The following is a 56427-nucleotide window of genomic DNA, read 5'->3' as shown; positions in this document are numbered from 1 at the left end:
GTTGAGGTTTCCGCCGATCGCGCGCATGCCCTCGGCGAGAAGACCGACCACGGCACGGTCCTCTTTTGCGAGGAACGGCCGCACGCCGGCACCCTCCATGGAAAGCGACCGGACGAAGGCCGATACGGTCATGCCGGCGTCGGCCGCCGCCGCCTCAAGGGCGTAGAACTCGGCCTGTGAGAAGCGGATATGCGCCACCCGGTCCTTCCGTTTCGACGCTTCTGAACGGCTGCCGGCCATCGACAAACGCACCCTTGATCGTGGTGGTTGCGGCCGCAGGCCGCGGATCGAGGGCTTGTCCCTCGATCGTCAGGAAAAATGTATCACATATTTCCGTATCCTGCCAACTAAAAATATTGTTGTTTTGCACTCTTTGCCGCAATAGTCCAGTTTTTCAATATCAATAGCATTGTATTTTTCCATGTTCGTGTGCTTCTATATCGATGTGAACCCACGTCCACACGGAAATGGGTTCGTGTGTGAGTAGAAACACATTTTTCAAGGGAGTCAGCCGATGGCCGTCGTGATCGCCGCCATCAACGGCAAGGGAGGCGCGGGCAAGACCACCGCGTTGATGAACATCGCGGGCGAATATGCCCTGCGGGGCGGCCGCGTCGCCATGATCGACATGGATGCCCGCAACAACTTGCTGAAGTGGTGGACGGATTGCCAGGAAAAGGACGCCCAGCCCGAGGGCGTCGAGGTCTACAGCCATAAGACGGCGAGAGGACTGGAGCGATGGGTGGAGGAAAGCGCCGGTGCGTTCGATCATGTGCTGATCGACACACCGGGCGAAGACACCGCGATCGTCGATCCTGTGATCACCGTGGCCGATCTGGTGATCTCGCCGATCCAGCCGTCGAAGCGCGAGGTTCTGGGCGCCATCGACAGCTTCGAGAACGTAGTGCGCGTCAACGAGACGCTTGGCCGGCAATGCAGGCACGGCGTGCTGCGGACGCGCATCACCGTGACGGTCAGGCACACGGAACTCTACCGGAAAATCAGACCGATCATCGAGGACAAGGTCGGGACCTATCTGTTCCACACCGAAGTGTTCGAGCGAAATGTCTACAAGGACATCCACAACGGCATCGGCACGCTTCAGATGCAGGAGGTGACGGAGGCGATCGCGAAAGCCCGGCGGGAGACGCAGGCGCTGGTCGAGGAGGTCGACGGCTTGCTCACGAGCGAGACGATGGCGGGCCGTGCGGCATGAGCGGCAAGGAGATGCTGTCGCTCGATGAATTCGCCACCGCGCCGCGCAAGCAGCGCGCGGTGGTCAAGACACCGGCGAGTGTCGATGCGGACCGCGCTGTTGAGGCGCAGGATGCGCCGGGGCTGGAAGAACCGGGGGAACGGCGCGAGGCGTCCAGCGGGGCCAGCAAGGCGCTACGCCAGATGAAGCGGGCACGGATGAAAGGAGCGAGCCATTTCGTGAACGTCAATCTGGACCGGGACACAAAGCGGCGGCTGAAGCTGGCCTCCTTCAACACAGATACATCCATGCAGGCGATTATGGAAAAGGCTATCCGGCAGTATCTCGATACTAACGGCTTCTGAAGCGAAGGCCAAAGTGGCTCGATCGATGGGTGGTTGAAGTGGAGTCCGAATCCCTGCTAGGAACATGATCGTTTTGGCTCTGTTTTCTTGGGGATTTGAGTCATCTCGGGGTGTTTCCCGTCTTTTTTGACGGGGCTGGGGCAGTGGATTCGGATCGAGCCAGGCTGATGGCGATCAAGGACGTACAGACCTATATCGGCAGGCATGGCCTTGTCGAAACGACCGACTCCGAGGTCGACAAACCGATCTGGCGCAAGCCCGGCTTCAACGGTGTTCGCAGCCTTCTGGAGATGGAGGAGGAGATCAGCCGTTATCTGCGCGAGCGACGCGATGCGCAGAATCTGAACCGCGAGCAGGTCGGCATGATGGTCGGCCTGCATCACGAGATTTACGCGCGACACGAGCGTGCGGGTGCAAAGCTCAGGGTGACTCGGCTGCTTCATCTGGCGGAGTTGCTTGACTTCTCGCCGGTCGAAGCGATCTACGCGGCGGCGCCTCAGTTTTTTGGCGAGACCGAGCAGGAGGCAGAGGTCCGGTTCAAGCTCGTGATGCGCATGCTCGACCTGCCGGCTGCGACAGCCCAGAACCTTCTCATGCTGGTCGAAGAATTGTCCCCCGACAGCGGCGCGGAAAACCCGGCGAAGCCGACGAACCCGAAACGCCGGGGCTGACTGCACGCCGAAAAGAGCACCGGCGTTATCGACCGACAAGCGGGCGTCGACACAGTGGGCCGTTTCGATCGCGAATCTCAAGAGCGGCCGCTAGACTGGGACGTCAGAGAGATAGACCCGCATCCCCGACAGGGGATGCGCCCATATCCGGCGACCAGCCGATGGGGTGTGCGAGGGGTCGCCCCTCGTGGCATCGGGGGCCGGTCGATCCGGTCTCTGATGCCCTGCGAGATGGGATCGTTACCGAAGGCGGAGACCGCTTAGCGGGCTCCGTGAGCGGCGAAACGCCGCGAATAGAGCCCGGTCGGCCGCAGGCCGGCTCGCCCAGCAACTGGACCTTATCCATCAGCATCGTGAATCGATGGCGCTTGACCGATTCACAGAATGCGTTGGACGGCGTCGATCTCGGACGCGACGATCATATCATGCAGACCGAAGACGCGATCCATCTCCACCGCATCGATCCAGCGCGCAACATGGCGCGGTTCTATCGCATATCGTCGACGCCGAGCCTGTTCGGCGACATTTGCCTGGTGCGCGAATGGGGACGCATCGGGAGGCCCGGGCGTATCCGCATCGACCTTTATCAAACCGGGGAGGCAGCCATCGCCGCGCGCGAGGCGCTGTCGCGGGTGAAGCAGCGACGTGGCTATCGTAATGCGTCCGGAATGGGATGAGGGTGACGATCAGGCTTGGCACAAAAAAGGCCCGCGCCGGATCCTCCAGCGCGGGCCTTCTCGTTTCGGCTACTTCGATTGCAGATGTCGCAGCAACGCGGCGAGCGATCCGTCATGGGGCGGGCGCCCGGTCTCCGCTGCGAAGTCGGCAGCGAGCAGCAACGCGATGTCCTCGGGCAGCGGCATGAAGCTGTAGCCTCTGGAAAGTGCCGCCGTCTGCAGCGCGTCGATGGTTTCGAATTCGCGGTCGCTCGTGCCGAGCCACAGCGCGAGATCGTCGCCGGTTTCGTCGGGGAAGGCCTGCAGGAAGAAAGTGCGCAGCGGCGCAGTGGTCGTCGCTGGTGACGGTGATGGTGTAGCGGCTCATGGAAGCCTCCTGATCGTGTGGAACACAAAGAGGGCCGGCCCCTTCCTGGGCCGGCCCGTCGCTGTTCACTCAGGGTTGTTCCAGAGAATCACCTTCTTGTTCTCGTCGCCGCCCGGTGCGGGAGCGAGGTTGCCGAAGACGACGCCGATCTCGGGGGCCTCCAGCTTGAACGAGACGGTCTCCTTGCCGGACCGATGGGAGGTCCGGAACCAGCCTGCGCCGATCTCGAAGCCGGTCCGCTTGTTGAGGACGCGGAAGTCGGGAGCGTCCTCGCGGGACTTGTTGGCGTTGGGCAGGACGGTGATAGGGGCGTTGACCCGCAGCGTGGCGAACACGCCTTCCATCGAGCCGTCGGCCTTGGCGGTGAGGTTTGCGATCGTGGTGGCCATGGTACTTCTCCTTCGGTTGCATCGGGACCATTCCCGATGGCGTCGAAGGAGAGGGCCGTCCTGCTGCGGTCACTCGGCACAAATTCTGGAAAATTCTATTTCCGAAAGATCGCGGGCCGCACTTTCCAGGGGGCCGCTTGCGGGAAGGAAAGTGCCTGGCCTGCAAATAAGAACCAAAATCGAATATTCCTGAATTTGTGTCGAGCGTACCCCCAACGGGGGTTGATCGCAAAAGCAGGCGGTCCTCTACAAAGGCGACATGAAAAGGGAATGGTCCGGATGTGAGCGAAGGCGATGCACCCTCGGCCGCTATCGCATTCCCTACCGTAGGCGCAGCGTGCCATGGAGGAGGGTTGTTCTGCTGCGTCGCGCCTTCCAACACCCTGCCCGACCCCGACCATCCCGATCTGACGCGCTGCCCGCCCAAGTCCCCCGTCAGGCGCCCGCTCTCGCGGTCGCGTCGGGCAGGCACCGTTCGAACCCGGCACCGGCATGCGACCCATTGTTCAGGCGAAGTGCCCCAACGCGCGTTGCATGTTCCGCAAACGCCCTCCCGTCGGCGCGACGATGGCAAGGACGTCTCTCAGGAACATACGGAAGATGCCGCAACGGGCTGGGCCCGCGAAGGGCCGGTTCCCGATGGGCCTCAGACGACAGGGGCGCAGGGTGTGCCTTCGGCCGGGTCAAGCGCGCCGGCCTGCACCGCCCGGTCCCGGCGTGGACTGCCGCGTTCAGGCAGCAAGCGCCCGCCGCTCGTCCGGCGTCATGCGCGCCTCGACCGCATTGAGGACTTCCGTGCCGGCATTGTGCAGCATGGCGCTCCAGTCCGCCGTATTGTGGATGGTCGCCATCATGCCGCGCAGCATGTCGTAGACGACGCACGGCGATCCGTTCAAGGCGAGCCGCAGCACGTTGAGGGCTGTCCCCGGCGATGCGCCGTCCCAGACCATCAGGCCGAAGTCGGCACGCCGGGCCATCTCGCGGTCCTTCGCTGCATGAACGGCGAAACCCTGAGCGCCGTCGCGCGGCGGTATGCGATAGGCCGTCCAATCGCCGAGATTGTTGCGGGGTTCTGCTCCGGCATGGAAGACGCCGACATGTTCGTACCCGTAACCGGCGAGCAGGCTCTGCGCCTCGGCGTCGGCCCCGGGCGCATCGCCGATCAGCACACCGTGCTCGGCCGCCACGATCGTGCCGATGCGTACAACGGCGGGTTCCGGCAGTTCGAATATGTCGCGTGATCCGCCTATGAATATCATCGCCATGGTGACTCTCCTTTTTCCTGCAACGCCCCGGCCCTCTGCCCTCCCGCCTCTCCCTCTGGCGCGCGGCGACATGGTGCGCTGCTCCGGCTGTCGAGGAGTGACGCGCCGTGGTCGGCGCGTCGCCAAGGAAACCGGCGCTCACGCGCCGGCCTCCGTGAACCGCCAGACCGGGATGCCGAGACGGCGGGCCTTGTCGGCCAGGTTTTCGGTGATGCCCGAGCCCGGGAAGACGATCAGCCCGTAGGGCATCACCGACAGAAGCTGGTCGTTGCGGCGGAACGGGGCGGCCTTGGCGTGCCGGTTCCAGTCCGGCTTGAAGGCGATCTGCGTGACCTTGCGGTTCTCGGCCCAGCAGGCGGCGATACGTTCGGCGCCGCGCGGGCTGCCACCATGCAATAGCACCATGTCCGGGTGCTTCTCGCGGGCCTTGTCGAGCGCGTCCCAGATTCGGTCGTGATCGTTGCAGTCGAGACCGCCGGCGAAGGCGATTTTGGTGCCGGCGGGTACGAGCACCTCGGTCTCGGCGCGGCGGCGCGCGGCGAGGAAGTCCCGCGAGTCGATCACCGCCGACGTCATCGCCTGGTGGGAAACCTTGGATCCGGTGCGCGGCCGCCATGCCGATCCGGTCTGCGCCTCGTAGAGGTCGGCGGCCTCGTCGCGCATGATCTCGAGAACGTTGCGGCGCTCGATATAGGTGATGCCCTCGGCCGTGAGCCGTTCCAGCTCGACGGACTTCACCTCCGAGCCGTCCTGCTCGCTCTGGCTTGAACGCTGCGCCTCCTCGTTGCGGTCGAGGTTGCGGGCGACACGCTCGGCTGCGCGGTGGAAGACGTTCACGAAGGACCAGAGCAGGTCGTCGAGATCGGGTTCGAGCCTGGTGTCGCCGAGCATGCCGGCGAAGGTGTCGACGATTCCCGCAAGCCCGGCGCGGATCACCTCATCGTCGGGCAGCGGTCGGGGGTCCGGCTCGTCCTGATGCGGTCGGTGGCCGTACATCTGCAGCTCGAGGATGACGCGGTCGGTCGGCGAGGAGGCGTGGTAGGGCTCGTAGGCGTCGTCGAAGGGAAGCTCGTAGGTCATGGCGTGTCTCCGTCGGTTGTGGCCGCGCCCATCGCGGCCTGACAGCGCATCCCGGCCGCGACCCGGGCGCGGCCGCACCGAAGGCCGGAGCGAAGCGGAGGACGGCGCAGCCGTTGCGGCCGGGACCGGGGGGTGGCAGGGATCGCCTCTCAGGCCGCGATGGGCGCGGCCTCTCCGGCAGACTGCCGCCATGGCCGTGAAGTTTCCGGTGACGCCGGCTCTGCCCGCCTGTCGGCGAGCGCCATTCATCCGGACGGAGGCAAGAGACTGGCATCCTCCGGGACGAGCTGATCGCTGAGCCATGCCGCGAGATGGGTCGGGCCGAGATGGCGCAGATCGTCGTTAAAGTCACCGAGCTGCGGCCGCAGCGCCAGAGCGAGGATCCCGGCCTCACCTGCGCGCTGACTGAGGCGTTCGATGCCGTGCCGGCCGGCGGCGTCGGCATCGGCCGCGATGTAGAGGCGACGGCAGCCAGGCGGGAAGGTGAGGCCGGCGAGGTGATTGGCCGAGGTGGCGGCGGCCACCGGCAGCGCCGGCATCGCCGTGCGGAGCGAGGCCATCGTCTCAAAACCCTCGCCGGCTGCCATTACCGGAACGGGCGTGCCGGGATCGAGGCCGAGCCAGATGCCGTTGCCTAGGAGATGACCGAGCGAGCGACGGGGGTCGGCGATCGGCGCCTTGCCGTCGCCGTCCGGAGCGAGCCAGGTGCGCTGCAAGCCGGTGATGCGTCCGTCCAGACTGGTGACGGCGGCGATCAATGCGGGCAGGGTCTGCATCTCGCCGGTCACGAGATCGCGGTAATAGCACCCGGGGTGGAAGCGCAGGGCGCGCTCATGCGCGGTCAAGAGAATGCCGCGACCGGCCAGATAGCGTTCGGCCAGCGTGCCGGCGACCGGCTGCGACATCGCGAACAGCCTTCGCGCCGCATCGGGGGAGCCGCGTGCCGCGGCAGGCTGGCGCTGCGCGCCCGCGTCTTGGGCCTGCGGTCGCGGCATGGCGAGGAAGCGCCGTGCCTCGTCGACGACATCGCGGAACTCGACGAGACCGCAGCTTTCGCGGATGACATCGAGCAGATCGCCATGTTCCCCGCTTTGCTCATCGACCCACTTGCCAGCCGGGCCCTTGGCATTACCTTTGAGGCGCACATGCATGGAGCGACCGCGCGTGTTTCTCACATCGCCGACGATCCAGTGGTTGCCGGAGCGATGACCGTTGGAGAGATATTCGCGGCACACCGCTTCGGCTTGATCGCCAAGGCGGCGCGCCAGCGCGGAGGCCGAGCCAGTCATGGTCGCCTCCGTTCACGCTGCTGCCGTGCGGTCAGTGACCCCGACCAGCGTGTGGCGATCGAGAAGCGAGGCAAGGATGGCGCAGCCTTGTCCGCCGGTCGGAATGAATAGCCTGAGCTTCCAGGAGATGATCTCGGAGATCAGGCCCAGCGCCTTCAGGCGCGGCACCATCGCGTCGGTGAAGCCGATCAGCTCGACGCGGTAGTCGTTCATGACCCGGCTGCGGCGCAGGATCAGGCCATCAGCAAGCTGCAGTCCGATCCGCCCATCGACTAGCCCGGTCCAGGCCTCCTCTGGTGCCAACGTCGGCACATTGTCGATGCCGAGATTGCGCAGCATGGTCGCGACCTGCGTCGGCGCGATGTGACGGCCGATGATGCGGTCGCCGGCGTCGGTCTGGATGCGGTAGACCTGGCAATCATGGTCAGGCAGACGCCGCCAGATCGGCAGAAGCAGGCCGGTGACAATGTGGAAGGTGCTGGTGGTGAACTCCGGAACCGCAGCCACTTCGGCGTTCCAGAGTTCACAGAACAGCTTTCGGTCCGTCGGCTGCCAATGAGTCTCAGCAAGGGCGTCGAGACCGAACCGCAGTTCGTCGGTGGGCCGAAGCAGGCGCACGCGGTGCTCTATCGCGCCGTCGTCGAGCATCAGGCTTGCGGTCGGCAACTGGATCGCCGCGCGGCCCGACCGTGTGTTGACCAGCAGGATCGATTGCGGCTCCGCGCGGGCGATCGCCAGCGCGTCGGCTAGGCCGAGCGGACGAATGCGGTCCTTGCGCGCGACGGTCAGCACATGTGACTGCGCGCCCGACACCGGATGCGTGTAGACGGTGCGACGATCGGTGACGACGATGCTCTCCGCCGTGATCGTCTCCAGACCCTTGTCGTAGCTGCCGGCGGCAATAGCGCCCTCGACCTTCGCCGCCATCAGCTGCTCGAACACTTCGAACAGCAGATTCTGGGTTTCGATGCGTAGCGCCAACAGCCGGTTGAGCCATGTCGTGATCGGCGGCAGCTCGTCGCGCAGTCCGCCTTCGTCCGTAGTTAGCGACAAGCCGGTGATCGCCTCGAAGGTCGTGAGCGAGCAACCATCGATCTTGCCCTGGTGCAGCAGCCAGTAGAACTGGCGTAGTGCGGCGCGGGCATAGGGGCTTTCCAGATTGTCTTCGGACCGGAACAGCCCTGCGCCGCCGGTCTGGCGCTGGCCGCGCGTGATCGCGCCCAACGTGTCGAGCCGTCGGGCGATGGTCGACAGGAAGCGCTTGCCGGCTTTTACGTTTGCGGCCATCGGCCGAAATAGCGGTGGCTGCGCCTGGTTCGTGCGATGAGTGCGTCCGAGACCCTGGACGGCGTTGTCCGCGCGCCAGCCGGCTTCGAGCAGATAGTGCTTACGCAGCCTCTGGTTCCTGACCCCGAGATCCGCATGATATGAGCGGCCGGTACCACCAGCGTCCGAGAAGACCAGGACGCTCTTGTCGTCATCCATGAACGCCTGCGTCTCGGCGAGATTGGCCGAGCCGGGGCGGTTCTCGACGGCGAGCCGGTCGATGCCGTCTCGGCCGGTCTTCCTGACGATGCGCCGTGAGCGCCCGGTCACCTCGGCGACAGTATCCGTACCAAAATGGTGGATGATTTGATCGAGCGCGCTGCCGACCGGCGGCAGCGAGGCCAGCCTCTCGATCATCTCGTCGCGCCGGCGAACTGCCTCGCGGCACTGGACCGGGTTACCGTCCACATCATGCACGGGCCGCGAAGTGACGTTGCCCTCGGCGTCGGAATACTCCTCGAACAACTGCGTCGGGAAGGAATGCATCAGGTACCCACCGACATATTCGCGCGGAGTCACATCGACATGCAGATCGGACCATTCCTCGGTCGGGATTTCCGCCAGCCGCCGTTCCATCAAGGCCTCACCGGTCGAGACGATCTGCACCACTCCCGAATGACCATCGGCGCGGTCATGCTCGATCGCTCCGATCAGCGTCGGCGTCATCATTGAGGTGATCAGATGGCTGAAGAAGCGCTGCTTGGTGCTTTCGAAGGCGGAGCGCGCCGCCGCCTTGGCGTTGCGATTCAGCGTGCCGGTTTCGCTCGTAATGTTCGCTGCTTCGAGCGCCGCGGTCAGATTGTTGTGGATGACCTGGAAGGCGTCCGCGTAAGCATTGTAGATGCGAATCTGCTCGTCCGTCAGTTTGTGTTCGAGGAGGTCGTATTCGACGCCGTCATAGGAGAGCGAGCGCGACGTGTAGAGCCCGAGTGATTTGAGGTCGCGGGCGAGCACTTCCATTGCTGCCACGCCACCATCCTCGATCGCCGCGACGAACTCGGCGCGATTGGCGAAGGGAAAATCCTCGCTGCCCCAGATGCCGAGGCGCTGCGCATAGGCGAGGTTCTCGACGGCGGTGGCGCCGGTGGCGGAGACATAGACGATCCGGGCGTCGGGCAGCGCATGCTGCAGGCGCAGGCCCGCCCTGCCCTGCTGCGATGGCGAGACGTCGCCGCGCTCGCTTTTGCCGCCGGCGGCATTGGCCATCGCGTGGGCTTCGTCGAAGACGATGACGCCATCAAAATCCTTCCTCACCCAATCCAGAATCTGGGCGATCCGGGACTTCTTGCCCTCGCGCTCCTGCGAGCGCAACGTCGCGTAGGTGGTGAAGAGGATGCCTTCGGCAAGGCGGATCGGCGTGCCCTGCCGATAGCGCGAGAGCGGCTGGACGAGAAGACGCTCCTGGCCGAGTGCTGCCCAGTCGCGCTGGGCATCTTCGAGCAGCTTGTCCGATTTCGATATCCAGATCGCTCGGCGTCGGCCCTGCAGCCAGTTGTCCAGAATGATGCCGGCAACCTGTCGCCCCTTGCCGCAGCCGGTGCCGTCGCCGAGGAACCACCCACGGCGGAAACGAACCGCGTTCTCGGCGCCTTCGGGGGCGGCCGACACGACATCGCAGGTCTCGTCGACCGCCCAGGCTCCGGCGAGATGGCCGGAATGCGCCTCCCCGGCATAGATCACACTTTCGATCTGGGCGTCGGACAGCAGACCCTCGTCGATGATCGCATCCGGCAGCAGGGGCCGGTAGGACGGCTTCGGCGGCGCGACCGCGGCCATGGCGGCTGACTGCACGAGCGGTGTCGGATGCGGTTTGGCCCGCGGAATGTCGATCGACTGCAACGCATAGGGCTCGTAGATCGTGTCGGTGAGCCGGCCACCCTCCTCCGGCATCCAGTCGCGCAGTTCATAGGCAAGCGGAACGGCAGGCGTGGCGTCAGGCACAACTGGTCGGGTGGGCTTCGCCCGGGCAACCGGACGGGCAGGTCGGAAAGTCTTCGCAAGGGCCGCCGCGCCTGCGGCGGGTGCGGCACGCCCCGCGGATCGAGCTGCCATCTGCATCGTGGCGTTGCGCAGGATGCCATTCGACAGGGCGCCGATCGAGTCCGGAAAGCCGCCCGGTGTGCGGGGCGGCAGATCGGAGATGCAGGATAGCAGTGTTTCGACATCTGGGACCTTGCCCGGCGAAACTACGAATCCGGACGGGTCGGACGCTGGCGTCTTGTCGATGATGGTCAGGCGGGTTTCGGCGGTGGTGCCATGGCGAGCATAGACACGGCCGTCGATCGCCGCGGTGAAGACGACCCTGCCCTGCTGCTGAAGCCGCTCGAAGGCGGGCCGCCACTTGGGATTTTCGGGAGAAAGCCCGGTGCCGGTGATGGCGACAAGTCGCCCGCCGGGACGCAGACGGGCAAAGGCCGAAGACACGTGCCGCCATGCCGCATCGGCGACATGGCCGTCGACATAGGCGCCGACGGTGAAGGGTGGATTCATCAGAACGATGGAGGGCTCGATGGCGGCATCGAGATGATCGTCTATATGAGCGGCGTCGTGCCGGAAGACTGGAGCGCGCGGGAACAGCAGACCGAGCAGATCGGCCCGCGTGGCGGCGAGCTCGTTGAGGGTGAGTGAAGCCCGGGCAATTTCGGCATGAACGGCGAGAAGGCCGGTGCCGGCCGAGGGTTCGAGAACGAGATCCGAAGATGAGATCACGGCGGCGCGGGCGGTGACGAAGGCGAGCGGCAGCGGCGTCGACAGCTGCTGCATGGCCTGGCTCTCATCCGAGCGGCGTGTGTGGGTGGGAGCAAGATCGGCGATGCGTTTCATCATCGCCAGTGTCGCCTCGGGCGAGGTCGACCGGGACAGGATCGCCGAGCCGAAGCGGTGCAGAAACAGAACCTGGGCGGCTTCGAGCGCCTCATAGGCGGCCTTCCAGACCCAGAGTCCCTGGGCGTCGGTCCCGCCGAAGCTGTCGGTCATGCTCGCGCGTAGCGCTGCGGTCGTGATGGGCTTGCCCTGTTCGAGAACGGGCAAGAGCGACGCTGCCGCCTGGTGGATCGCCCGGGCGGTGTCGATGGCGTGGGATGCCGGCGCGGTAAGGGGAGCGACCGTCCGGGCGACGGTCGAGGTGGTCGTGACAATGTTCATGGAGCTGTCCTTCGAGAAAGAGGGCCGCCCCGCCGGCGCGCTCTCTGCGCCCCGGCAAGGCCGCACTCCTCCCGGCCCTGCTCTCCCTCCAGCGACGTGGATGAAGAGGAGCCAAAGGAACTCTTGAGGGATTTGTTGCATGGGCTCGGTCAGGCGAGCGTGTTAGTAGGACATCGCGGTTGATGTCTCTCGCCTCAACCAAGAAGCCATCGAGTGAGGGCATGAACCATGCTCACCTCGAACACCGTTTGACCTGAAGCTGATCGCGAGGTGGACGGTTGCGCGGGACCGAAGTAAACGACCTCTGGATCCCTGCAAACGGATCGATACTTACCGAGGAACATGACTATGAAGCGGCCCACGCGACCTTTCGTCGTGGAAGTGAAGAAGAAGCGCGGCAGTCCTGCAAAACAGCGGTCGATCTGGGGCGATCTGGACCTTTCGGCTTTGGCGGCCGAACCTTTGGTCGCTACCGGGTTGACCTCTGAGCCGGTCGGGAACGATCCCGATCCGGCTGTCAAGGTTGATCGCGCGCGCAATGCCGGCTCCGCCATCGAGTCACCATCGGAAGACCGTGATGCATATGCCATTGCCGATGCAAACCATGCAGAAGCGCAACGCGCTGAGGTCGAGACGGAAGGCGCTGTGGAGGAACCTACGCGGTTGCCTCGAAAACGTGTCAGACGACGTCGCGACGAACCCATTTTGCCACGTGGGGAGCGTTGGAAACGTCGACTGCCAAAAGCGCTTCGTCGCTGAACTGACGAACTGTTTGCTCCGCAAGGATTCTGGTCCTGCGTTGGTGCTGATCATGACCCTGGCGGCTCTGTCTGCACATCGGGATCGCGGCGTTCTTCAATGATCGCCTTTGCCTTCTCGACCGTCGCAATCGCTTTTGGCAGCCAACGATCGAAATCCGCCCTGGATAGACCTGCTGGTCGGGCGACATAGACCAGCTGATCGAACAGCTCCTGGAAGTGTTCGGCCTTACGCTGGATCGTCTCATGAAACTGCGATGGCACGGTTGTTGACTCGACGCGGTAAGCGGTATCAGTTCCGTACCAGATGCCGGTGATGTATGTCTCACCAGCCGTTTCGTAGTCGCATTTCTCGGCGGACCAGTCGTCATCCCCGATGGCCTTGCGACAGGCGTCGGCAGGCGTCGCGGCATCGTAGGTGCGGTGCCGATACACGGGCAGATGATAGGTGCTTTCGACAGTGAATTTGTGCATTGCAATTCCTCCTGGCATGGACGTGCGATATCCGCGCGCTAGACCGCCGGACGTGGGTGAGATGTGTTGAGGGCACTCGATCGCGTAGACGACCCGGCTTTGCCTCAGCGTCGCCAGTCAGGCGACAGAGCGGACGTAGAGCGCATTGTCTTCGCCCCGAAGTTGATTTGCCATGGCGCGAAAGCGGGCGCGATCGTCGACCCCGCGCTTCACGCGGAAGGCATCGTCGACGACGCCATTGACCCGCGCCCACTGGTTCCATGCAAAGCTTCGTCCGAGACCGACCGTGGTCGAAGTGCTCGGGAAGCGATCTGCAGTGCGGACGAGCTCGTCCCAGGAGCCGCCGAACTCGACTTCATCGAAACGGCTGTGACGTCCGGTTAGCGCATTACGCTCAAGAATCAAGGCGCGCTCGAGGAGATCGGGATGATGTGCGGCCAGCCAGTACAGCTCCCAGACCTTTGATGCCGGGCAAAAAAAGCAGGCCGATTTTATCGGAACCATGTCGACACCGAGCGCATCGGTGATGGCGCGCACGCAATCTGTGCGGTTCCAGCCTAGAATCTGGAGCGGATAGGCGTAGTCGAAATCCGCATCGGCTTCCGGCAGGTTCCGAGAACGGCGCAGATCCGCGCGGCCGCAGTCGTATCCGATCAGCTTGACGATCCGAACGCCGCGCCGCTGCGCCTCGGTCCAGACGGGATGGGGCGGCGCAGCGTTGGGTCCCGATCTGGCGCCCTTGATAGCATGATCCTGCGGCTTCTGTTTCCATTTGATCGAGCACGATTTGAGGCCGAAGGCCAGTGACGGCAGCGTCTCGTTGGCAATGCAGTTGCCGTAGAGGTCCGAATAGCCTGTTCCGGGAAGCGTCTCTTTCCGGCACCGGACGATGGCAGGCCATGACCACTCGGCGAGAACACGGTCCATGCGATCGAGATGCTCGAGCGTGGGCGGCTTCTCGGCAGACAGGTCCGCGAAGGTGATGATGTCGGGGCGCAAGCCGGCCTGTTTCAGGGCGACCAGCATCGCGGTGGAATCAACGCCGGCGCCGTAGCAGACGGCCATGAGACGGTCCCTAAGTGCGGCCTGCAGCAGATGGCGTTGTCGGTGGGTGAGCGACATAGAGGACCTCGTTACTAGCGGTCGACGCTTACGAGCATCGGATGGAAGTCTCGGCAGCATCGCGGATTACGGCGCGCTCCCCTCATCAGCGGCGGTCGTGTCTGGAGCGGTGCCGGCGTCTGTCTTGTGCTGTTCGAACAAGGCGTCGAACTCGGCCCGGCGGCGTGCGCGCGTTTGCCGGGCAACTTCCGGTAGCTTGCGCGTGGGAACCTCGGCGAGCCGATCGGCGGCGGCTTCGATGGAGGAGAGACTGAGATAACGCTGGAGATTGGCAGCGAGGCGGGCATTCTTGCGGGAACGTCGCAGGATCACCGTCGCCACCTCGTCGCCATCATAGTTTTCGAAGCAATTGTCGAAGGCGCGGGTCGGGCGTCGTCCGTAGGCGATAACCTTTGCCGCATAGTTGACGCGGCCCTGGAAGTTTTCCGGATCATTCAGGCGTGACATGTGGTTTCTCCCTGTCTGGGGCTGGATATGCAGCCAAAAAATGCAAAAGCCCGGCGAGGCGTTGAGAGGCGGGGCGGAGAAGGGCGGGCGGTCAGATCCGCTGATTGTTCGAGGACTGGTTGATCATGTCGTCGAGCCAGTCGGCCACAGACCGTGCCGTCATGTCGACATCGGTATTATTCTGGGCTTGGGTGAGATTCTCCGTCTTGATCGCGTTGCACACCGCAGCGGGAATGGCCAAGATCGCGTTCATCACCTCGTGCGCGGCATCTTTGGAGACAAAATCGCCGATCGCCATGGTGGCGCCTCTGTCGACGCCGTAGAGGGACCAGAAGGCACGAAACTCCCTGCCGGATTTCTGCGCCCTGGCAAGATCGTCGGTAAACTCATCCTCAACGCGGTAGGACCTCACCTGGTGATCGGCTTCGATGCAGGGCCTCACCTCGAAATACTCGAAGGCCAGCGTCTCACGCATCGTGGGCGAAAGGTGGTCGCGGAATGATGGGCCGATTGTGGAAGGTGATACCGCCACCTTCGACACGTTGAGATCGGTCCCGGAGTCGTCGCAGATGCCTTGATCGGATTCATCGCCGACCAGATAGTCGACCGTGATCGGACCACGCTGTCGATGATCGGCAATCATATGCTCGGCGGATTCCCAGACGATGAAGTTCGACACGCCGGACTGCTCGCCAAAACTCGATTGTGCGAGATCGGCAACGACAAGGTGGCAATCCACCGGACCGGGTTCGGGCGTGTATGCTTCTTCGTCAATGACGAAGGCGGCGAAGAAGGCTTTTCTGGCCATGGTGAGTTCCTTTCGAAGAACGGATGGAGCACAGGCCCGCGATCGCCGACCTTTCGGCGTCAAGGTCCCTATGTGATCAGTATGGTTCTGGACGATTGGCTGTCGGCCGGTCGCATTCGGTCGACCACGAAGACTTCGTCCGAATTTGCCTCGAAGAGCATCAGGATACGGTCGCCGACGGCGACGCACTCGTTGATCCAGTGATGATCGCAATCGCGGTATTTTGCAGCGCGATCGGGCGGGACATAGACGATGGTGAAATGCGACATCGTCTCGCCGGTCGGCGCCGCATAAAAGTATTCCTTACCTCGATCACGACGCCGCCGGTGCTGTAGGAGGTCGACACCGTGTCGCCGGGTCTGACCAGATCGGCGACGGTCGGGGAACCCGGTGGCGTGCGCCGGTATCGGCGGCGATCGGGCACACCGAGGTCGGCCGTATAGGTCGAGTGCGCCTCCAGACGGGCTTGGCCGTCGCGGACTGCTTATGATGGCTCCGCATCGCTCGCCCCTCCCCTTCTCGACCGTGCGCGGACGTCCGGCATCCGGCTGTCGATTTCTTCGTCGGACAGGTCCTCCAGCAGCTTCAGGGCGGTGCCCTGCCCGGCGGCGTAAACAAGGATGGTCCGCTTGCCGTGATGTTCGACGGGCCAGGCGTCCGGGTTTGCCTCGCCGGCGATGCCCTTGAAGTCGGCATGGGTCGCGGACCAGATCGCCTCGAGCTTTTCCTCGCGGGTCATGCTGTCGACGGCGCCCGTCTCGTGGGCGATGATCGCCGCGCGCATGGCGTCCGGACTGCGTTTGTCGGATAGGTCGCAAAAGCCGTGAAACCACCGTTCGCGACCGCGGATCCTGATCGCGAAAAACACGCTGGTGACGTTGCCGGCCTTGAATTCGGACATGCCGAACATGCCGGTTCGCTGGAACAGCGGCGGCAGGAGCGCGAGCATGAAGTGGTATTGCTCGGCGGCGATCTCGAAATACTCCCCGGCATAGGGCGTGCCGGAAATTGGATCGATACCCGGGGTGTCTTTGTGCCGGTTGAAGAGCTGGAACATTTGCTCGCGCGTTGCGACGCCGTCGAACACCTTTCGGAATGGGGGATGAGTGGACATGGCTGCTCTCCGGAAATGGCCGGTCGCCGCCACAGCAGCGCTGTGGCGGGCGACTGTCGGCGGTGACGGGATCGGTGGACCGGATTCACGCAGCCCGGCGTTCGGCATCGCGTCCGATGGCGGTGATGGCGCGGACAGCCGCTGCGAGCGCCGGAATGTCGTCGAGCATGGTCAGCGCAACGAAGTGGTTGGGCCCGCCGGTATAGTCCTTGCGGCCCTTGCAGGTCCGGATCAGGATGCCGTGTCCCGACGACAGCCCAAACTGTCCAACCTGGATGTAGGCCGCGGTGTGATGCAAGGTCACTTCACCGGATACGGCTATGCCCGCCCTGTTCGAGCGGATTTCGAAGCTGCCGGGCGGCAGCGCCAATTCGGCGGCAAGTTTCTTCAGTCGCGAACGGGCTGTGGTGTGAAAACGTCTCTTCTGCTGCTCGTCGTATGAGCAGCTTCTGTTCCAGTCGAACATGTCAATCTCCATGAAACGGAACAGGGCCGGCGACCGCTTTGCGCGACACCAGGTCCGTCATCGGTTGGTTTATGCAGTGAGGAAGTCAGGCCGCCGCGCGGCCCTCGATGACATCGGTGCCGACCTCATCGGCTGAGATCTCCTCGAGATAGCTCCGACTATACCGATTGCTCGCGAGCCAGCGTTCGGCCGCCTCGCGATCCCTGGCGAGATGCAGGAGTTCGGGGCTGTCGCCGAGATCCTGCAGAACGCGGACCATGCCGATTTTGGGACGCTCGACGATCTCGAAGCGCAGATCGCTCTCCACGGACCAGGTGCGCCGGACCGAGACGACGATGATGCCGCCTTGGCCGAAATCGCCTTCATGCAGAGTAAAACAGGCCGGCGAAGTGTAGGTCGGCCGCTCGTGCGGTGGTTCCTTCTTTACCAGGCGGCCGGTGCCGTTGCGGCTCTCCCAGGCGGACAGCTTCTTTCTGAAGCGGGCAGGCGGTTTCGGGGTGCCGTCGAAGTAGCGGATCACGCTCCCTAGAGAGGCGCAATCGTAAATTGTATGTGCGGACATGCTGTATGTCTCCATGTCGGAAAACTAAAAAGGGCCCGGCGGAGATGCCGGGCCCGGTGCGGAGCGGGAGGCCGATTACTCGGCCGCCTGGAGGTGGTCGGGTTCCTCGCCGGCGTCGGGCGCCAGTTCATCGGAGGAGGTGCCGGTATCGTTGGCGAGGTAGGCAGGCAGCTCGGCGGTTTCGCCGTCGAGCGCCGTCTCGTCCGTCACCTCGTGGGCGACCGCTTCGGCGCCTTCACCAACTGCGTCGTCGCCCTCGAGGCGCAACGGCTCGGGCAGCCAGTTCGACCCCTCGAGAAGACGAGCGGCTTCACGTGCCATCAAGTCCTTCTTCATATGGTCGATCAGCTGCGCGGAGTCCTCGCCACGTGCTTCGCGGACTGCCTGAACGATCCGGGCCTTGGTGACGCGGCCGAGATAGTTGTCCACCGTGGGCGACCAGCCAGCCTCGACCATGTCGAAACCGAGCGTGGCGGCCAGCTCATCGGCATGGGCAAGTGCTCCCGGCCGCTTGTTCCAGGGCTCGACCACGGCGTTGAGCGAGAGCGACGCGCAGTGCGCGAACAGCGCCTTGCGGCTTGCCTCGTCGAGACCGAGCAGGAATTCCCACAGCTTGTCGCTGTCTGGCATATCCCTGTCCCAGGCCTCGTGCCGCTCGGCGATCTCCTTCGCCCAGGGAGTCTCGGCGAGACCCTGGACCTGGCCGAAGCTGTTGCTCACCATGCTAACCTCGAGGCAGCTGTCCTTGGCGAACCGGTAGAACACTTGCAGGACGAGGGCATGGAGCACTGTGACGAAGGCGATATCGACGTCACTTGCCAATGCGTTGCGGAGCGCCAGCGTCTTTTGCGCTGTGAGATCGAAGACGAGCCGTTCGGGCAGCGGCTTGATCCCTTCATCCTCCGGCTCTTCGGTCGTGTCGGATCCGCCGTTCGTGGACCGGCCGTTGACGACGACGCCATTGGCGCCGTCCTCGTCGGGCTGCGACGGGTCGCGATCCTCGCTGTCAGCCTCCTCTTCGTCGTCGACTTCGGCCCGCGGCTCATCCTCGGGACGGACGAAGCCGGCTTCGACCTGGAGCTGGCCGTTGGCACCGAGGGTCACGAACGCTCCGGCGATGGCCCTCTGCGCCGGATCGTAGACCTGGGGACGATCGCTGAACGCGTCGAGTTCGGCGCCGAGTTGATCGAGCTTGTCCTCGATCTCCTGGTCGGCCTCCTCCATCTCCGCATACTTGGCGTCGAGCGCGTCATACTCGACCTTCGCGGCGTCGTAGCGGGTGATCTCCTCGGCGCTCAGCTCCGCGGGCTCGGCATAGACACGCCGCATGCCGGAGGTGTGGCCATAGGGAAAGCTGATCGCCGCCTCGACCCACTTCCAGCCGTCGGCGCGAACGGCCTCGGCATCGACCTTCAGCTTTTCGAAGACCAGCTGCTCGAGGAGAGCGGCGTCCTGGAACCAGCCACCGGAATCCTGCTCGAACAGGTCGCGCAGGATGACGCCGCCGACAGCCTCATAAGCTTCGGCGCCGACATAGACCGCACGGCGATCGTCGGCACGCACCGTGGTCTCCGTCAGCAGGCGCCTGATGTAGTAGGGCTCCTGCATATTCGGGTTGCCGGTGATGCGATCCCAGACCTGCTCCTGGCGGACATGGTCGTCGGAGATCGAGAACGCCATGATCTGTTCGAGGCGGATCTCGTCCTTTTCGTAGAGTTCGAGCAGCTTCGGCGAGACCGAGGCGAGCCTCAAGCGCTGCTTGACGATCGCCGTCGACACGAAGAAGCGGGCGGCGATCTCCTCGACGTCAAGGCCCTGCTCTCTCAGCACCTTGAACGCGCGAAACTGATCGAGCGGATGCAGGTTCTCGCGATGCACGTTCTCGGCAAGCGAGTCCTCTTCGGCGGACGTCGTTCCGCTGCGGTTGACAATACAGGGAATCGGCTCGTTCTTAGCCAGACGCTTCTGCTTGACGAGAAGGCCAAGCGCGAGATAGCGGCGGCCGCCGGCGGGCACTTCGAAGGTGCCGGTTTCCTCGCCGTCGCCGTCGAGGACGGGACGGACGTTCAGGCTCTGCAGGAGCTTGCGCCGGCCGATGTCGGCGGCGAGCTGCTCGATGGTGACGCCGTCCTTTACTCGGCGGACATTTTCTTGCGACAAGACAAGCTTGTCGTAGGCGATGTTCTCCGAGGGGTTCATTGCGATCTTCTGAATGGCGCTTTTTGCCATGGTCAGGGTCTCCTTGACGGGCGGCCCGGGGTCTCTCCTCGAACCTCCAAACCCGTCAGGAACCCTCCCCTCCCCCCTCTGCCTCTCGCCGCGCCGCGCCGGCGCAGGCCGGCGGCCTCAATGCGGTTCGGCGACATCGACCCGACCTGCCTTGCGCAAAGCTTCGAGCATGCGGGCATGGTCCATGAGAATGTGGACGAGTGCTTGTCGGTCTACTGTGACCGTCTTGCTGGTGCTGCGTGTGCGATCGTGCCGCTCATGCAGGGCCTCGAACTCGTCCATGGTGGTATAGAGTTGCAGGAGAGGCCGACCGCTTATGGCCCGGTCCTCCGCTCGGCGGGCGCGGGCAACGTTTCGACTTCGGGGATGTTCCAGATCTCGGCGCCGGCAGCAGCGTAGCGGATGGCGACCGCGTGCAACGGCGCGTAGGAGAGGCCGTGCCAGGGTGCCGGCTCGGGCGCACGGCCGACGGCCACCAGCGGGCCGCCCAGCGTCAGTTGCACACGACATCGAACGCGACACACCGGCTGTCGATGACCGGGAGGCCGGCGGCGATAGATTGAGTCTTGATCGCGTCGCAGTCATAGCCGGAAAGCATGGCGCCGTAGCCGTAGTGGAGGATGAAGCCGCCGCGGCCGAGGGAGAGGTGACCTCCCGGCGTCTCCAGAGCGGCGGCAATGTCGGCGGAATAGTCTGTGGTGAAGTACTGTTGCAGCATGAGGGAGGTCTCCGCGACGACTGGCGGGAGAAGTCCCGCCTGGAAAGCCGTCAGGAGGAAAGCCATCCCCTCGACCGAGGGGATGGCGGGAAACCCGTATGGTGGCTGACTACGGCGATGCTGTTGCCTACAGGGGTGTGAAGGTTGGCCGTTCGGCATTGACCCTATACTTTCGGCGCAGCGCCTCGATGGCCGTATCCTGGCGTTCGATCTTGCGCCGCAACCGATCGAGATCGGCCGCAGCACTGTCGGTCAGCCGATCAAGGACTTGGAGATAGGCTTCCTCGTCCTTGCCGGTCCAGTTGGTAATGCGGCGGTTGTAGCGACGCATTTTCGGGCGCGAACGAATGGTCTCCTCTTCGGCGCGATCTCGCAGCGATCGTTCGAGTTCGAAGAGATTGTGGCGTGTTTCGCGCAGGCGGGCTTCCATCCGGGTCAAGGCAGTGCAGGCTTCAGGATGGCTCATCATGGCCTGCCTCCTCTTGTCCGGCAGAAATCAGCTTTGCGACGTGGCGCACCACGACGGGCCGCGTATCCGCCTCCTGGGCGAGGCGGCGGATCAACTCGAGCTCGGCATCCGAGCAGTCGCCGCGCACCTCGAGATCGATCCAATGGCCAGGCCGGCCGACATGCTGGCGGAGAGCTTCGTCGAATTTTTCGGGGTTCGGCGTCGTGCGCGCCGTAAGCTTGCAGTCGAAGACCCAAGGCGGCCGATGTGGGTCGACCTGACCCACCGCGATCTGGTGCAGCAGATCGAGCAGATAGGCGGGATCCGCCGGATAGGGGCAACTCCGCCAGAGTTGTCGGACCGTGCGACGAAGTTCGTCGGGCAGCGCGAACAGACGATCGCGGGCCTTTCGCCAACGCGCGGCTCACTGGGCGCGCTGCTCGTGTTCGCGCTCCTCCCACCAGATGTGCCGGCGGGCCATTTTTTCGTCGACACTATGCTGTCCCGCAGCGATCATGTCCGCGAAGAGCGGCAGCGCCTCGCGTTCGAGACGTTGCTTGCGCTTGAAGGCTGCGTGTTTGCGCGACGTGTCCCGATAGGGTTCAGGTCTGGGCCAGGGACGGAACCGCATCAGGCCCCCTTCCCGCGTTTTGCCCTTGCGGCGTTGGAAAGGATGCGGATGGCCGCGGTGATGCTGCCGGTCCCACGGGCGGCTTCGGCATAGGCCGAGATCGGGAATGCACCGGTGAAGAAAAGGTCGCGCTCGATATGCATGCCGAACGGCAGCTTAAGCGTGGCAAGCTCTTCGAGGCTGAAGGATCCGAGTTCCGGCGCGTCGTTCAGCTCCGCCAGGCCGAATAGTATGTCGCCGTCGGCATCGAGTTCGGTCGCAAGCCAGGTGCCGATGCCGACCGGATGGAAAAACTTGACCACAGGCACATGATCGCGACCGCTGTGGCGGCCGTTTTTAGAAGCCGCCCGCGCAGTTCTGGCGTGAGTAAGAGCATTCGGTTGCAGGTGGGTTCGTTCATCGCTCGTGCTCCGCGACGGGCGGCCGTTGACTTTTTTCGACCTCCTGGTCCGTCACGACGAAAGGCGCCGTCCTCCCGACTGGAAGGACGGCGCCTTGGAGCGGCGACCATGGGAATACCGGTGTCGCGAGGGATGGAATCAAGAATTGTGGCGGGTCAGCTGGCGAGGTCGAATAGCTTCTTTGCCTTGCCTTCCAACTCGAGCCGGACATCCTGATGCTGCTTGTCGCGCGCAACCCGTGTGATGCCCTGCACGAAATCGAAGACCGACGCTGGCGGGTGGCCTTCGTCGATGAGCACGGCGTCGATGATCTTCGTGGTCTCGGCCTTCGAGAAGCCACGCTTGCGCAGGAAGGTGGTTCGATCGTCATCGTCTCGTGCAACGATCCGCTCACGCGCCGCCTTGATGCCGTTTATGAAGGGCATGGGCGAGGATTCGGCGAACTGGACTAGCGCCGGCTCAGCTTCGAGAGCAAAGCGTGAGGCGGCATATTTGGAGTGGCGGATGGTGATTTCCTGGAAATCCTCGACGCCCCATAGATTCCTATTGCAACACACGGCACGCAGGTAAAAGCTTGCAATCCCAAGGGTTTTCGAGCCCACCTCGCTGTTCCAGGCATAGAATCCGCGGAAGTAGAGATCGGGTTCGCCGTTCGGTAGCCGACCGGCTTCGATCGGGTTGAGATCGTCGACCAGGAATACAAAGATGTCGCGGTCGGAGGCATAAAGCGTCGTCGTGTCCTTCGAAATATCGACGTTTGGGTTGTAGATGTGGGTCGACCAATCGAGCACGCCCGGCACCTTCCATCGCGTATCGCTGGTACCGTTGCCGGCGATCTTCTGCACCGCCTCGACAAGTTCGTGGTCGAAAATTCTCCCGTAATCTGGCCCCGTCACTGCCCGAAGCTCGAGACGGCCGTTCTCGACTTCGAGCGTCTTCACCTGCTCGGCGCGGTGCGTGGAAAGGCCATATTGCAGGTTGATGCCAGCGAGCGCTGCCGGAAGCTGGCGCAGATAGGTCGTCGGTGCGCCGACCAGACTGGCGAGCTGGCCGAAACTCCAATGCGTCGGGGTGACAGGCGCATGCGCGTCTGGCAGCATCAACGTCAGCCGTTCGGGGTTGTCGCGAGAGGCTTCGACGCGGATGGCTTCGCTCTCCACGATCCGGGTCTTGCTTCGTGCCGATCGCCTTTTCACCGAATTGTGGAGATCGGTGAGGGACAGGTAGCGTTCGTCGTCTGGCCGGTTGAACCATTCCGACGACACGCGGCCGATGCGCTGGCCGCGGCTGACGTCGACCTTGTAGCCGTTGGGTGCGGCGCGGATCCGCGCCTGAATTTCCATATGGGTCATGATCGTTCTCCGCGACGGGTGCCGGGAGCCTCTCTCCCGGCCTCCACCCGCCACCGCATCCCGGCCTCCCCTCTGCCTCTAGCCAGGCCCAGCCGGCGCGTGAAGTGCGCCCTGTGGCACCGGGCCTGCGTCACGGATGCGTGCGCCGTCTCGTGACCAACCTGCGGGTTGCGTGCGGCGGAAATCCGTGAATCAATGGAAGGAGGGGATGCGGCGGCATCCGGAGCGATGGAGGCGATGCGACGTTTCAGGCTGTCTGACCGGGTTATCGAGGAAACCGCACACGATCTGCAGGACGTGCTTGCCAATGCATATCGGCATCGTATCCGCCCGTTATGTATGTGCAAGGAACCGGCTCTTGCGATGTATATCGCTCAGGTCGGCGACCAATTTATCGTCAAACGGATGCCGTTGTCGGGAAGCGAACATGACGCGGCCTGCCCGTCTTATGATGCGCCCGACGAATTGTCCGGGCTCGGTGTGCTTTTGGGCAGCGCCATTCAGGTGGATCCCGAGAGCGGCCTGTCGGCGCTTAAGGTCGGTTTCAGTCTGACGAAAGTGGGCGCACGCGCAACGTCTGTTGCTGGCGCGATGAGCGCCGATAGCGTGGCCGGCGACACGAAGAAATTGTCGCTGCGCAGCCTGCTTCACTATCTCTGGCATCAGGCTGAATTGACGGCCTGGACCTCACGATGGGCGGGCAAGCGTCATTGGTGGAACATTAGATGGCATCTGCTCGAGGCGGCACAGCAGATGACGTTAAAAGGCGGCATGCTGAGCGATGTGTTGTTCGTGCCCGAGCCGTTTCGTGCTCCGGACAAGGCGGCGATCGAACAGCGGCGGGCCGTGGCGCTGGCGCCTGCGTTGCCACTGAGGAGTGGGCCGCGGAAACTGATGATCCTGCTCGGTGAGGCCAAGGACATCTCGCCGGCACGGACCGGTCATCGACTTGTTGTCAAGCACATGCCCGACTTCCCGTTCATGCTGGATGACGAACTCCAGCGCAGGCTTCGGGCACGCTTCGAAAGCGAATTGATGCTCTGGAGTGCCGACGAAGCGTCTCATCTGATGGCGATCGCGACCTTCGGGCTCACCCCGACAGGGCTAGCTGTGATCGAAGAGATGGCGCTGATGGTGGTTTCGGAGAACTGGATCCCTTACGACTCCGTCTATGAGAAAAAGCTGGTCGATTCACTCGCCAAGCTGACTTTACGAAGCGTGAAGGGGCTGCGCTACAGTTTAGATGCTGAACGGCCGTGCGCGGCAGCAATGCTGCAGCGTCAGTCGCGTCCGCTTGCGCTCTATATTGTTCCGCCGACAGTGGACAAATACTACGAGGAAGCGCTCGAGCAGCTCATCGCATCGCGGCCGGAAGTCGATGCCTGGACGTGGCGAGTGGCGGACGGAGAAATGCCGTCGCTCATAGGTCGGTAAGGATTCGAGCCGCGATTCGGGTCGTGCTGTTCTTGGTTGCCGCTCCCCACCCATACCTCGCAAATCACACCTATCTACCAAACAAAGGCGTTTTCCCCGTTCGCCCAATTAACCAAGGCTTTAGGTCGAATCCCCTCTTCGCTTGAAATGAACCCTGCCTCCGCCCAGATGGCAGTCCTCTGCGCAGGCGGGGGAAATGGGCAAGAAGCGCGTTCCAAGGCTGAACAGCCTCGAGTGGCTGGACTGGCGGTTTCCCACCGAGGATTCCGCGCGCCAGCTCTTCGAGCGGCTGGTCTGGCCTGACGGTCCGCACTGCCCGCACTGCGGCTCTGCCGAGGCCTGGCGCTTCCGCGACAAGGGCAGAATCTCTCGCCCGGGCCTCTACGAGTGCGGGAACTGCGCAGGGCAGTTCACGGTCACGACGAAGACCCCGATGCACGCGACCAAGCTTCCGCTGAAGGTGTGGCTGCGGGCAATCTACCTGATTCTCTTCTCGTCGAAGGGCGTGTCTTCGGTGATCCTCGGGCAGCAGCTCGGCGTGCGCCAGTCGACGGCCGGCGTGCCGAAGAACCTGCTTGCGCGCTGCTGTAGGATGACGATTTCGCCCTCCTGCGGCGCGACCGCGTCGAGGAGTTCGAATATTCCAGATCCCTGCCGCTGACCGGCGGGATGGTCGCCCTAACGTCGAGCGGCTTGGATGCCGGCCGTGTATCAACCTTCGTGTGGAATATCGGGATGTTCCCGGCCCGCACCGCTGCGAGCAGCGCCTTCGTTGGCTCTAGCGCCCTTCATGCGTTCGCGCCGCACGAGGCCGGATGTTTGAAGGCGACCTCGCTCACCGGGCGCGCGCCACCTTCATAGGCCAGCTTGTCAGGTCGATCGCCAGGATGGCGGGCCGGCTGCCCAAAATAGAGCTTTCGCTTGTAGGCTTGATATATCTCCGAAGTCCACCGTCACACTCACCTCCCAGCTTACCCTACCTGACCATGGCGCGAGATTTCCGCCCTTGGGGAATCTTGCGTTCCAGCACCTGCCTCGGCTTGCTTTGCGAAGATGGTCCGGTCGGTGCTTCTTCAGCGGCTCCGTGCCTCTGTCCCCGCACGGTCGCGCGGCAGAAATCCGGTTAGCGCAAGCGCAAATCGCGTGGTGCCACCAAGTGCCGAACGCCGCGATTGGGTTATAGTTAGCCGTGCCCTTGACTACCCTTTCCAGGATCCAGGGTCCGACGATGCGGCAATGAGACTGATGCCTTCTGCTTCTCGCCGTCGCGGCTATGGGAGTGCCGAATAGCCGCCGCTTGTGTGCTATGACGCATGCAGGCTTGTAACTTTCAGATCCGGTTCGCCTGAGATCGCAGCGACGTTTTGCCGGGGCACAACCTCGACATTGTCAATCAAACGTGTGTTGCCGAGCCAGGCGGCCACCAGCAGGCGCGCGGGACAGTAAAGTGCATTCAGAGGCCGAAGATCGGCGTCTGCTCGCATTTCCAGATACTCCACCTCCCGGTAGCCTGCCGAAAGAATGGCCACACGCGCTTCCGACAGTGTTTGGCTGACCGGCACTCCGCCAACGATCTGTCCGGCTGCAGTGTGCAGAATCGACGCGAGCCTCGGTGCAGCCTGTCGCTCACCCGGCGAGAGCCGCACGTTGCGCGAGGAGAGCGCCAGCCCGTCTTCTTCGCGGACCGTCGGGCAGCCGACGATGGTGATCGGGATGTCCAGGTCCCGCGCCATGCGACGCACCACATGAAGCTGCTGGAAATCCTTCTCCCCGAAAAACGCAAGATCGGCGCCGGCCTGCAGGAAGAGTTTGGCGACGACGGTGGCGACGCCGTCAAAATGACCCGGCCGAAACGCGCCGCACAGGCCTTCACTCACACCGCCGACCGAAACGGCGGTGGCAAAACCCTCTGGATAGGTTTCAGCGGCGTCCGGCGCGTAAAGCAGATGCGCACCCAGCGGCGCCAGCTTTGCAGCGTCCTCCACCTCGGTTCGCGGATAGGCGGCAAGATCGGCTGCGCTGTTGAACTGCTTTGGATTGACGAACAGCGTCACGATCACCCGGTCGGCCTTGTCGAGCGCGGCCCGCACCAGGCTGAGATGGCCTTCATGCAACGCACCCATTGTTGGCACCACCGCAACAATGGCGCCTTCGCGACGCCATCCCGCAACGATCGTGCGAAGGTCCGCCACGGTCCTGACGATCGGGACATTCATGCCGCTTCTCCACCCTTGATCGTTTTGGGCCCGTCGCCAAAGACATGCTCTGCGCCCGGAAAGCGCCGCTCGCGCACCTCGCGCGTATAGGCTGCGATCGCCGCTTGCGCTTGTTCACCGAGCTCAGCGTAGCGCTTGACGAATTTCGGCCGAAAGTCCGTGAACATGCCAAGCATATCGTCAACCACCAGGATCTGGCCGTCACAGGCTGACGAGGCGCCGATGCCGATGGTGGGGATAGCAACGTCGGCGGTAATAGTGCGCGCCAGTGCCTCCGGCACCTTCTCCAGCACAACTGCAAACGCGCCAGCTTTTGAAACCGCGTCGGCATCGCGCAAGATGCGCTCCGCATCGTTGCCACGCCCCTGGACCTTATAGCCGCCAAAAGTGTTAACGGCCTGTGGGGTGAGCCCGACATGCGCCATCACCGGAATGCCGCGGGTGACCAGGAACTGGATCGTGCCCGCCATGCTCTCGCCGCCCTCGAGCTTGACAGCGGCGCAGCCAGTTTCGGCCATCAGCCGGGCGGCATTGCGAAAGGCCTGTTCGGGACCTTCCTCATATGATCCGAACGGCATGTCCACGACCATCAGTGCCCGCTCGACGCCACGGCTCACCGCTTGTGCGTGCATGATCATCATGTCGAGCGTGACGCCCAGCGTGGACGGCAAGCCATGCAACACCATGCCGACGCTGTCACCGACAAGCACGATATCGCAGGTGGTATCGACAAGCCTCGCCATCGGTGTCGTGTAGGCAGTGAGACAAACCAGCGGCGTCCCACCCTTGCGTGCCACGATATCGGGGGGCGTCAGGGCCTTCACTTCACCTGTCGCGCTCATGGCATTCCTTTCCTTTGCGTCAACCGCCTCAGGGCGTTTGGCACAATTTTGTGCAGATGCGAAGAACAAAAACTTCATGTCGCCGGAGTCCACGTTCGTCGGAAGTTGAACCAATCAGCCTCAACGGAGGCTTCGGACACAAGCCGTACGCAATGGAAGAGACTCCCTCCAAACCACTGAGGAGAACCAGAAAACGGGACCAGGGCCACGAAGTGAACGTGGATCTGATTGCGGTGCTTGTTGCCGTCACAAAGGGGTCAGAACAAGATGGGGTGGTTGCCGTCCTCCTTCCTTAGCTAGACGTGGACGAAGAAGCCTTCAGCGCGGCGATCTCTTCTTCATTCCGAAACAGGGCAACCTCATAGCGAACGGAGGACGTTCCGAGCCTGGCGACACGGATACCGGCCGTTACCTTATCGGGGGAAAGCAAGTTCAGAAAAATAGCGGCACCCGGTTTCGACGACGAGCCCAATCTGGTCGCCGCCATGGATGTCCAGCAGGCCCTCGCCGATCAGCCAGCCATTCACCGCAGTGTCGAACAGCGAATAATGCACCGCATTGTTCATGTGACCATAGATGTCGTTGTCCATCCAGCGCGTGGTGATTGTGCGAAACGCGTTGTAGGCATTGCGCGACGTGGGTGAAGACCGCTCGCTCATCGTCTCACCATGCCGCGCGATAGATGGCGAGCGCATCCGGCTCCGAGACATTGCGCGGATTGTTGACCAACAACCGCTGCTGCTTCATCGCATCCGCCGCCATCTTTTTCAGATGCTCTTCGCCGATGCCGACATCCCGCAGGCGCGGCTGCAGGCCAAGTCTTTTCGATAGCGAGGCCAGTTCCTCGATGAACGCCGCGCAGCGCCCCTGGACACCTTCCTCTTGTGCGAGACGTGGGAAAGCGTCCGTGGCGATCTCGGCGTAGAGATGGGCGGCGTCGGGCGCGTTGAAGCACAGGACATGCGGCAGGACAAGTGCGTTCGAGAGGCCGTGCGGGACATGGAACGTCCCCCCGATCGGATAGGCAAGCGCGTGGACGGCGGCCACCGGCGAATTGGCGAAGGCTTGACCGGCGAGCATGGAGCCGAGCAACATCGCCCCCCTCGCCTCGACATCCTTACCGTCAAGCACCGCTTTTTCGATGCTGGCGCCGATGAGTTGCAGGGCCTGTCTGGCCAACATCTTCGACAGCGGATTGTTGTTGGCGTTCTTCGAGGCATAGGCTTCGATTGCGTGCACCATCGCGTCGACGCCGGTGGCTGCGGTGATTGCCGGCGGCAGGCCCAGCGTTAGTTCCGGATCGAGCACCGCAATGTCCGGCAGGATGATAGCGCTGGACACGCCGCGCTTCTCCTCGTCACCGACGGTAATGATTGAAACCGGGGTGACTTCCGAGCCTGTTCCTGCCGTGGTGGGCGCCAGCACCAGAGGCAGGCGCGGTCCCTTCGCCTGCGCTACGCCCCAGGCGCCGTCGATGTCTTCGCCGGAGCCGAGAAGAAGTGCGGCCACCTTCGCCACGTCGAGCGACGAGCCGCCGCCGAAGCCTGCGACGCCGGTCGCGCCGGCTGAACGACCATTTTCCACCGCCTTCATCACGGTCGCCAGCGAAGGATCGGCTTCAACGGAATCGAAAATCGCAACCGACGCTCCGACGCTTTCCAGTGAGGCGATGGCTGCGTCGCACAGGCCGAGTTTGCGCAGGCCGGGATCGGTCACGAACAGCACCGTCGGGCCCAGCCGTTTGCCTGCGATCGCGCCGAAGCGCTTGGCCGAACCGGCTTCGAAGACGATCGAGGGGGTCGTATTGAAGGTGAAGGCTTGCATCGGGCGAATTCCTCTAGAGTCAGACGGCCGGAACGACTGGCTTTTCGACCAGATCACGCGTGTTCAAACTGATGCCGCCGCAGTTTACGCTGCTGCAGTTGCAGCGCGCGGTGGAGGCGCTTGCCGGCCGTCTGGTCCACAAGCAGAATTTTCGCCGGCTGATCGAACAGCAGGAACTGGTGGTTGACCCGCTATCCGGGCTTCCTAGGAGGCCCGTGGGAACATCTCTTGCTCTAGTTCAGGCGCCGACCTCGTAGTATCGCAGAGTGCATTATTTGGCAGACCCCGAGCATGCTTCGACCTCACGAAGCGTTCCAGCTGCACGAGCTGCTTCTTCCCTGAGTAATTGGCGCCGCCAGTACCTGCCTGGCAATCGCGGCAGGTGTTATTCGACTCTCGCGCGACCGAGCGAGGCAAGGTCGCCCCGGCGGGATCGTTCCAGCGGCCTGCGCCATGGGCGAAGCCGTCACGGCGCGGGCACCTCGGGGCTGTTAAGCGGACCGGCATTAGCCCGTCAGCCCAGCGTATAGGCCGTTTTGACGGTCGTGTAGAACTCGGCGGCGTAGCGGCCCTGTTCGCGAGGGCCGAAGCTCGATGCCTTGCGGCCGCCGAACGGTACATGGAAGTCGACGCCGCCAGTCGGCAGATTGACAAAAATCATGCCGGCGTCGGCATTGCGCTTATAGTGCGTCGCATGTTTCAGGCTGGCCGTGCAGATCCCTGAGGACAGGCCGAATGCCGTATCGTTCGCGGTCTCCAGCGCCTCTTCATAATTCTTGACACGAATTACCGCCGCGACGGGACCAAAAATCTCTTCGCGGCTGATGCGCATATTGTTGGTTGCCTCGGTGAACAAGGCGGGCTGCAAGAAGAAGCCGGGCGTCTCACGGTTCAGCCTTTCGCCTCCACACACCAGCTTAGCGCCCTCCTCACGGCCAATGGCGATATACTTCTCGTCCTGGCTGAGTTGGTTCTCGTCCACCACCGGACCGATCTGCGTTCCCGGCTTGAGCGCGTCGTCGACGACGAGGCTCTTAAGCTTTTCGGTAACTGCCGAGACAAAACGATCGTGAATGCCTTCGGTGACGATCAGCCGTGAGGAAGCCGTGCAGCGCTGGCCAGTCAAGAAGTATGCACCGTTGACGGCGCAGTCGACCGCCACGTTGAGGTCCGCATCATCGAGCACGACCAGTGGATTCTTCCCGCCCATCTCGAGTTGGAACTTCCTGCCGTGTTCGACGCAGGAGGCCGCCACACGCCGGCCGGTCTCCACTGAGCCTGTGAAGCTTATCGCATCTACGTCGGGGCTATCGAGCATGGTCTGGCCGACGACTGAACCACGGCCCATTACGAGATTGAGCACACCCTTTGGCAGCCCGGCGCGGTGGAGGATTTCAACCAGCTCCCAAGCGCAGCCAGGGGTGAGATCAGCCGGCTTGAATACCACAGTGTTGCCGTAACAGAGCGCCGGCGCTATTTTCCACGCCGGAATGGCGATTGGGAAGTTCCACGGCGTGATGATAGCGATCACGCCGACCGGTTCACGCGTCACATCCACCCCGACACCCGGACGGACAGAGGGCAACGTTTCGCCGGCCAGCCGTAGCGTTTCGCCCGCGAAGTAATCGAAAACCTGGGCCGCACGAATCGTTTCGCCGACTGCTTCGGCCAACGATTTGCCTTCCTCGCGCGACAAAAGTCGGCCGAGTTCGTCCTTGCGGGCGAGAATTTCGTCTGCCGCCTTGCGCAACACCGCGTGACGCTCCAAAGGGCTCGTGCGCGACCATGTCGGGAACGTACGTTTAGCGGCGGCGATCGCGGCTTGGGAGTCAGCTCGAGTAGCACGCGCATAGGTGCCGACGACTTCGTTGGTGTTGGAGGGGTTAATGTTCGGCGCGGCTTCGCCTTCGACCCAAGCTCCATCGATCAGGTTAGCATGCAAGGTTGTCATGGCGAGGCGGGTTCTCCATATCGAGTTTTTTGCGGGATTGCGGACCTTGTCGGAGATACTATATGGGTCGGGCTCATGGTCCAGAGCGCTTCGGAAGGAAGTGTCGAACCGACAGCTAAAACTATCTAGAGATATTTCTTCAAGTCGTTCTTCTTTATCTTTCCATTCGGAGCGACCGGCAAATCGTGCATAACGATAATCTGTTGCGGCAGCTTATACTGGGCAAGGCGGCTCTTCAGAAAGGACTTAATCTCATCCACCTCGCACTGCCGTTCAGGCAACATTTCAACGAAGGCAATAATTTCCTCATTTCCCTCAACAGGACGTCCGAGCACGGCGGAATTTAGAATGCTGGGATGTGCATTCAGGGCGGCTTCGACTTCCGGAGGATAGACATTGAAGCCGGAGCGAATGATCAATTCCTTTGATCGGCCTTGAATAACCAGTTCGCCGCGTTCGTTGCGACTGACGATATCGCCTGTGTGAAGATAGCCATCCTCGTCAATAACTTCGGCGGTCGCTTTCGGCTGGCGATAGTATCCCAACATCACATTGGGGCCCCTGACCAGCAATTCTCCCGGCTTTCCCTCTGGGACATCGAGACCGTCAGGCCCGACGATCCGGATCTCGACCCCTTCTATCGGTGGACCAATATGGATGTCGTCGGTGCCAATCGAATAGTGAGACCGGCTGATCGTCGGCGACGTTTCAGTCAATCCGTATCCGTTCTGTAAGACCACGCCGAACAGCCGTTCGACATTTTTACGTAATGACAGGTCGAGCGGCGCGGTACCCGTGTAGACGTACCGGAGGTTATTTGGCGTGAGCTTTTGGCCCGTCTGTTCAACATGTGCCACCACCCGTGTCAGCATGGCAGGAACGGCGTTGAAAACCGTCAACTCTCCGCTGCGAACAGCATCTAGGGCCTCCTGTAGTGAAAATCGTGGCATAATTTTCATACGCGCGCCGGCGTACAACATGCCTTGCAACAACACTAGCCCGTACGAATGAGATATCGGCATGACACACAGGGCGACATCGTCGGGAGAGAGAGACTGTGTTCGTCTTCCCCTGCTTGCGACGAAAATCAAATTGCGATGGCTAAGCATGACGCCCTTAGGGCGCCCCGTGGTCCCGGTAGTATAGACCAGAACGGCGACTTGCTCTGCGGATCCTTCGTGAACTTCTTCCGGCTGGCTGCTCTCATTTAACGGACCAACCGTTACGGCGCCGATACCAGTAAAGAGCCGCACATCAGCATTGCCGTCGTCCGCATTTTGTGCAGACAAGTTGGAATGGGTGCGAAATATACGCCGCGGCTGGCAATCCTCTTCAATAAGGGCAAGTTCATGCCTGCTAAGTCGGGCATTCGCTAGCACCGCCCATGCATCCAACCGGCTTGCCGCATACATTAGAACCACAGCCCCGATCGAGTTTTCGCAGATGATCATCACCCGATCACCCGGCCGAACCCCTAGTTCCCGCATTTCATCAGAGACAGCTGCGACCGTGTCGATCAGCCGACGGAAGGACCAATCAATTCCGTTTTCGTCTGTAAAGGCGATACGGGAGTCGCCGAACGTCGCCCCTTCCTCCAAAATCATATGAATGCGACGAGGCAGCTCGGCCAAAAAATCCATCTCAATTTCCCCAGATCCTGATAGCCTTAGCGCGGTAATTGGTATATCCAATTTGGTCATCCAATCTGTCGGCTGTCAAGTAGATAGTGAATCCATCAGCCAGGTTCGTGGTCAGACATATTGGGCGATTTCAAACGGCTTTTCGGCCGCGCAAAATTTCCAAGATCCTGCGCCAGCCCCTAGGGTTCAGACTCGTTCAGACCCAAAACGCGATGAGAGTTGCGAGCGCGACGGCCGACAGGAAGTTGCGGGCGAGCTTGTCGTAGCGGGTGGCGATGCGGCGGAAGTCCTTCAACCTGCAGAAGGCTGCCTCGATACGCCAGCGGCTCTTGTAGCGGGCCTCGTCATATTCGATTGGCACCTTGCGGTTCGAGCGACCCGGAATGACGGCCTGGGCGCCTTCGGTTCGCAGACGTCTGCGCAGCGCGTTGGCATCATAACCCTTGTCGGCGATCAGGCAGCGCACCCGACCGGCCGCGTCCATCAGCGGCCCGGCCATGGTGACGTCGGCGACGTTGCCCGCCGTCAGCCGCAGAACGGCCGGCCGCCCGAGAAGGTCCGTCACGGCATGGATCTTGGTGGTTTGGCCGCCGCGCGAGGGCCCGATAGCCTGCGCCTTCGCCCCCCTTTTCCGCCATGTGCGGAGCGGTGCGCCTTCACGTAGCTGGAGTCGATCGACGCCGACAGCGCAAGGACGCCCTTGGCCACGAGCGCATCAAGGATGCCGCTCCAGAGTTGTCGGCGTGACCAGCGGTTGAAGCGGTTGTAGATCGTCGTCGGCGGACCGTATTCGGCTGGGCAATCCTCCCATCGGCAGCCTGTCTTCAGTATGTGCAGGATACCGCTGATCACACGTCGATCGTCGACCCTGCGTGCACCCGGCTGGTTCTTTGGAAGGTGCGGCTCGATCGCCGCCCACGCCTCGTCATTCAACCAGAAAAGCCTGCTCATCCTTGCCTCCGGCGCAAAACGACGGCAGGGAATCTGATTTGCTACTGACCTTCAACAGCCTGATTGGGTTTCGACCCTAGGGATCCCCTGCATCAACTGCCGTTACGCGGCGTCAGGCGCGACGAATAGACCGCCGCGCCTGACGCCTGGGAGGATTTTGTGTGATTGTTACGAACTGCCGTTCTTTCCGAACATATTCTTCCAGGCGTCGGTGCCCGGCTTCGCTTCCCACTGCTTGCTGTCGGACAACGTGTCTATGCCCGCGCGAACCCCCGGACGGTCTTTGATCGCCTGGTACCATCGATCAATGTTCGGGTACTTCGACAGGTCGCGTCGATGCAATTTCCGCGTGCGAACCCAAGGGAATGTGCTGATGTCAGCGATAGAATACTCGCCGGCGAGGTATTCATATTCGGCAAGGCGCTTCTCGAGAATGTTGTATATTCGACCAACTTCCCGGTCGTAACGTTCGATGGCGTAATCGATCTTCTCAGTCGCATATACCATGAAATGATGCGCTTGGCCCAGCATTGGGCCCATCGTGGTATTCTGAAACACAAGCCACTTTAGCGTATCGTATCGTTTTTCCGGATCCTGAGAAAGGAACTTTCCGGACTTTTCCGCAAGATAGAGTAGAACAACCGCCGATTCAAAAACAGCGTAAGGCTTGTTGTGCGGGCCATCGTGGTCAACGATAGCCGGCACTTTGTTGTTTGGATTGATCTTCAGGAATTCCGGCTCAAATTGCTTTCCTGCGGTTATATCAACCGGAATAACACGGTACTCCAAGTCCAGCTCTGCAAGCATTATAGCGGCTTTATACCCGTTGGGGGTTGGCCAGAAGTATAGATCAATCATCGCTGAAGAACCCCTATCCGACGATCTTGAGCCCTGTGGGCTTGTCGACGATCAGCCCAGGATTCAACATCCACTTCGGGTCCAGCTCGGTCTTGGCGGCTGCCAGCACACGGCGGAACAACGGATCGACTTCTTTGTCGTACCAAGGACGGAACGATTTGCCGACAGCATGATGGTGCGTGATGGTGGCGCCGAGCTCTATTAGGGCGTCCGACGCCACGTCGTGGAGCATCGAATAGGCTTCGAGGCTGTTGGCATGTGTCGAAGGAGCCATGATCGAGTAGTATGGAGCCGGACCGTCCGGATACAGGAAGGAGAACCTGCGGCAGACGATGCCACCGCCAAGATGTTCCTTCTGGGCCGTTCGCACGCGACGCATGATCTCGGTATCGACTTCTTCGAACCGATCCCAAGTATAGGCGGTTTCGAACGTGAAGCTCACGATTCCCATCGCAGCGCGCGTATGCATCAGCCGGGGCAGATACCTGAACTGGTGCCGCCAGTTACCCTGCGGCCCGCTGCGGCTGGTTTCCAGCGCGTTGTCTGCTGTTCCCGCGCGCTGCTTCACGACGCCACCGAAGTCCTTGCAGATTTCGAGACCACGCTCCAGCCATGCGTCCACCGGATGGTCGGCGGATTCGAAGCCCAGCAGCAAGACGGAATCGGTGCCGTCTCCAGCGCCGTAGAATTTGGCGTCCTGCTCGTCGAGATAGCGAGCGTTCGCCGGGAACAGTCCCGCTTGGGTGATTTGACGGACGGCCTTGGCACCCTCATAGAACGACTTGAAGGAGATCGATGCATTCGCACGGAATTTCACACGCCCCTGCAGACGCATCCATGCATCAGTGATGATGCCCATCGTGCCTTCAGACCCGATGAACATGCGATCCGGATTTGGTCCCGCACCTGAGGCAGGCAGCCGGCGATTCTGGATCGTCCCCGCTGGCGTGACGACGCGCAGGCTTTCCACCATGTCGTCGATATGCGTGAGATGGGTCGCATAGTGACCGGACGACCGGGTTGCGATCCAGCCGCCCAGCGATGAGAATTCCCACGATTGCGGAATATGGCGCAGGGTGAGGCCGTGCGGCTTCAGTTGTTCTTCCAGAGCCGGCCCGAGAATGCCTGCCTGGATCCGCGCGCAGCGTGACACAGGGTCGATTTCGAGAATCTGGTTGAGGTTGCCCAGGTCAATAACGACCACGCCGGGAAAGGCGTCGCGCTCGGGACCCCAGAAGCCACCTGTGACGCTCGATCCACCGCCATACGGTATGCATGCATAGCCGTTTTCGCCACACCAGTCGAAGATGGCGGCAATATCTTCTTCGTCGCGCGGATAGGCCACGACGTCCGGAGCCTTCTTGAACTCGCGCCGGTAGATAAGGGTCATGTCCTTAAAACCCTTACCGTAGGTATGGACAACTCTGTCCCACTTTTCCGTGGTGCAGAAATCTTCCAGCGTTCGCGGGATCTTTATGCGCGACGGATAAAGTTCAATCTCATCAAGGGTCGGGTCCGAGAGAACTTCGATATCCTTAATCCCAAGCCGCTGCTCCACGCGGTCTCGCATGGTACGGATTTCGTCCTGGGAGTTATCTTCACCTTCATATCCCCACGACCAGAATTTCCTTCGCGTGCCATAGTAGCCGCTCTTTTCCTTCGCCACGGCGCTTCCTCCTTCGAGATTTTCGACGTCCAACCATCCAGGTGCGCATCGTTTGGGAAAACATCGCGATCTGGTTTGACCAATTTGGCATATCCAGTTTTCTCAGTCAATGGCTCTCGGAGCAGAGCACGCTCCGAACTGCGCCACCGCTATAGTCGCGACCTCGCTTAAGGTCGCCATTGGGGGCGCAAACGCTTCCACCGCCATGGCCGTGATCGGGCCAATTCCCGGCGTGGTCCGAAGGTGGGTGTATCCTCCCCGCGTGGGGCTTTGCGGCGAAGGATTTCTCCAGCTCTCCAATCTTCGCGGCTCAACCGGTCGACCTGCTCGAGGTATACGCGACCAACGTCGAGGACCAGTTGGGGCATCGCTGGTTCGGCGGCATCAATCGCGGCAGCTAAGGTTTTCAGGTGAGCCGGACCTTGTGGTGCGATGATGCCGCGTTCGGCAAGATGCCCGCGCAAAGCGTCGATCAGCTGCGTCCGCTGGCGCACCTGCACCGACCAGACCAGATACGCCAGCTGAACGTACTCAAGCATCCCTTCGGGCGTGACGGTTTATGTTGCGAGCACGCCGGTCGACTTCCGCAAAGGGGCCGCGCTGTCGGTGAAGGCGGCCTGAATAGAAGCGGCCAATAACTAAAGGAGGTCCCACCCCGCCAATTGCAGCCAATGGCAGGAGATGGCGAAACGGTCACTCACCCCGTCGCTTCCAGAACCTGATGTGTGGACCGGCATGGCGTTAACCAATGTCATCGGGGCTTTGAGGTGGAAGCGGCGAAAACCCATCAACCCATCGAGGCTCGCGGCGAAGACGTTGTCCAGCCGCATCACGCAGCCGGATATACATCAGCAGTTGCGACCATCGATCCTGATCCAGCCGACTGTTGCAATCGGGCGGGGTCCATATACATCCACACATGGAGCCTCCGAGATCCTGTGGCTATTCAGAGTGCTGCGGTTGAGTCAGAGCACTTCGATTAGGAAATGCGTAGCTTGAGAGGCATGTGCTAATATGTCCTCGTGAATGCTGATCGACATAAATTGCTGATAAATCGACGAATTGTTCTCACGAGTGAAAATGGATGAGTTGAAGGCTGCTGGAAGTTGCCAGCAGCTGAGGCGTCCAAATAGCTTATCGCAACGCCTTCGAATCCATCGTTGACTATTATCCACACGCGGTTAGAGGGGCTGTTCATGTGATTAGCCGTTGTTAGCTTTCATGGTAGCAAAGATGAGAGCTGCGAGCACCCCTAAGACCGAAGTTCGACCGCCTCAGCATGGTCTTCCCAGCGCATTGAGGTGAAGCGAGAAGAGTCCGACTGCCTACACAAAATGCATTATCGAACGCAGCGCTTGGTCGGTGTCCGCATCGTGACAAGTTCTTCCGCCGCTGTTGGATGAAGAGCCATTGTTGCATCAAAGTCCTCCTTTACGGCTTTCATTCTTATCGCAATCGCAACTGCCTGGATGATCTCCGCCGCGCCTGATCCGACAATATGGCAGCCGACAACCCTCCCGGAATCTGCATCTACGACGAGCTTCATCATCATTCGTTCGGAGCTGTAGGAGAGGGCGACCTTCATGGGCCGAAAATCCGTTTTGTAGATGTCCACCCTTTCAAACAGGGCACAGGCTTGTGCCTCTGATAGCCCAACGGATCCGACTTCCGGACGCGAGAAAACCGCAGTCGGGATATCCGCATAGTCGACCTGCGTGGGACGCTCGCCAAATACCGAATCTGCAAAGGCCTGGCCCTCGCGCACCGCTACAGGGGTAAGGTTTACGCGGTTTGTCACGTCGCCGACCGCGTAGATATGGGGCACATTGGTCTGCGAGTTCTCGTTGACCGCGACGCCGCCGCTGTCAGGGCTTAGCGCAACGCCAGAATTCTGGAGATTTAGGTCCTGAGTGTTGGGCTTTCGTCCGATCGCAAACATGACTTGGTCTGCGACGAGCTGTTCAGCGTTTGAAAGACTGGCTTTCAATAGCCCACTGCTTTCGTCAATCCTGTCGACCCTGTTGATCCGGCAGGAAGTGACGACCAGAATCCCCTGCTCCTCCAGAGCACGACGAACATGTGCCCTTACGTCTTCATCAAAACCGCGCAGGATGTTGTCGCTGCGACAAACCAAGGTCACTTTCGAACCGAGACCGGCGAATATGCATGCGAACTCAACCGCAATGTAGCCCCCTCCTTGAATTAGGATCCGCTGCGGCAGTTCACGAAGCTCAAAGACCTTGTCGGACGAGATGACATGCTCGATGCCCGGTATTGCCTCCCCGTGGTTCGGCGTGCTGCCAGTGGCAATCAGTATATTACGAGCGCGCACCGTCTCCCCATTGGCAAGACGCAAGGTGCGTGCGTCTTGGAACGTTGCGCGCTCTTTCACTAGGCGCGCTCCCGAACGTTCGATCGTCGACGTATATGCCGTCTCGAGACGGGCGACTTCCCTGTTTCTATTTGCCGTCAATACTCCCCAATCGAATTTTGCTGGGGGGACCGACCATCCGAAGCCAGCCGCGTTCCCGATCTCTTTCTGGAGATCTGAAGCGTAGACCATAAGCTTTTTTGGTACGCAGCCACGGATAACGCAGGTGCCGCCGACCCGATCTCCTTCAGCAACGATGACCTTGGCTCCATAGCTAGCAGCGACCCGTGCGGCGCGGACCCCGCCTGAACCACCACCAATTACTGCCAAGTCAACATCAAAATCGGCCATCGTACCCTGCGAGTTCAAAAAATTTGCGAAAACAGCCTGGGCGCTTTTCGCACCGCTACAGCGTTCCTCGGACGATAAACGGAGGCTTTCAGGAGGAGGGCGCGTGGCGCCCGTGCGCAAGCATCTCCCCAGCGATCGGGTGATCACGCGAAACGCTTTCGCCGTGAATGAGTTCGTCAGCGATTTTTTCGGCGATCGCCATAATCGGCAGGTTCGTATTGCCGCTTAGAAGCGTTGGCATCACCGAACCGTCGATCACCCGTACACCATCAACACCGCGGACTTTCATGCTCGGGTCCACGACCGATGCATCGTCAGCGCCCATGCGACAGGTCCCTACGGGGTGATACACCGTCTCGGCCCGCGCTCGCAGGAAAGCCTCCTGCTCGGAGAGATTGCCGAACACTTCCGCATCCAACGGACGTTTTATGAAGTTCTTGAGTGGTCCGCGCATCATCATATCGCACATATCGCGCGTGCCATCTCTCAGGCTCTCGAGGTCTGCACGTTCGGAAGCAAGACGCGGGTCGATCGCCGGTGGAACGGCGGGGTCTCCGCTTCGCAATCTTACCGTACCGCGACTTTGTGGCCTGAGTTGACATACGCGAACAGCGAAACCGTGAGCGATACGCTCACCGGCCGGCGGATTGCGGAGGACGTTGGCAAAGTGTGCCTGCCACTCCGGCAACGGAGATGATCGGTCAGGGCCCCAAAACGCTCCCGCCTCCACGGCCTGCGAAGCGGCCGGACCATCGCCTTTGAGAATATATCGAGCGCCGGCCATGCCGCCCCTCAGGAGGCCCATATAGGGGGTCAACGTCGTCGGTTGCGATGACTCGAAGCGAACCGCGAGGTCCAGGTGGTCCTGAAGATTCTCGCCCACGCCCGGAAGATCGTGAACGGGTTTGATGCCGAAAGACTTCATATGATCAGCAGGCCCAATACCAGACAGCATCAAAAGCTGCGGCGAACCGATCGCGCCTGCCGTCAGCAGAACCTCTCGATCGCAGTTGATCGTCTTCTCGCGGCCGTTCTGGACCAGGACGATGCCACGGGCACCACCTCTTTCAACGTTAATGCGACGAACATGACTATTGGAGAGGATGGTGAGGTTCGGGCGTCCCTTGGCGCGTTCCAGGTACTTGAATGAGCCGGACCGCTTTCCATTTGCTATCGTAAGTTCGTAGAAACCTGCGCCTATCTGCGAGGGTCCATTGAATCCATGGTTCTCTGGTAAACCGGCGGCGAGGAGGCTGTCGACAAACGCCTGTGCGGTCGGGCGCCGTGGCCCGTAGGAAAGCTTAATGGGCCCGGTGTGCCCACGCGTTCCATTATCAGGTTCAGCGACCAGGCTCGCATCCTCAATCCTGCGCAAATAGGGGAGCATCGCGGCAAAGCTCCACTGAGGCATGCCCCGAGACGCCCACGAATCGTAGTCCCACGGGTTGCAGCGCATAGCGATCATGGAATTGATCGATGACGACCCTCCAATGACCTTCCCTCTGGGGATATAGATCCGGCGATTGTCTAGATGTTGCTGCGGCTCAGTCCAAAACCGCCAGTTGTATCGACCGCTCGTATAGAGAACCTTGATTCCGGCGGGCATATCGACAAACATCGACTTCCCCCCGCCCGCCTCAATCAGCAATACGCTCACATTAGCGTCTTCACTCAGGCGAGTTGCCAGAACACATCCGGCCGAACCTGCACCAACGATAATATAGTCGTAGCTCGCCATAAACCTTCTCCCGATGGTGATGCTTTTGGAATCCAGGTCATCCCTTCACCGCACCCGCTGACAGCCCGGCGACGAAGTACCGATAGCAAAAGATAAATATTACAAACAAAGGCAGAGCTATCAGCGAAGCGCCGGCCAAGACTTCACCCCAACGCAAATCATGCGCGCCGAGCAACGACTGCAGAGCAACGGGGAGCGTCTTTCTTTGGTCGCTCATAATAAGTATCAGCGCGAACACATAGTCGGCCCAAGAGAGAAGGAACGAGAAGATGGCGACAGTGATGAGCCCGGGAGCGGACAATGGCAAGACGACCTTGATGAACGCTTCGAACTGAGAACAGCCGTCAACCATCGCAGCCTCCTCAAGGTCAAACGGCATTGACTTGAAGAAACCCCAGAGCAACCACACCGCCAGCGGCAGCGAAATTGCGAGATGGGCGATCAACAGTCCCCACAGTGTGTCGGTGAGGCCGATCGTTCGGAAAGCTGCCGCCATTGGGATGGCCAGCATGAGGGGTGGGAACATGTAGGCAAAAAGCATCGATGCAACGAGCATAGTCTTGCCCCGAAAGCGCAGCCGGGTGGCGCCGTAAGCGACAAATGCCGACAGCACGAGGGAGACGGTAATCGTCGCAACCGCCATCAGAGCGCTGTTCAGAAAATTGACGATATAATTCGTCTGCCGGAAGAGGGAGACGTAAGACGTCAGGTCCGGCGGCCAGAAAACGAGAGATGTATCGAGAAAAAGGCGCTCCGCGGGCCTTAGGCTCGAAATGATCATCCAGTATATCGGAAATAATGAATAAAGACAGATAACGAGTACTGTTGCATAAAGGGCACTTTTTGCCGACAGCTTTTTGAATGGTTTCCAGAAAGTGCTTTCCTGAACCTTGCTCCCGTGTTGCAGCGACGATCTCGGACGAATCGGTTCGCGCTCAGGTATCTGGCGACTGGAATCAACGGGCAATCGCTCTACATGGCTCTTCATTTCTTATCGCCCTTGCTTTGCATCATCGATGGGGAACAGGCGCAGATAGATGAGAATGACGCCTGAGAGCAGGAGGAAGGAGATCGTTGCCACAGCGGCGCCCCCGCCCAGGTTGTACTCAATAAACGACTTCCGATAGGCTAAGGTAGGCAAGGTCTCCGTCTGGTTGAGCGGCCCGCCTTTTGTCAAAAGCCATATCAGATCGAACTTGTTGAACATCCAGATGCCACGCAGAAGGATGACCACGATCAGAACCGAGCGTAAGCCTGGTATCGTGATGTGCCAGAATTGCGTCCAAGCACCGGCGCCATCGACGCGAGCGGCTTCGTAAAGTTGCGTTGGGATCGTCTGCAAACCAGCTAGAACGCAGGTTACGACAAAAGGTGTCCACAACCACACACTGACGAGTATGATTGTGCCTTTGGCAGTGAAGGCATGAGAACTCCAATCGAGCATTCCAACACCGATGGATGCCAGAACGCTCTTTACCAATCCGTAATTTGGCTCGAGAACCCATTGGGCCACTAGGCAGGCGACAACTGTCGGCAGGAAGTAGGGAAGAATAGCGATCGAACGTGCAACGGTCTGGCCAAGAAAGCGCTTGTTAAGCACCATCGCTATTCCAACGCCCAGAACTACCTGCAGGACAATCGACGAAAGCGCGATTGTGAGGCCGTTCGTCAACGAATTCCAGAAAAGAGGATCTTGCAATACCTTGATGTAGTTGCTCAGGCCGACCCACTCGGGTTCGCTCATAAACGAACGGGCCGAATAGAATGATAGCATAACCGCGTAAATCAACGGGCCGCCAATAATAAATGCGAGCAAGGAGATACTGCCAATAAACAATGCAACAATTCGCCGGTCCTGAACCATAAGAATCATCCCTTGGACGAACGATCGGGGCGGCGGGGGCCGCCCCGATCTGCAGTTAGATGACGGAGCGAATGCGTTGCGCAGTCGCGGCGACGCAATCAGCCGACGAGGCGTTGCCGAGGACTTTCTGCTGGAGCATTTCCGGCATGACATTCGCGTTGAATACGTTACAAGCACGGATGTCGATCGAAGGACCGCTGGTGTCGATTGCCATGATCTTGATGTTGTCGCCTTCAATGTAGGACTTCATCGTCATCATCGTATTCCAATGCTTCTTGATCATGGGATGGCTCTTCCAACGCTCGTTCTCATAGATGTCCAGGCGCGCCGGATGGTTGTTCATCCATGCTGAAAGCAGCCAATCGACGTAATGCTCTTCTGCAAACCACTGAAGGAACTTAATCGCCTCCTCGCTTTGGTTCGACTTCCCTACGCAGAAGCCGTCAAAAGCATATGAAAGTGCCTTTTGACCGGTACTACCAGGCGAGGGGAATATTCCGTACTTATCGGCGAGTTCTGGGTTAGTCGCTTCAAGCGCTTCGACCAACCGACCAGAATAGACACTGTGTGCCGCCTTTCCGGTGGCGAAGAGACTCATTAGTTGAGCATAACTCACGGCGTTCATGCCGGGCGGCATCGTCTTGTACAACTCGCCATAGAGATCCAAGAAGCGCGTGGCACGATCAGCGTTCTCGCCCTGGTCGAAAACGACATTCCAGTCTTTGTCAAAGAGCTCCGCGCCTTCGGCGAACATATTGCCGAAGCTCGCCCAGTTGGTCGAGCCGTCGCTTGCAAGAGGTATGACACAGCCGCCGACGTCAACATTTCCACCATTAACGACTGTAAGCGCTTGGCAGTTATTCAAGAAGTCGTCCCACGTCTCCGGTATCTTCAGACCTTTCTGGGCATAGAGGTCTTTCCGGTAATAATTTACGACCAGGTTGTAATCGAACGGATAGTACCAGTTCTCACCTTGATACTCCCATGCGGCCTTCTTGCCCCAGTCATATTTTTTGACTAGGTCGGTCACCGGGACGATGGCGCCGGCGTGAATATACTCCAAGATTCCAGCGATGAACCCGGAAGTCATGATGTCATAGGGCTGGCCGGCAGCGACCGCCGCCATCACTTTTTGCATCGTGCCGCTAATGGGGGTCGAATCGACGATTATCTTGACGCCGAATTTGCTTTCGTAGTCGTCGCACGCTTTTTTCAGGGCTGCCTGACTAGCGACCGAAGTTTCGTTGTTGAGAAACCGAAGCGTGACGCCGGACTGGGCCCGCACCACCGCAGGCGCCGCGAGGCTTGCTGCTCCGACGGCGGCAGCGGATTTAAGAAAGTTGCGGCGGGTCATGCCGGACAAGCCTACCGCCATTCTCCCTTTACCTGGAATGTAAATGCTCATTTCCTGCTCCTCCCTTGTTAACTTGTCAGTTCAAGCCAAATGCCAAGAATTAACGTCGCCGGTATGGAGTATAGCGTTGACCCTCCTTTTATGACGCTCCAGAGGTGCTATCGTTAGCACGCGACACAGAGCTCCCGCTGAAGTCCGGTGACGCCCCCCACGGTCCAGGGGCGCAGTATCAGCCTGACCCGCCGCTCTCGCAGGGGGCCATTACGCATTTTCCATTGCGCCGATTTTGCCGCCCGTTTGCGCTATCCGCAGCGACGCACCGCTAGCCGAGTCGAACAGGTGAAGCCGCTCACTCGGGAAGGCGATAGGGAGTTTGTCACCGGCGCGGATTTCATCACGACGCTGGAAGACGGCACGCATCTTATGGCCGGCCAGCGTGCCCATGAGATAAGTCTGCGCTCCGATCTGCTCGACCAAGTTCACGGTCATCTCAAGCGGCGAGTCGTTAGAGATGACGAGGTGCTCGGGCCGGATTCCAAGCGTCACGTTCTGTCCGCTCCTGGCGAAGGTCTTTTCTGGCATGCCTACCGAAAGGTCTCCCGATCGCACCTCGAGCCGCCCGCTTGCGTCGAACAACTGCCCGTCCATCAGGTTCATTTCGGGCGAACCGATAAACCCGGCTACGAACGTGTTTGCGGGCCGATCGTAGAGTTCGAGAGGCTTTCCAGCCTGTTGGATCAGGCCATCGCGCATGATCACGATACGGTCTCCAAGCGTCATTGCTTCGACCTGGTCATGTGTCACGAAGATCATCGTTGCCCCGAGACGGGCATGGAGCGTCGCGATTTCTTCCCGCATCTTGACGCGCAGCTTCGCATCCAGATTGGAAAGCGGCTCGTCCAGAAGGAAAACATCGGGGTCCCGCACGAGCGCACGCCCGAGTGCCACACGCTGCATCTGCCCGCCCGAAAGCTGTCGCGGTTTGCGGTGGAGCAGGGATTCGAGGTCTAGGCTGGCCGCTGCGGCCCTCACGCGCCGGTCGATCTCCTGCTTCGCTTCACCGCGCACCCGTAGGCCGAACGCCATGTTGTCGTAAACCGACTTCTGCGGATACAGCGCATAGTTCTGAAAGACCATCGCAACATTGCGATCTTTCGGCGGCAGACCGGTGACATCCCGCCCGCCGATCGTGATGGTGCCCGACGTGGTATCGTCGAGGCCAGCGATCATCCGCAGTGTCGTCGATTTTCCGCATCCCGAAGGACCGACAAAAACAACGAGCTCGCCGTCTTCTACCTCTAGGGAGAATTTATTAACGGCCCAGGGGCCCCGGTCGCCACCAAACGACTTGGAGACATTTTGGAGCGATATTCGCGCCATGCAGCAAAACCTCCCTAAACGTGATGCCCAGTGCGGGCATCGCAGGCCGCCCTCCCGGTGGCCTTGTTGTAGACCAATTTGGATAGACCAGATTCGCAGTTTCGTCAATGTCTGCGACGTGGATTTGATATTGCCCCGGAAGGGTGGGCACCAAAATTGGATTGACCAATCTGGTAGCTCCAGTTACGCATTACCCACGGCTTCTGTAAAGAAGCTAGTTAATCTCGAATGTGGGTTGTTGATATGGCAGGACCGTTAAGCGGATACCAAGTTCTCGATTTATCGAGGATTCTTGCGGGCCCTTGGCTCGGGCAGCTCTTGGCCGATCTAGGGGCGACGGTTTGGAAAATCGAACGCCCGTTCACCGGCGACGACACTCGCCACTGGGGCCCGCCGCATCTTGATGGAACAACCGAGAGTGCCTACTTCCTGAGCGCTAATCGCGGCAAGCACTCGATTTGCGTGGACATCGCCACGCAAGCAGGCGCAGACATCGTTCGATCTCTGGTCAGGAAGGCCGACGTTCTCATAGAGAACTATAAGGTCGGCGACATGAAGCGGTATGGGCTAGACTATGAAGCGCTCCGGCTCATAAAGCCGGACATCGTGTACTGCTCCATTACGGGATACGGCCAGACTGGCCCGATGAAGAACGTAGCCGGATACGATATGGCCATTCAGGCCATATCCGGGCTGATGAGCATCACGGGCGAGGCGGACGACAAGCCCGGCGGCGGCCCTCAGAAGGTCGGCGTCCCGATTTCCGATCTCCTCACCGGAATGTATAGCGCAACAGGTGTGCTGTCGGCGTTGTTGCATCGCGAGCGGGCGGGCGAGGGCCAGCATATCGACATGGCGCTTCTTGATGTCCAGCTTGCCGCTCTGGCCAACCAAAACTTGAACTATCTGACCACCGGGAAGCCGCCGCGGCGATATGGAAACGCACATCCGAACATCGTGCCCTATCAGGTGTTCAAATCGAGCAATGGGTCATTCGTGCTTGCGGTGGGGAACGACCAGCAGTTCAGGAAGTTCTGCACGGCGTCCCGGCTGCAAGTGCTCTGCGACGACCCCCGTTTCACCACTAACACGGATCGCTTGGAAAACCGCGACGCTCTGATCCCGATCGTGGCCGAACGCCTTGCCCAGGAACCAACCGAGCACTGGATCGCGCTTCTCGAACCTATCGGCGTACCATGCGCATCGATCAACCGGCTCGACCAGGCATTCGTGCATCCGCAGGTCGTCCATCGCGAATTGCAGATCAATCTTCCCCACACCACGGGCAAGACCGTGCCGCTCGTGGCCAATCCTATCAAATTCTCTCAGACAGAAATTGAGTACACCATCAGCCCCCCCATGCTTGGGGAGCATACGAAGCACATCCTCAATTCAATCCTCAACATCGGCGACGATGAAATATCGCGACTTGAGAAGGACAAGATTATCTATTGCGGATGATTCAGGGCCGGCTGCGTGCGCTCCGGATTCGGTCTCAGCCGTTCGACGCGCCAAGGTCATCGCGGGCGAGCCGCCGCAGCGAAATATCGCGCTTCCCCTTCGCTCCGGATTTCTCGCGCGGCGCGCGGGAAATAGCTGTGATGCTCGCGAGTCTGCTTGTCGCGAGCCTGCGCATCTCGTGTGCCTTCGATGAAGGCGAGCGCGAAGGAGCGTCCGGTTATTCACTGCTTTCGGTCAGACGGAATTGAGCCAATGTCCAGCATCGCCATGCCCGTTCCCGACGCCGCGATCATCGCCCATAAGCCCGAGATCGTCGCCGCTTTGAGTACCGTCCTTCCCGCGGACGCGATCGTCTCGGACCCGGAGGAAACCCGGGCATATGAATGCGACGCGTTTGACGGCGTACCGATGTCCGCTGCTCGCCGTGGTTCTGCCTCGCACCACCGAGGAGGTAGCGGCGGCGATGAGAATTTGCCACAATCTGCGGGTTCCGGTTATCCCGCGCGGTGCGGAGACATCGTTGGCAGGCGGCGCACTTCCGACGGCCGATAGCGTGGTGCGGGATGTTCGCGAGATTGATACCGCAAACCGATTCATCAGGGTTCAGACCGGCGTCACGAACCTTTCCGTCAGCGCAGAGCTGGAAGTGGAAGGGTTTTTCTATGCACCGAACCCGCGAAACGATACGCGCCTGTGGGGGTGCCATAACGGAGCTTTGGACATGGCAAATCGAATCGAAGTCGGCGGGTTGCAGGTCGATCGCGGGCTCTACGATTTCGTCAACAAGCGCGCGATGCCGGGTACCGGCATCAAGCTCGCAGAGTTCTGGGCCGGCTTCGCCAAGATCGTTCGCGACCTCGCTCCGAAGAACCGGGCGCTGCTCGAAAAGCGCGACGAGATTCAGGAGAAGATCGACGCCTGGCATCGCGCCAACGGCGCGCCTTCCGACATGGCGGCCTACAAGGCTTTCCTCAAGGAGATCGGCTACCTGCTGGACGAAGGTCCGGATTTCAAGGTCACCACCGAAAACGTCGATCCGGAGATCGCCACCGTCGCCGGCCCGCAGCTCGTCGTGCCGGTGATGAATGCCCGTTATGCGCTGAATGCCGCCAACGCGCGCTGGGGTTCGCTCTATGATGCACTCTACGGCACCGATGCCATTCCCGAGACCGACAGCACCGAAAAGGGCAAGGGTTACAATCCCAAGCGCGGTGCCAAGGTCATTGCGTGGGCTAAGAATTTTCTTGACGAAGCGGCACCGCTCGACGGTGCGAAATGGGAGGACGCCAGAGGGTTTTCCGTCAAGAACGCAGCGCTTGCCGTCAGCCTTAACGGCGGGCGTACTACTGGCCTTAAACGCCCGGAGCAATTCGCCGGCTATCTCGAAGATGCGGCGTCGCCGACACAATTTCTGCTCAGGAACAATGGTCTCCACATCGAAGTGCTGATCGATCCGACGTCGGCGATCGGCAAGGACGACCCCGCCCAAATTTCCGATGTCTGGCTGGAATCGGCCTTGACCACCATCCAGGACTGCGAGGATTCCGTCGCCGCGGTCGATGCCGAGGACAAGGTCGCCGTCTACCGCAACTGGCTCGGCCTGATGAAAGGGGATCTCGAGGAAGAGGTGAACAAGGGTGGCAAGACCTTCACCCGCAAGCTCAATCCGGACCTCGACTACAATGCCCCGGACGGCTCCATCTTCGTTGCGAAATGCCGCTCGCTGATGCTGGTACGCAATGTCGGCCACCTGATGACCAACCCGGCGATCCTCGACCGCGACGGCAATGAGGTTCCGGAAGGCATCATGGACGCGATGATCACCAGCCTGATCGCGCTGCACGATGTCGGCCCCAATGGCCGCCGCGCCAATTCGCGGGCAGGCTCGGTCTATATCGTCAAGCCGAAGATGCACGGGCCGGAGGAGGTGTCGTTCGCCGTCGAACTCTTCGGCCGCGTCGAACAGGCGCTCGGCATGCAGCCCAACACGCTGAAGATGGGCATCATGGACGAGGAACGCCGCACCACGGTCAACCTCAAGGAATGCATCCGTGCAGCCCGCGAACGCGTGGTCTTCATCAACACCGGCTTCCTCGACCGCACCGGCGACGAGATCCACACCTCGATGGAAGCGGGGCCGATGATCCGCAAGGGCGACATGAAGCAGGCGGCTTGGATTTCAGCCTATGAAGCGTGGAATGTCGACACCGGCCTGGAGTGCGGGCTCGCCGGTCATGCCCAGATCGGCAAGGGCATGTGGGCGATGCCCGACCTGATGGCGGCGATGCTCGACCAGAAGATCGCCCACCCGAAGGCCGGCGCCAACACCGCCTGGGTGCCGTCGCCGACCGCCGCGACGCTGCACGCGACGCACTACCACAAGGTCGATGTGCACGCCGTGCAGGAAGGTTTCAAAAACCGGCCGAAGGCCAAGCTCGACGACATCCTGTCGATCCCCGTCGCCCTGCGCCCGAACTGGACGCCGGAAGAGATCCAGAAGGAGCTCGACAACAATGCGCAGGGTATCCTGGGCTACGTCGTGCGCTGGATCGACCAAGGTGTCGGCTGCTCGAAAGTGCCCGACATCAACGATGTCGGCCTGATGGAGGATCGCGCGACGCTGCGCATCTCCTCGCAGCACATCGCCAACTGGCTGCATCATGGCGTCTGCACCGAAGAGCAGGTGATGGAGACGATGAAACGCATGGCGGCGGTCGTCGACCGGCAGAACGAGGGCGACCCGCTTTATCTGCCGATGGCCCCGGATTTCGAGAATTCGATCGCCTTCCAGGCCGCGTGTGATCTGGTCATCAAGGGCCGCGCTCAGCCGAATGGCTACACCGAGCCGGTGCTGCATGCCCGCCGGTTGGAGCTGAAGGCCAGTGGGGCAGGCGAGAACGTTCTCGGAACGGGATAAAACAATGAATACCATCACGTTGAATGTCGCCAATCGTATCATCGAATCCGCGCTGGATCGGGGGCGGGAGCTCAACCTGAAGCCGCTTTCGGTCGCGGTGCTCGATGCAGGCGGCCACCTCATCGCATTCCAGAAGCAGGATGGTTCTTCCATGCTCCGCTTCGAGATCGCCTTTGGCAAAGCCTATGGCGCGCTGGCGGTCGGCTCGGGCTCCCGCTGGCTGAACGCGGCCGCCGCCGAGCGTGTTCATTTTGTCCAAGCCCTGTCCGGCGTTTCCGGCGGGAAGATCGTGCCGGTTCCCGGTGGTGTCCTGATACGCGGGGAGGCGGGCGAAACCCTCGGTGCTGTCGGAATCTCCGGCGATACATCGGACAACGACGAAATCTGCGCAGCGCACGCTGTCGAACAGGTAGGCCTGGCCGCGGACAAGGGCTAACCCATTTCCAAGCAAAAGCGTGAAACGGCTTTTGCGTGCGGAATGTGCTTGGAAGCGGGTTTTGCCGATGAACTTTGCGGCAGGCTGGCCTCAAGTCGGTGAGCGGGCTGCACCATCGCTCTACTCTTCGCAGGTGAGGAGAGAGACGCATGTTCACCCTCACTATAGACACCGCCGACATGTCATCGACATCGGCAAGGCCCCGCAGAACATGGTCATGGCAATGATCGACGCGGCGCTGGTCCTGGCGGGTATCCCCACGACCGAACTTTGACCCCTACTTCGAAGATTGATGGAGTTAATGATGCAGGCTTCGGGTGCTTTCTGGAACCGTTCGCCAGCGCCGGTCTACTTCACCGGTTCATAGAGCGCATCCAGATTTTGGCTGAAGCGCGCTTGACGAGAGCAAAGTAGTTGTCGCATGAATGGCAACGACACGTTCCTGATCGTGGACCTGTTCGGCACCGGTTAGCTGGTCATGGCCAGCACGACGCCGATCCCGGAGGTTCAACGGCCAAGCCTGACGCACCGAAGCCCTTACGCTCCAACGATTTCGCTGATCTGCACGATGGGTGCGATGTCCGTATAGTTGGCGACGTCCGCGACGATCTCCGCGCGGTGTGGGCCGAACGCCTCCCGGAATGTCCCCAGGCTCGGTGAGTAGATGTGGCACGCTGCGACGAACTCCGGCGCGCTTCCAGGTTCGCGGCCCGTTAGGCCCTTCTCGATCTCGTAGCGCAGGCAGGCATCGCCCATTCGTTCTCTGATCAGTGGCAGGTGGCTGGCACAGTAGTAATCGTGGTCGAACTTCGAGCCGCCATGGGCCGGATAGTAGACGCTCATCTTGATCATGGTCGGGCTCCTACCTGAACGCCTCTCCGAGCGTTCCGGGGGTATTTATAGGTCACCGACCCATGAATTGCATCTAGATTTTAGCTGAGATGAGTTTGACGAGAGCAAGGTAGTTTCGACCTGCGTCTCGAGGGTGCGGTGGCGATAGAGGAAGGCCCTGAACGGCGGACGGCGTTTACGGCTAGGTGTGGAGCCTCAACAGGTTGTCCTCGGCCAAGCCGATGCGGCTGATGGGTGTCCGCGACTTTAGGCTGCCGTGTGGCCTGTGCCAATTGTAGCGATCAAGCCAGGCCGGCAGTTCGGCGGCACGATAGTCCGAAGTTGGGTATGCGACGGCATAAGCCCATTCGCGCAGAGCTGTCTGGATGAAGCGCTCGGCCTTACCGTTGGTCTTTGGCGTGTAGGGCTTTGTGCGAATGTGTTTGAGGCCCAGCCTGCGACAGACACTGGCGAAGTCCTTGGACCTGTAGCAGGAACCGTTGTCGGTCATGACGCGCTCGACGACGATCCCGAGGCTTGCGTAGTAGGCGACGCGTGAGGCGTCGTCGATGCAAGCGTGGACGAACTCCCAGCCGACGCCACGGCTGTTGGACTGGCCGGTGCGATCCCCGGTGATGCGGTGTCCGATGCGGTCGAAACGGCCGAGCTTCTTGATGTCGATGTGGATCATCTCGCCTGGCCGCTCGCGTTCATAGCGGCGCACCGGTTGGGCCGGTTCCAGATCCTTCAGCCGCGACAGGCCGGCACGTGCCAGCACCCGGCTCACCGTCGCTGCGGACACGCCCGTTTCCATGGCGATGTGCTTGCCGGTCAGGCGTTGCCGGCGCAGCGCCACGATCGCGTCCGCCACCGAGGCCGCGGTTCGCCTCGGGCTCGTCTTCGGCCGCGAGGAACGGTCGGCCATGCCGGCGCGTCCCTCGGCTCGCAAGCGCTCCACCCAGCGCGCCACCACCTTCCCCGTCACCCCGTATGTCCGCGCCGCATCGGCTTTGGAAAGACGGCCTTCAACAATGTCGCGCGCCATCTCCTCTCGACGCAGAGGCGTCAGACGGGCATTCTTGTGGATGTTCATTCGGTCCTCCGAGAATCACTGAAGCTTCGACAACCTCAGCTTTCTCGGTCAGGGCCGAATGGACAACCTCTTGAAAGCTCACAGCTAGGCCATCGGCTTGGTGTTGGCCGGGCGCCGCGCTTGGCCATCTCTACGCGCAAGGCATGCCGTGGGGAGTTTAATGAACGGGTGGCTTAGCCATCGGGCATATGGCAGCTTCAGCGCGGAGCCGGATTAACCAATTTGGTAGACCGGCTAGGATTTCACTGGTACTTTGCGTATGATTTATGACTCTTCCGTATCGGGATGGACCTGGTTGGGATGGACTAACGGCTGGAAAAAAGACCGAAGAATGCTTGAGAAGACGGAAAGCGATAGGATTGCCGGTGTCCCGAACGTTGTAGGGAGAATACTCTCATTCATTGATGAGCGTCGCTATGAGCCGAACGAACGATTGCCGTCGGAACGTGACTTTGCCGACAGGTTCAATGTCAGTCGCGGGGCGGTTCGCGAGGCTTTGGCCGCTCTCGAGTCGATGCGTGTGATTGAGCGAAGGCCTAACTCTGGGATCTATCTTAGAAATTCTGAGGAAAGTAGCATCGAGGCCCTCGTTCTTCGTGCGTCTTCTGGCCTGCCGTTTCAGCCTGAAGAGACTAAGGACGTGTTTGAAGTGCGAAGTATTCTGGAGCTGCAGGGCGTACGGATTTCCTGCGATAGAAGGCGAGATCAGGACGTAGATCGGCTGAGGGAAATCCTCTACAAAACGAAGCTTGCAATTGATAGCAAAAAGACAATTGAGGCTGAGGATGAAGCGTTCCACCTTGGAATCGTCGCTTCAACGCAGAATAGAGTACTGCTTCGCACGGTGAAATTATTTTATGAATTCTCAAAACAGCGTCGCATAATATATTTTTCAGATTACTCACGGGGCACGCAAGCTTACGACGATCATTGTGAGATACTTGAAGCCATTGAGGCTCGTCGCACCGATTTGGCAGTGGGAATGATGGACCGACACTTGTCCCGAGCCCTGGCCACATGGCAGACTCTCCACGCGGCGCCGGAACAAACTACCAAATAGTGCAATCGACCCCAAGGTGCCGAAGCGTAATGAACCGAGGGACGATACCTCGATGCCGACCAGACCAACTGACTCAGTGCGCCTTCGAGCGCGTGAATCTGATTAGGCGATCGGCTGCGAAAATGCGTCGGCCAGTGACCCTAGGTACTGGAACATTCAAGAGTTTGATACAGCTGCTCTTTCTGAGATTCGCAGGGTCACAATCGTGCCTTCTGAGATCCCTAGGACAACACTCATCTTCGCAATGAAATCAGCACGACAAATCCTGCTCGACGCGGGGTCACTGTTGGGCGCATTTTCACACTCGGAGATCTCCGCCGGCGCGCCAGAGACCAGAGTGACGACCCCGGCGGTCACGCCGGCATCGACGAAGGCGCCAAGGAGCTCGGCAGGCGCCGCCGGCGGCGGTGCCGGCGCCTTAACGATGATCGAGCAGCCGGCGGCGAGCGCCGCGGAGAGCTTGCGCACTGTTTGATTGACGGGAAGTTCCAGGGCGTGAACGCGGCCACCGGACCGATCGGCAGCTTTGAGCGTCATCTGAATGGCTCTTCGCGCGCGCGCCGGAATCACCTGGCCGCAAGTGCGGCGCGCCTCCTCAGCGAACCAATCGATGATGTCGGCGCCGCCATCACTTCGCCCTTGGCCTCTGCCAAAGGTTTGCCTTGCTCGCGCGTCAGGAGCCAGGCGATGCGATCTCCGCGCTCTCGCAGCAAGCCGGCGGCCTTGCACATCAGCTTAGACCGATCAAACGCCGAGGTTGAGCTTCAGAGTTTGAAGCCGCGATCGGAGGCGGCCAGCGCGGCGTCGAGATCCGGCGCGCGGTATGTGCAACCGAGCCGATCGTCTCCTCGGTCGCCGGATCAATAACCGGAATAGTCCGGCATTCGCGACCCTCACGCCATTCGCCATCAATAAAGAGCTTCGTATCGGGATATACCAGCGCCGCATTGGGCATCTTTGATTGCTTCCGTTGTAAGGATGCCCGCGCCGCCGAAGCAGACACGGGCTGTCCTGGGGGACAAACTTGAAAGGCGACTAGAATCCCCATCCGCGTCTGGTGGAGCGATTGTCACGTGCGTGTCTTGCGTTCCCTTATCTGTTTTGACGGCCTGCAGAACCGGGTGCGCCGGTGACGATGCTGCTCGACAGCCTTGTGCCTCACGCTGCTCGTTCGCGAAGTTGATAGATCGCGATGTGCTGGCAGTGGGCAATCAACTTCCGGCCGTTCGCAACAACAACGGCATCTACTTCCACGAAACGGTTGCCCTTCTTTTCGTAGTTCGCGGTAACGCGTGCCCGCGCGACCAACTCTTCATCGCAAGCAGCTGTGGACAGCATCTGCATGCGGCTGCCGAGATGAATCCACGGCCCCAGTAAAGCGTTCTCCATCAAGACCCGGTTCATAACCCGCTGCACCATACCGGGATGCACCAACCCTTCGCGAGCATAGATTGGATCGGTTTCGCGTACTTCCGCCCGATAGTCCGCTCCAGATTGGCCCGGCCAGGAGCGCGGCGCCGTTCCGAGCCATTTGCCGACCTGGTAAGACCTGAGATCGACCGGCCCCCGCACCGCAACCGGCGCAGTCTCGGGATAATCGCCAACGGAGATCGGGGGTGGCGCGTCCGGCAGCGAGGCACTGCCGGCAGCTCGAACGTCGCTGCCGTTGAGCGCAATCGCTAGGCCTTCGTCTGAAGGCTCGGACGTAACCACCACGGTTTCGCCATCGTAAACCGGCTTCGCGAAGCGCACCTCCATCAGGCCGCGCTCGAGGAAGGCTCGTCCCCACTTCGCCACCGGAACGTGGACCATATACGCAAAGACATCGACGCCTGGCACCAGGCCGCCGCTGAAGCCATATTTTTGCGCCACCGCATCATCGTGCATCCTGTTTTCGGAGTGCGTGGCGCTGTTGAACGCCTGGACGCGATAGGGCGGCTCAGCCATTTGACTTCCTAACATAGCATTGTTGATTTCCGTCAGCAATTGACCCTGTTTGCTGTTTCAAGGTGACCCCCGCCAGCGTTCTGAAGGCATCTGTTTTCGGTGGGAGGTGCCTTGAGGCATGGTTATGCCGGAACGGATAACGGGTCAATTGCTGACGGAAATCAATACGGCGCTAAAAGCGTCTGATTGCCGGATGATCCCGGATGAGATCGAGAGTCGTTTTTGATCCATTCCTTCATGTCGGTCCCAAACTGCTTCAGGCAAATTTCCGGCTATTTGATGGCACCATCAGTCTCGCCCAGCAGTGAATAGGTACAAGCGACATTGTAGCGGACAAGGTTGTCGTCCGGTTTGATCGCCATCGCCCGCTCCAGGCACTCTTGGGCTATAGGCCCCGAATCCATCAGCCTCAGTTCAACGGGCCTGAGTTGATTCATTCCGTTCAATCCGTGTTCGCTCCGTCCAGTCGTTCCTCCTCATTATATCCCACAGCACTCTCCTCCTTCTCACTGCCGGCTAATGCGACTGGAATGTCGCCCGCCAGCAGCTTTTCCTTCGACAGCAAGCCTGCATCATCGAGCGCCTCAAAATCCGGCAAATCCCGCAGCGTATCCAGCCCAAATTCCAGCAGGAATTCTTTCGTCGTGACATAGGTATAGGGCGCTCCTGGTGTCGGGCTGCGCGGACCCGACGCGATCAGGCCGGCGCCGCGCAGATGGCCGATCAGGTCGCGCGAAACTTCCTTGCCGAAGAACGTCGACAACTCTGCCCGTGTGATTGGCTGGAAGTAGGCGATGCACATCAGCACCAGCACTTCCGAATCGCTGAGGTTGATCGCCCGCTCGCTGGTGCCGACAGCGGCGCGGATGGCGTCGGCATAGGCCGGCCGGGTCAGGTGCCGGAAACCGCCGGCGACGGCGACGAGATCGTAGGGGCGGCCGCGC

Annotated in this window: 52 protein-coding genes and 5 pseudogenes (1 of these 57 only partly in view); 15 read left to right on the top strand and 42 right to left on the bottom strand. The window is 61.0% G+C overall.

Translation table 11 applies throughout. The features are described 5' to 3' along the window. On the bottom strand, nt 1–240 hold the 5' portion of the coding sequence (gene mobC / locus C7T96_RS20945) for a plasmid mobilization relaxosome protein MobC (RefSeq protein WP_106573203.1). 156 nt of this gene lie to the left of the window's left edge; 240 of the gene's 396 nt are visible here — the first part of the coding sequence; it begins with the start codon at nt 238–240; its stop codon lies beyond the left edge, outside the window. Between the two features lie 274 nt (nt 241–514). Between mobC and C7T96_RS20940 the strand changes: the two genes are divergently transcribed. The 5 genes from C7T96_RS20940 to C7T96_RS24095 all read left to right on the top strand — a co-directional run bounded on the left by C7T96_RS20940 (nt 515) and on the right by C7T96_RS24095 (nt 3253). After that, nucleotides 515–1216, top strand: a complete 702-nt coding sequence (locus tag C7T96_RS20940; RefSeq protein WP_106573202.1) for a ParA family protein — start codon at nt 515–517, stop codon at nt 1214–1216. Then, nucleotides 1213–1560: a hypothetical protein gene (locus tag C7T96_RS20935; RefSeq protein ID WP_106573201.1), complete on the top strand. Its 348-nt coding sequence runs from the start codon at nt 1213–1215 to the stop codon at nt 1558–1560. Before C7T96_RS20940 ends, C7T96_RS20935 begins: the two co-directional genes overlap by 4 nt. Nucleotides 1561–1727: 167 nt before the next feature. Next, a complete protein-coding gene (locus tag C7T96_RS20930) occupies nt 1728–2231 on the top strand; it encodes a helix-turn-helix transcriptional regulator (protein WP_106573200.1) in 504 nt (167 codons plus the stop codon). A gap of 272 nt (nt 2232–2503) precedes the next feature. Then, complete coding sequence (locus C7T96_RS24420; RefSeq protein ID WP_245414199.1) at nt 2504–2908, top strand: WGR domain-containing protein; 405 nt, start codon at nt 2504–2506, stop codon at nt 2906–2908. An 84-nt stretch (nt 2909–2992) separates the two neighbouring features. Next, on the top strand, nt 2993–3253 hold the full coding sequence (locus C7T96_RS24095; RefSeq protein ID WP_158264440.1) for a hypothetical protein: 261 nt from the start codon (nt 2993–2995) through the stop codon (nt 3251–3253). Between the two features lie 87 nt (nt 3254–3340). On the opposite strand, the gene C7T96_RS20915 is transcribed toward C7T96_RS24095, so the two are convergent. The 5 genes from C7T96_RS20915 to C7T96_RS20895 form a co-directional block, all read right to left on the bottom strand. After that, complete coding sequence (locus C7T96_RS20915; protein WP_106573199.1) at nt 3341–3664, bottom strand: DUF736 family protein; 324 nt, start codon at nt 3662–3664, stop codon at nt 3341–3343. Nucleotides 3665–4395: 731 nt separating this feature from the next. Next, on the bottom strand, nt 4396–4929 hold the full coding sequence (locus C7T96_RS20910; RefSeq protein WP_106573198.1) for a hypothetical protein: 534 nt from the start codon (nt 4927–4929) through the stop codon (nt 4396–4398). Between the two features lie 138 nt (nt 4930–5067). Beyond that, on the bottom strand, nt 5068–6009 hold the full coding sequence (locus tag C7T96_RS20905; protein ID WP_106573197.1) for a DUF2493 domain-containing protein: 942 nt from the start codon (nt 6007–6009) through the stop codon (nt 5068–5070). Nucleotides 6010–6254: 245 nt separating this feature from the next. Beyond that, nucleotides 6255–7298 (bottom strand): toprim domain-containing protein, encoded by a 1044-nt coding sequence (locus tag C7T96_RS20900; protein WP_106573196.1) that lies wholly within the window; start codon nt 7296–7298, stop codon nt 6255–6257. Between the two features lie 12 nt (nt 7299–7310). Further along, complete coding sequence (locus C7T96_RS20895; protein ID WP_106573195.1) at nt 7311–11768, bottom strand: strawberry notch family protein; 4458 nt, start codon at nt 11766–11768, stop codon at nt 7311–7313. Nucleotides 11769–12116: 348 nt separating this feature from the next. Between C7T96_RS20895 and C7T96_RS23955 the strand changes: the two genes are divergently transcribed. Then, a complete protein-coding gene (locus C7T96_RS23955; protein ID WP_146149220.1) occupies nt 12117–12527 on the top strand; it encodes a hypothetical protein in 411 nt (136 codons plus the stop codon). A 50-nt stretch (nt 12528–12577) separates the two neighbouring features. On the opposite strand, the gene C7T96_RS20890 is transcribed toward C7T96_RS23955, so the two are convergent. The 9 genes from C7T96_RS20890 to C7T96_RS20850 all read right to left on the bottom strand — a co-directional run bounded on the left by C7T96_RS20890 (nt 12578) and on the right by C7T96_RS20850 (nt 19748). Beyond that, the gene (locus tag C7T96_RS20890) at nt 12578–13000 is read right to left on the bottom strand and encodes a hypothetical protein (RefSeq protein ID WP_106573194.1); all 423 of its coding nucleotides are present in this window, start codon (nt 12998–13000) and stop codon (nt 12578–12580) included. A gap of 117 nt (nt 13001–13117) precedes the next feature. Continuing rightward, nucleotides 13118–14122, bottom strand: a complete 1005-nt coding sequence (locus C7T96_RS20885) for a hypothetical protein (RefSeq protein ID WP_106573193.1) — start codon at nt 14120–14122, stop codon at nt 13118–13120. 66 nt (nt 14123–14188) lie between these two features. Then, entirely contained in the window at nt 14189–14569 is a 381-nt protein-coding gene (locus C7T96_RS20880) for a hypothetical protein (protein WP_106573192.1), read from the bottom strand. Between the two features lie 91 nt (nt 14570–14660). Then, nucleotides 14661–15377, bottom strand: coding sequence for a hypothetical protein (locus tag C7T96_RS20875; RefSeq protein ID WP_106573191.1), 717 nt, complete (start codon nt 15375–15377; stop codon nt 14661–14663). 68 nt (nt 15378–15445) lie between these two features. After that, nucleotides 15446–15646: a hypothetical protein gene (locus C7T96_RS20870; protein WP_106573190.1), complete on the bottom strand. Its 201-nt coding sequence runs from the start codon at nt 15644–15646 to the stop codon at nt 15446–15448. Nucleotides 15647–15861: 215 nt separating this feature from the next. Next, nucleotides 15862–16491: a DUF1419 domain-containing protein gene (locus tag C7T96_RS20865; RefSeq protein WP_106573189.1), complete on the bottom strand. Its 630-nt coding sequence runs from the start codon at nt 16489–16491 to the stop codon at nt 15862–15864. 85 nt (nt 16492–16576) lie between these two features. After that, the gene (locus C7T96_RS20860) at nt 16577–16957 is read right to left on the bottom strand and encodes a hypothetical protein (RefSeq protein ID WP_106573245.1); all 381 of its coding nucleotides are present in this window, start codon (nt 16955–16957) and stop codon (nt 16577–16579) included. Between the two features lie 85 nt (nt 16958–17042). Next, nucleotides 17043–17519: a hypothetical protein gene (locus tag C7T96_RS20855; protein ID WP_106573188.1), complete on the bottom strand. Its 477-nt coding sequence runs from the start codon at nt 17517–17519 to the stop codon at nt 17043–17045. A 75-nt stretch (nt 17520–17594) separates the two neighbouring features. Next, complete coding sequence (locus C7T96_RS20850) at nt 17595–19748, bottom strand: ParB/RepB/Spo0J family partition protein (protein ID WP_106573187.1); 2154 nt, start codon at nt 19746–19748, stop codon at nt 17595–17597. Between the two features lie 120 nt (nt 19749–19868). Here C7T96_RS20850 and C7T96_RS24265 point away from each other — a divergent pair, with 120 nt between their 5' ends. Further along, nucleotides 19869–20147, top strand: coding sequence for a hypothetical protein (locus tag C7T96_RS24265; protein ID WP_199190535.1), 279 nt, complete (start codon nt 19869–19871; stop codon nt 20145–20147). 94 nt (nt 20148–20241) lie between these two features. On the opposite strand, the gene C7T96_RS24260 is transcribed toward C7T96_RS24265, so the two are convergent. From C7T96_RS24260 to C7T96_RS20825, 6 genes and pseudogenes are all read right to left on the bottom strand, one after another. Next, the gene (locus C7T96_RS24260) at nt 20242–20466 is read right to left on the bottom strand and encodes a hypothetical protein (RefSeq protein ID WP_199190534.1); all 225 of its coding nucleotides are present in this window, start codon (nt 20464–20466) and stop codon (nt 20242–20244) included. A gap of 127 nt (nt 20467–20593) precedes the next feature. Further along, nucleotides 20594–20935: a hypothetical protein gene (locus C7T96_RS20840; protein WP_106573186.1), complete on the bottom strand. Its 342-nt coding sequence runs from the start codon at nt 20933–20935 to the stop codon at nt 20594–20596. Further along, nucleotides 20919–21200 (bottom strand): hypothetical protein, encoded by a 282-nt coding sequence (locus C7T96_RS24415; protein WP_245414198.1) that lies wholly within the window; start codon nt 21198–21200, stop codon nt 20919–20921. Before C7T96_RS24415 ends, C7T96_RS20840 begins: the two co-directional genes overlap by 17 nt. Before the next feature lie 138 nt (nt 21201–21338). After that, nucleotides 21339–21545 carry a hypothetical protein gene (locus C7T96_RS24410; protein WP_245414197.1) on the bottom strand — a complete coding sequence of 69 codons (207 nt, stop codon included), beginning with the start codon at nt 21543–21545 and terminating at the stop codon, nt 21339–21341. Next, nucleotides 21545–21921 (bottom strand): annotated as a pseudogene (locus tag C7T96_RS20830) (DUF2958 domain-containing protein). Before C7T96_RS20830 ends, C7T96_RS24410 begins: the two are co-directional and overlap by 1 nt. 180 nt (nt 21922–22101) lie before the next feature. After that, nucleotides 22102–23298: a DUF932 domain-containing protein gene (locus C7T96_RS20825; protein WP_106573184.1), complete on the bottom strand. Its 1197-nt coding sequence runs from the start codon at nt 23296–23298 to the stop codon at nt 22102–22104. A gap of 195 nt (nt 23299–23493) precedes the next feature. On the opposite strand from C7T96_RS20825, the gene C7T96_RS20820 reads away from it, so the two are divergent. Then, nucleotides 23494–24732, top strand: coding sequence for a DUF1173 domain-containing protein (locus C7T96_RS20820; RefSeq protein WP_245414196.1), 1239 nt, complete (start codon nt 23494–23496; stop codon nt 24730–24732). Nucleotides 24733–24928: 196 nt separating this feature from the next. Next, on the top strand, nt 24929–25393 hold the full coding sequence (locus tag C7T96_RS20815) for a transposase (protein WP_106573183.1): 465 nt from the start codon (nt 24929–24931) through the stop codon (nt 25391–25393). A 643-nt stretch (nt 25394–26036) separates the two neighbouring features. On the opposite strand, the gene panC is transcribed toward C7T96_RS20815, so the two are convergent. From panC to C7T96_RS20795, 4 genes and pseudogenes are all read right to left on the bottom strand, one after another. Further along, nucleotides 26037–26948 (bottom strand): pantoate--beta-alanine ligase, encoded by a 912-nt coding sequence (panC, locus tag C7T96_RS20810; RefSeq protein WP_106573182.1) that lies wholly within the window; start codon nt 26946–26948, stop codon nt 26037–26039. Then, nucleotides 26945–27790, bottom strand: coding sequence for a 3-methyl-2-oxobutanoate hydroxymethyltransferase (gene panB / locus C7T96_RS20805; RefSeq protein ID WP_106573181.1), 846 nt, complete (start codon nt 27788–27790; stop codon nt 26945–26947). Before panB ends, panC begins: the two co-directional genes overlap by 4 nt. Before the next feature lie 299 nt (nt 27791–28089). After that, nucleotides 28090–28449 (bottom strand): annotated as a pseudogene (locus C7T96_RS20800) (acyl-CoA thioesterase); the annotation flags it as partial. A gap of 4 nt (nt 28450–28453) precedes the next feature. Continuing rightward, nucleotides 28454–29614 carry an iron-containing alcohol dehydrogenase gene (locus C7T96_RS20795; protein ID WP_093037061.1) on the bottom strand — a complete coding sequence of 387 codons (1161 nt, stop codon included), beginning with the start codon at nt 29612–29614 and terminating at the stop codon, nt 28454–28456. Between the two features lie 59 nt (nt 29615–29673). Between C7T96_RS20795 and C7T96_RS20790 the strand changes: the two genes are divergently transcribed. Continuing rightward, entirely contained in the window at nt 29674–29871 is a 198-nt protein-coding gene (locus C7T96_RS20790) for a hypothetical protein (RefSeq protein WP_106573180.1), read from the top strand. A gap of 257 nt (nt 29872–30128) precedes the next feature. Here the strand turns inward: C7T96_RS20790 and C7T96_RS20785 are convergent, their stop codons facing one another. The 11 genes and pseudogenes from C7T96_RS20785 to ugpC form a co-directional block, all read right to left on the bottom strand. Next, nucleotides 30129–31565 carry an aldehyde dehydrogenase family protein gene (locus C7T96_RS20785; protein ID WP_106573179.1) on the bottom strand — a complete coding sequence of 479 codons (1437 nt, stop codon included), beginning with the start codon at nt 31563–31565 and terminating at the stop codon, nt 30129–30131. Nucleotides 31566–31690: 125 nt separating this feature from the next. After that, nucleotides 31691–33205, bottom strand: a complete 1515-nt coding sequence (locus C7T96_RS20780) for a class I adenylate-forming enzyme family protein (RefSeq protein ID WP_106573178.1) — start codon at nt 33203–33205, stop codon at nt 31691–31693. 196 nt (nt 33206–33401) lie between these two features. Further along, nucleotides 33402–34156 (bottom strand): annotated as a pseudogene (locus C7T96_RS20775) (IS5 family transposase). Nucleotides 34157–34324: 168 nt separating this feature from the next. Next, nucleotides 34325–35014, bottom strand: a complete 690-nt coding sequence (locus tag C7T96_RS20770; RefSeq protein WP_106573176.1) for a glutathione S-transferase N-terminal domain-containing protein — start codon at nt 35012–35014, stop codon at nt 34325–34327. 13 nt (nt 35015–35027) lie between these two features. Next, nucleotides 35028–36680, bottom strand: coding sequence for an FAD-binding oxidoreductase (locus C7T96_RS20765; protein WP_106573243.1), 1653 nt, complete (start codon nt 36678–36680; stop codon nt 35028–35030). Nucleotides 36681–38019: 1339 nt separating this feature from the next. Further along, the gene (gorA, locus tag C7T96_RS20755; protein WP_106573174.1) at nt 38020–39402 is read right to left on the bottom strand and encodes a glutathione-disulfide reductase; all 1383 of its coding nucleotides are present in this window, start codon (nt 39400–39402) and stop codon (nt 38020–38022) included. Between the two features lie 88 nt (nt 39403–39490). Beyond that, a complete protein-coding gene (locus C7T96_RS20750; RefSeq protein WP_093037040.1) occupies nt 39491–41140 on the bottom strand; it encodes a GMC family oxidoreductase N-terminal domain-containing protein in 1650 nt (549 codons plus the stop codon). Between the two features lie 37 nt (nt 41141–41177). Beyond that, nucleotides 41178–42128 carry a carbohydrate ABC transporter permease gene (locus tag C7T96_RS20745; RefSeq protein ID WP_106573173.1) on the bottom strand — a complete coding sequence of 317 codons (951 nt, stop codon included), beginning with the start codon at nt 42126–42128 and terminating at the stop codon, nt 41178–41180. A gap of 3 nt (nt 42129–42131) precedes the next feature. Further along, the gene (locus C7T96_RS20740) at nt 42132–43004 is read right to left on the bottom strand and encodes a sugar ABC transporter permease (RefSeq protein WP_106573242.1); all 873 of its coding nucleotides are present in this window, start codon (nt 43002–43004) and stop codon (nt 42132–42134) included. Between the two features lie 55 nt (nt 43005–43059). Next, nucleotides 43060–44409 (bottom strand): extracellular solute-binding protein, encoded by a 1350-nt coding sequence (locus C7T96_RS20735; protein ID WP_106573172.1) that lies wholly within the window; start codon nt 44407–44409, stop codon nt 43060–43062. Nucleotides 44410–44619: 210 nt separating this feature from the next. Beyond that, the gene (gene ugpC, locus C7T96_RS20730) at nt 44620–45738 is read right to left on the bottom strand and encodes a sn-glycerol-3-phosphate ABC transporter ATP-binding protein UgpC (RefSeq protein WP_106573171.1); all 1119 of its coding nucleotides are present in this window, start codon (nt 45736–45738) and stop codon (nt 44620–44622) included. A 243-nt stretch (nt 45739–45981) separates the two neighbouring features. Here ugpC and C7T96_RS20725 point away from each other — a divergent pair, with 243 nt between their 5' ends. The 4 genes and pseudogenes from C7T96_RS20725 (at nt 45982) to C7T96_RS20710 (ending at nt 50552) form a co-directional block, all read left to right on the top strand. Continuing rightward, nucleotides 45982–47199 carry a CaiB/BaiF CoA-transferase family protein gene (locus C7T96_RS20725; RefSeq protein ID WP_106573241.1) on the top strand — a complete coding sequence of 406 codons (1218 nt, stop codon included), beginning with the start codon at nt 45982–45984 and terminating at the stop codon, nt 47197–47199. 252 nt (nt 47200–47451) lie between these two features. Continuing rightward, nucleotides 47452–47881, top strand: a pseudogene (locus C7T96_RS20720) (FAD-binding protein); the annotation flags it as partial. Between the two features lie 39 nt (nt 47882–47920). Continuing rightward, nucleotides 47921–50116 carry a malate synthase G gene (locus C7T96_RS20715; RefSeq protein ID WP_106573240.1) on the top strand — a complete coding sequence of 732 codons (2196 nt, stop codon included), beginning with the start codon at nt 47921–47923 and terminating at the stop codon, nt 50114–50116. Between the two features lie 4 nt (nt 50117–50120). Further along, on the top strand, nt 50121–50552 hold the full coding sequence (locus C7T96_RS20710; protein WP_093037026.1) for a heme-binding protein: 432 nt from the start codon (nt 50121–50123) through the stop codon (nt 50550–50552). A gap of 537 nt (nt 50553–51089) precedes the next feature. On the opposite strand, the gene C7T96_RS20700 is transcribed toward C7T96_RS20710, so the two are convergent. Next, complete coding sequence (locus C7T96_RS20700) at nt 51090–51404, bottom strand: EthD family reductase (RefSeq protein WP_093037020.1); 315 nt, start codon at nt 51402–51404, stop codon at nt 51090–51092. Nucleotides 51405–51585: 181 nt separating this feature from the next. Then, entirely contained in the window at nt 51586–52476 is an 891-nt protein-coding gene (locus C7T96_RS20695) for a leucine zipper domain-containing protein (protein WP_106573169.1), read from the bottom strand. Between the two features lie 331 nt (nt 52477–52807). Here C7T96_RS20695 and C7T96_RS20690 point away from each other — a divergent pair, with 331 nt between their 5' ends. Beyond that, nucleotides 52808–53536: a FadR/GntR family transcriptional regulator gene (locus C7T96_RS20690; RefSeq protein WP_106573168.1), complete on the top strand. Its 729-nt coding sequence runs from the start codon at nt 52808–52810 to the stop codon at nt 53534–53536. A gap of 156 nt (nt 53537–53692) precedes the next feature. Here C7T96_RS20690 and C7T96_RS20685 read toward each other — a convergent pair. From C7T96_RS20685 to C7T96_RS20675, 4 genes and pseudogenes are all read right to left on the bottom strand, one after another. After that, nucleotides 53693–54267, bottom strand: a pseudogene (locus C7T96_RS20685) (aldehyde dehydrogenase family protein). Next, entirely contained in the window at nt 54267–54539 is a 273-nt protein-coding gene (locus C7T96_RS24405) for a hypothetical protein (RefSeq protein WP_245414195.1), read from the bottom strand. Before C7T96_RS24405 ends, C7T96_RS20685 begins: the two are co-directional and overlap by 1 nt. A 155-nt stretch (nt 54540–54694) precedes the next feature. Continuing rightward, on the bottom strand, nt 54695–55483 hold the full coding sequence (locus C7T96_RS20680; RefSeq protein WP_093037332.1) for a MaoC family dehydratase: 789 nt from the start codon (nt 55481–55483) through the stop codon (nt 54695–54697). A 442-nt stretch (nt 55484–55925) separates the two neighbouring features. Then, nucleotides 55926–56427, bottom strand: a 502-nt coding sequence (locus C7T96_RS20675) for an SMC-Scp complex subunit ScpB (protein ID WP_146149219.1), incomplete at its 5' end; no start/stop codon positions are given.

Origin of the sequence: Nitratireductor sp. StC3, assembly GCF_003015025.1 — a bacterium.
Classification (GTDB): domain Bacteria; phylum Pseudomonadota; class Alphaproteobacteria; order Rhizobiales; family Rhizobiaceae; genus Mangrovimarina; species Mangrovimarina alexandrii.
This window is presented reverse-complemented; position numbering and strand designations above follow the sequence as displayed.

What these genes read in the sequence shown, in the direction of transcription:
- C7T96_RS20740 (WP_106573242.1), bottom strand. Translation starts at nt 43,004, where the DNA reads ATGGTTCAGGACCGGCGAATTGTTGCATTGTTTATTGGCAGTATCTCC.
- C7T96_RS20880 (WP_106573192.1), bottom strand. Translation starts at nt 14,569, where the DNA reads ATGTCACGCCTGAATGATCCGGAAAACTTCCAGGGCCGCGTCAACTAT.
- C7T96_RS20785 (WP_106573179.1), bottom strand. Translation starts at nt 31,565, where the DNA reads ATGACAACCTTGCATGCTAACCTGATCGATGGAGCTTGGGTCGAAGGC.
- C7T96_RS20855 (WP_106573188.1), bottom strand. Translation starts at nt 17,519, where the DNA reads ATGTCCGCACATACAATTTACGATTGCGCCTCTCTAGGGAGCGTGATC.
- C7T96_RS20745 (WP_106573173.1), bottom strand. Translation starts at nt 42,128, where the DNA reads ATGAAGAGCCATGTAGAGCGATTGCCCGTTGATTCCAGTCGCCAGATA.
- C7T96_RS20865 (WP_106573189.1), bottom strand. Translation starts at nt 16,491, where the DNA reads ATGTCCACTCATCCCCCATTCCGAAAGGTGTTCGACGGCGTCGCAACG.
- C7T96_RS20815 (WP_106573183.1), top strand. Translation starts at nt 24,929, where the DNA reads ATGGGCAAGAAGCGCGTTCCAAGGCTGAACAGCCTCGAGTGGCTGGAC.
- C7T96_RS20695 (WP_106573169.1), bottom strand. Translation starts at nt 52,476, where the DNA reads ATGAACATCCACAAGAATGCCCGTCTGACGCCTCTGCGTCGAGAGGAG.
- C7T96_RS20890 (WP_106573194.1), bottom strand. Translation starts at nt 13,000, where the DNA reads ATGCACAAATTCACTGTCGAAAGCACCTATCATCTGCCCGTGTATCGG.
- C7T96_RS20875 (WP_106573191.1), bottom strand. Translation starts at nt 15,377, where the DNA reads ATGGCCAGAAAAGCCTTCTTCGCCGCCTTCGTCATTGACGAAGAAGCA.
- C7T96_RS20825 (WP_106573184.1), bottom strand. Translation starts at nt 23,298, where the DNA reads ATGACCCATATGGAAATTCAGGCGCGGATCCGCGCCGCACCCAACGGC.
- C7T96_RS20910 (WP_106573198.1), bottom strand. Translation starts at nt 4,929, where the DNA reads ATGGCGATGATATTCATAGGCGGATCACGCGACATATTCGAACTGCCG.
- C7T96_RS24260 (WP_199190534.1), bottom strand. Translation starts at nt 20,466, where the DNA reads ATGCTGCAACAGTACTTCACCACAGACTATTCCGCCGACATTGCCGCC.
- C7T96_RS20860 (WP_106573245.1), bottom strand. Translation starts at nt 16,957, where the DNA reads ATGTTCGACTGGAACAGAAGCTGCTCATACGACGAGCAGCAGAAGAGA.
- C7T96_RS20935 (WP_106573201.1), top strand. Translation starts at nt 1,213, where the DNA reads ATGAGCGGCAAGGAGATGCTGTCGCTCGATGAATTCGCCACCGCGCCG.
- C7T96_RS20715 (WP_106573240.1), top strand. Translation starts at nt 47,921, where the DNA reads ATGGCAAATCGAATCGAAGTCGGCGGGTTGCAGGTCGATCGCGGGCTC.
- C7T96_RS20795 (WP_093037061.1), bottom strand. Translation starts at nt 29,614, where the DNA reads ATGCAAGCCTTCACCTTCAATACGACCCCCTCGATCGTCTTCGAAGCC.
- C7T96_RS20750 (WP_093037040.1), bottom strand. Translation starts at nt 41,140, where the DNA reads ATGGCGAGCTACGACTATATTATCGTTGGTGCAGGTTCGGCCGGATGT.
- C7T96_RS20900 (WP_106573196.1), bottom strand. Translation starts at nt 7,298, where the DNA reads ATGACTGGCTCGGCCTCCGCGCTGGCGCGCCGCCTTGGCGATCAAGCC.
- C7T96_RS20905 (WP_106573197.1), bottom strand. Translation starts at nt 6,009, where the DNA reads ATGACCTACGAGCTTCCCTTCGACGACGCCTACGAGCCCTACCACGCC.
- C7T96_RS24265 (WP_199190535.1), top strand. Translation starts at nt 19,869, where the DNA reads ATGCGGTTCGGCGACATCGACCCGACCTGCCTTGCGCAAAGCTTCGAG.
- C7T96_RS20690 (WP_106573168.1), top strand. Translation starts at nt 52,808, where the DNA reads ATGCTTGAGAAGACGGAAAGCGATAGGATTGCCGGTGTCCCGAACGTT.
- C7T96_RS20840 (WP_106573186.1), bottom strand. Translation starts at nt 20,935, where the DNA reads ATGATGAGCCATCCTGAAGCCTGCACTGCCTTGACCCGGATGGAAGCC.
- C7T96_RS20710 (WP_093037026.1), top strand. Translation starts at nt 50,121, where the DNA reads ATGAATACCATCACGTTGAATGTCGCCAATCGTATCATCGAATCCGCG.
- C7T96_RS20820 (WP_245414196.1), top strand. Translation starts at nt 23,494, where the DNA reads ATGGAAGGAGGGGATGCGGCGGCATCCGGAGCGATGGAGGCGATGCGA.
- panB (WP_106573181.1), bottom strand. Translation starts at nt 27,790, where the DNA reads ATGAGCGCGACAGGTGAAGTGAAGGCCCTGACGCCCCCCGATATCGTG.
- C7T96_RS20850 (WP_106573187.1), bottom strand. Translation starts at nt 19,748, where the DNA reads ATGGCAAAAAGCGCCATTCAGAAGATCGCAATGAACCCCTCGGAGAAC.
- C7T96_RS24410 (WP_245414197.1), bottom strand. Translation starts at nt 21,545, where the DNA reads ATGCGGTTCCGTCCCTGGCCCAGACCTGAACCCTATCGGGACACGTCG.
- gorA (WP_106573174.1), bottom strand. Translation starts at nt 39,402, where the DNA reads ATGGCCGATTTTGATGTTGACTTGGCAGTAATTGGTGGTGGTTCAGGC.
- C7T96_RS23955 (WP_146149220.1), top strand. Translation starts at nt 12,117, where the DNA reads ATGAAGCGGCCCACGCGACCTTTCGTCGTGGAAGTGAAGAAGAAGCGC.
- C7T96_RS20735 (WP_106573172.1), bottom strand. Translation starts at nt 44,409, where the DNA reads ATGAGCATTTACATTCCAGGTAAAGGGAGAATGGCGGTAGGCTTGTCC.
- C7T96_RS20895 (WP_106573195.1), bottom strand. Translation starts at nt 11,768, where the DNA reads ATGAACATTGTCACGACCACCTCGACCGTCGCCCGGACGGTCGCTCCC.
- C7T96_RS20725 (WP_106573241.1), top strand. Translation starts at nt 45,982, where the DNA reads ATGGCAGGACCGTTAAGCGGATACCAAGTTCTCGATTTATCGAGGATT.
- C7T96_RS20940 (WP_106573202.1), top strand. Translation starts at nt 515, where the DNA reads ATGGCCGTCGTGATCGCCGCCATCAACGGCAAGGGAGGCGCGGGCAAG.
- C7T96_RS20915 (WP_106573199.1), bottom strand. Translation starts at nt 3,664, where the DNA reads ATGGCCACCACGATCGCAAACCTCACCGCCAAGGCCGACGGCTCGATG.
- C7T96_RS20930 (WP_106573200.1), top strand. Translation starts at nt 1,728, where the DNA reads ATGGCGATCAAGGACGTACAGACCTATATCGGCAGGCATGGCCTTGTC.
- C7T96_RS20680 (WP_093037332.1), bottom strand. Translation starts at nt 55,483, where the DNA reads ATGGCTGAGCCGCCCTATCGCGTCCAGGCGTTCAACAGCGCCACGCAC.
- panC (WP_106573182.1), bottom strand. Translation starts at nt 26,948, where the DNA reads ATGAATGTCCCGATCGTCAGGACCGTGGCGGACCTTCGCACGATCGTT.
- C7T96_RS20780 (WP_106573178.1), bottom strand. Translation starts at nt 33,205, where the DNA reads ATGGATTTTTTGGCCGAGCTGCCTCGTCGCATTCATATGATTTTGGAG.
- C7T96_RS20870 (WP_106573190.1), bottom strand. Translation starts at nt 15,646, where the DNA reads ATGTCGCATTTCACCATCGTCTATGTCCCGCCCGATCGCGCTGCAAAA.
- C7T96_RS20885 (WP_106573193.1), bottom strand. Translation starts at nt 14,122, where the DNA reads ATGTCGCTCACCCACCGACAACGCCATCTGCTGCAGGCCGCACTTAGG.
- ugpC (WP_106573171.1), bottom strand. Translation starts at nt 45,738, where the DNA reads ATGGCGCGAATATCGCTCCAAAATGTCTCCAAGTCGTTTGGTGGCGAC.
- C7T96_RS20700 (WP_093037020.1), bottom strand. Translation starts at nt 51,404, where the DNA reads ATGATCAAGATGAGCGTCTACTATCCGGCCCATGGCGGCTCGAAGTTC.
- C7T96_RS24095 (WP_158264440.1), top strand. Translation starts at nt 2,993, where the DNA reads ATGTCGCAGCAACGCGGCGAGCGATCCGTCATGGGGCGGGCGCCCGGT.
- C7T96_RS20770 (WP_106573176.1), bottom strand. Translation starts at nt 35,014, where the DNA reads ATGATTGATCTATACTTCTGGCCAACCCCCAACGGGTATAAAGCCGCT.